Below are 55,746 nucleotides of genomic sequence, written 5' to 3' on the forward strand. Positions count from 1 at the left end.
AGCATCCGGCGCAGCACCTCGGTCACGCCGGCGCCGGTGACGCCGGACAGGGGCAGGACGGGGGTCGCGCCGGCCGCCGCCTGCAGGGCGGCGCGGCGGGCCTCGACCTCGTCCGCGGTCAGGGCGTCGGTCTTGTTCAGGCCGATCACCTCGGGCTTCTCCGCCACGCCATGGCCATAGGCTTCCAGCTCGCGGCGGATCAGGCGCCAGTTCGCCACCGGGTCCTCCGCCGTGGCGTCGACCAGGTGCAGCACCGTGGCGCAGCGCTCGACATGGCCCAGGAAGCGGTCGCCCAGGCCGGTGCCCTCATGCGCGCCCTCGATCAGGCCGGGCAGGTCGGCCAGCACGAATTCCCGGTTGTCGACGCCGACGACGCCGAGCTGCGGGTGCAGGGTGGTGAAGGGATAGTCGGCGATCTTCGGCTTTGCCCGGCTGACCGCCGCCAGGAAGGTCGACTTGCCGGCATTGGGCAGGCCCACGAGGCCGGCATCGGCGATCAGCTTCAGGTGCAGCCAGAGCCACATCTCCTGCCCCGGCCAGCCGGGTTCGGCCCGGCGCGGCGCCTGGTTGGTGGAGCTCTTGAACTGCGCATTGCCGCGGCCGCCATCGCCGCCGCGCGCCAGCAGCACCTTCTGCCCGACCTGGGTCAGGTCGGCGATCACCGTCTCCTTGTCCTCGGCCAGGATCTGGGTGCCGGCGGGGACCCGCATGACGATGTCGTCGGCGGCGGGGCCGGTGCGGTTCGCGCCCATGCCGTGATGGCCGCGGCGCGCCTTGAAATGCTGCTGGTAGCGATAGTCGATCAGGGTGTTCAGGCCGTCGACGGCCTCCGCCCAGACATGGCCGCCGCGGCCGCCATCGCCGCCGTCGGGGCCGCCGAACTCGACATACTTCTCCCGCCGGAAGGAGACGCAGCCCGCGCCGCCATCGCCGGATTTGACGAAGACTTTCGCCTGGTCGAGGAATTTCATGGCCTGCCACTCCCGCTCCGGCCGGGTCTCGCAGTGCCGGCCGGATGCGTCATGGCGCGGCCGTTCACTCTGCCGGGGCCGGCTCCGGGCTCGGACCTTCGGCGCCAGCGGCCGGCAGGACGGAGACGAACATGCGGTTCAGGCGGCCGGTGTGGAACTTCACGGCGCCGTCCTGGGTGGCAAAGATCGTGTGGTCCTTGCCCAGGCCGACATTCTGGCCGGGATAGTACTTGGTGCCGCGCTGCCGGACGATGATGTTGCCGGCCTTCACGACCTCGCCGCCATACTTCTTGACGCCGAGGCGGCGTCCTGCGGAATCGCGCCCGTTGCGGGAGCTGCCGCCGGCTTTCTTATGTGCCATATCGCTGGCTCCTTGCTCGATCTGGTCCGCAGCGCCTCAGGCGCCGGCGGAGATGCCCGTGATCCGGACCTTGGTCAGGTCCTGGCGGTGGCCGTTCTTGCGGCGGCTGTTCTGCCGGCGCCGCTTCTTGAAGACGATCAGCTTCGGGCCGCGGGTCTGGTCGACCAGTTCCGCGCGGACGGAGGCGCCGTCGACCAGCGGCTTGCCCAGGGTCAGGCTGCCCTCGTCGCTGCCCACGGCCAGCACGTCGGTGAAGGTGATCTCGTTGCCGGACTCGCCCGCCAGCCGCTCCACCTCGATCACGTCGTCGGGGGCGACCCGGTACTGCTTTCCGCCGGTCTTGATGACAGCGAACATCGTTCCAATCCGTCCATAATCCATCTGGTGCGCCGCACCTGCCGGCCGGCCCGGGGCCGGTGCGGCATGCGGGGGCAGACCCGTCCGATGCCGGGCGACAGGGCCTTGGGCAGGGACAGTCCGGGCGCACACGCAAAAAAGGCGCTGCCTCCGGGCAAGTCCCGGCCGCAGGCGCTGTCTCTTCGGGCGGCGGAGTATAGCGGCGGGACCCGGCAGGTCAAATGCTTTGTACCGCCGCCCCATAACAGCGCGCTTGCACGCGCCCGCGCCTTTATGTACCTATCGCGCTCTTCCGACGCCCCAAGGTCGGACGCCCGCATGCCGGGCCGCGCGGAGAGGTGCCAGAGTGGTCGATTGGGGCGGTCTCGAAAACCGTTGTTCCTTCGCGGGAACCGTGGGTTCGAATCCCACCCTCTCCGCCATTTCTCCATTTCTGGGCCGAGAAGCGCCTCAACATATCGATAATTAAGGATATTATCGGGGTTTGAAACCTGCTTTTGTGACAACCGACAGGGTGCGCGCTGGGCGCCTTCCGCAGGGCGGTAAGCTGCCACTGCTGCGGTCTGGTTTTATAACAAAATCAATAGTTTAATGTTCTGCGCGGATTGAGTTCGAACTTTGCCCTGAAGGGCCTGCTCGACGGAAATTTCCTAAACCCACGGCAGCCTAAGTCATGTTCGGCGATTTGCGTCGATGGCGTGCTCCGTCGAAGCACCAGCACCGTCACACGGCTACGCAGAATGTGCTACGCGCAAGATGTGCGGGGTAAGCCTCCGGTGAATGCCGCCTTCCGCTGAGACCGCCTTTAGGGTCAGCCTTTTCGGCATGATCGAGCATGATGCACAGGTGTCCACTTCGAGTGAGGTGGACACCATGGAAGCGGGAGCGGCGCCTGTGCGGCGGCGCTGGCCGGAGGATGTGAAGCGCCGCATCGTCGAGGAGACGCTGCTGCCTGGGGCTTCAGTGTCGATCGTCGCCCGGCGGCATGACGTGAACGCCAACCAGCTGTTCAAGTGGCGCCGGCACTATGGCGTGTCCGGAAGTGTCGGGGCCCGCCGTGCCGATCTTCTCCCGGTCCAGGTGACCGGATCCCCACGGCCGGAGCCGTCGGCAGGTATGATCGAGGTCGAGCTGGCGAACGGCCACCGCCTGCGGCTGTGCGGGCAGGTGGATGCGGCGGTGCTGCGCCAGGTCCTGGATGCGCTGGCGGTTCGATGATCGGGTTTCCCACCGGGGTGCGGGTCTGGCTGGCGACCGGCGCGACGGACATGCGGCGCGGCATGTTCGGCCTGTCGCTGCAGGTGCAGGAATCCCTGGGCCGGAACCCGCATTGCGGCGACATCTTCGTGTTCCGCGGCCGGCGCGGCGATCTGGTGAAGATCCTCTGGCATGACGGCATCGGCCTGTCGCTCTATGCCAAGCGGCTGGAGAAGGGCCGCTTCATCTGGCCCTCGCCCGCGGACGGGGTCGTGCCGATCTCTGCGGCTCAGCTGGGCTACATGCTGGAAGGCATCGACTGGCGCCACCCGTTGCGGACCTGGCGCCCGGAACTGGCCGGCTGACCGGCGCCGCGGGCTCTGCGGCAGGATGACTCAGCTGCGATAAAGCGCTCGGCGTGCGGCGGCAGCCATGCTCTGCTGTCGGGGATGAGCGCTGCATCGCCGGATATCGAGGCCCTCCAGGCGGCCCTGGCCGCCTCGGAGCGGTGCGCGGCGGCGGCGGAACAGCGGGCCGACGCCGCCGAGGCTGCGGCGGCACAGGTGACGGCCGAAGCCTCCGCCGCGCAGGCCCTGATCGCGCATCTCAAGCTGCAGATCGAGAAGCTGAAGCGCGCGCTCTACGGACAAAAGAGCGAGAGCAAGGCCCGCCTCCTGGACCAGCTGGAACTGCAGCTGGAAGAGCTGGAGGCCGGCGCCAGCGAGGACGATCTCGCCGCCGAGCGGCTGGCCGCACGCAGCGGGCAGGCCCGTCCGTCGGGCCGCCGGAAGCCGGCGCGCAAGCCGTTCCCGGCGGAGCTGCCGCGCGAGCGGGTGGTGATCCCGGCGCCGGAGGCCTGCCCGTGCTGCGGTTCCGACAGGCTGTCGAAGCTGGGCGAGGACGTCACCGAGACGCTGGAGGTTGTGCCGCGGCAGTGGAAGGTGGTGCAGACGGTGCGGGAGAAGTTCTCCTGCCGGGCCTGCGAGGCGATCGCGCAGCCGCCGGCGCCGTTCCACACCACGCCTCGCGGCTGGGCCGGGCCGAACCTGCTGGCGATGATCCTGTTCGAGAGCGAGCCAGGTCCGCCACCGGTTCGAGGACCGTAGGCGAGCGGGCAGCACCAGCCGCTGAACCGGCAGAGCGAGCGCTATGCCCGGGAGGGCGTCGACCTCAGCCTGTCGACCCTGGCGGACCAGGTGGGCACCTGCACCGCGGTCCTGCGACCGCTGTACGAGCTGACCGCGGCGCATGCGATGGCGGCCGCGCGACTGCACGGCGACGACACGCCAGTGCCGGTGCTGGCCAAGGGCCGTACCGCCACCGCGCGGGCCTGGGTCTATGTGCGCGACGATGCACCGTTCGGCGGGACCGACTCGCCGGCGGCGCTGTTCCGCTACTCCCGCGACCGCAAGGGCCTGCATCCGCAGGCGCATCTGGCGGGCTATGCCGGGATCCTGCAGGCCGATGCCTATGCCGGATTCAACGAGCTGTACCGGCCGGAGCGGGAACCGGGACCGATCCTGGAGGCGGCCTGCTGGGCGCATGCACGGCGGAAGTTCTTCGAGCTGGCCGATCTCGGCCGCAAGGCGAAGGGCGGCAAACCGGTCTCGCCGCTGGCGCTGGAGGCGGTGCAGCGCATCGACGCCCTGTTCGACATCGAGCGCGGCATCAACGGGCGGCCCGCCGAGGAACGGCGCAAACGGCGCCAGGAGCAGGCGGCCCCTCTGGTCGCCGGGCTACATGCCTGGCTGCTTGAGCATCGCGCCCGGATGTCCCGCCACAGCGACACCGCCAGGGCGATGGACTACATGCTGACCCGCTGGGAGGTCTTCACCCGCTTCCTCGATGACGGCCGGATCTGCCTGACCAACAACGCCGCCGAGCGGGCGCTGCGCGGCATCGCGCTGGGGCGGAAGGCCTGGCTCTTCGCGGGCTCCGATCGCGGCGGCGAGCGCGATGCCTTCATGTACACCCTGATCGGCACCGCAAAGATGAACGGCATCGACCCGCAGGCCTGGCTTGCCGACGTCCTGGCCCGTATCGCCGAGCACCCCGCTCAGCGCCTGCACGAGCTGCTGCCCTGGAACTGGAAGGGCCAGGCCGCCCACGCAGTCGCCGCCTGGCCTTCTACAGAGCTGCGGTCCTCACCGGAGGGTTACTGTGCGGGGTAATACCCGCCATCTTCTCGGGCCGCTGACGCGTCCCTCGGCAAAGGGGCGTGCCGCCGCTTGTGCAATCCCCTGCCGGTGGCCTCTGACGGGCCCATCGAAACGTGCCCGGCGTTTCATCCCGGCAAACGGTCCGCGCCGTTTGATCGCGCTTGCCAGAAGGAGGGCTGTGGAAGAATCTCTTTATAGCGTTTGGCGCACTGTGTATCCAACGGCTACGCTGGTTTGATGAAAGATTCGGGACTGCGTATCAGGGTCGAGCGCCGAACCGCCAACGCCAAAATCGACGCTACCTTATCTCTTGGCTGATGTAGAGATCGTTGCAGCGTACGAGCTTTACAACATCAATCGGACGACGCTCGAAAACCTGATCCATAGCATCTTTGACTCGGTAGGGCTCGGCATTGAGATCAAGGCCGGGAGCATAAAGGGCTATGTCAATGACCCGAAGCAAGCAAACCTTGTGGAGAAGAAGACAGAATTTGGTTGAATTAGATGCTTTGATAACATCGCCAACCATAATGAACGAGAACAATAATGATTGATGTTAACCAAGATCATTTCCGAAGAGCCGCATTGGAAATTGGAAAAAGCGGAGAAAACGATACGCTACCCTATGATATAGATGCGGGTTTTATTCGCGATAAAGCTGAAAACTTATCTGAAATCTGCTTCCAACTATTTCAAGACATCGATTCCAGAACACCTGAGAATGCCGCGCGTTTTGTCAACGGTCTCACTATCGGCTCGGAAAGGCTTTTGGTTCCCGCCGGTTCACACGGGTTTCGTATCACTACAAAGATAAACCCTTTCTGGAATTTGTATCTAAATGGCCTTGGTTTTGCTATCGCAGAAGCAAACGAAGGTAATCGTAGCGACCGCGTGCACTCCTACCGCTTGAGCGCCAATGGTGACGATCTATTCGACAGAACTAGGTCTTGGAGGACCTACAAGGAAGCAACACTGGAAGAGCCTGTCCTGAATAACGAGAACTCTGTCGTCGTCCAGACAGATATCTCAAGTTTCTATGAACACGTCTATCATCACAGACTGGAAAATGTCGTTAACGACCTCGCTCCCGCTAATTCTACCATTGCGACCCAAATCGACCGAATACTGAGCAAGCTGTCTTCGGGAAGGTCTTTCGGGTTGCCAGTTGGTGGTCAATGCGCGCGCGTGCTCGCGGAAGTTCTGATGACGCCAATTGACGCATCACTCTCTGATGCAGGTATCGTTTGGCATCGTTTTGTCGATGACTTCACCCTTGTCTGCAATTCCCAGCAAGACGCCTATGCCGCCCTGTCGATACTCTCCAATACCTTGGCAGACTATGGATTGTCTCTTAACCGGACCAAGACAACCACATTAAGCGCCAAGCACTATAGGGAGTACATTGCGGTACAGCTTGGGCAGGGCGATGAAACAACCGTTGCACTGCGTGAACTTGATCTACACTTTGATCCATATTCCGATGCTGCTCAAGCTCAGTATGAGAAGCTTAAAGAGTCATTCGATGCTATCGATATTCAGTTTCTCCTGGACCTAGAGAAGGAGAAATCTCAGCCTGATGCATTTGTAATGGCTCAGATTGGCCGAGCACTGAAATTCCAAGAACCCCAGATAGCAGCCCAACTATGTGCGACCTTGCTAGACCCGAGCAACTTGGATTCCTTCCGCGCATCTTGGTCCAAAATTCTCCGGGGCGTCTATGCAGTTCGTGCCAACGAGGATTTTGAAGCTGTCTTTGACCAAATTGATGATTTGCTGGACCGAATTCCGGCCACTGCCCCTCATCTTCTCATGCCCGAGGCGAACACGTTACATTTCCTTCGAGCCATACGCTTTAGAAGAACTGAAGCAAGGGGTAGATTTGTAAGACAGACATACGATCAGAGCTCTTCAAGCTGCGTAAAACGGGCCTGTGTCGACTGTTGGAGGCGCTGGCGAGATCGTGCGAGCTTCATGCGGCTCCGAAACCAATGGCAGAACTTGAGCTCCGATGAGCAGAGAATGTTCTGGTTGGCGGCTGGAGAATTTGGTGATGATGGAGCCCATGCCAGGAACCAACTTAGGGCAACATTGGCAGGGTCTTGGCGGCTCGGCTTTGAGGCAAACGACGCTCCCCATTTTGCAAGAGCTTATCAAGATTGGGTCCAAGAAAATGGCTAAGAGATTGCCGTTTCGCGACCCGAGAACTGTTGCGCGAGATATTCCGGGCGTTCTCGATATCCTCTTCCCGAGGCTTACTGGCGGTCTTGTTGCCGCGCTCAATCGAACAATGTTCACGTTTGATGGCATACAACCACTTTCGGAAGAAGATGTTGCTGAGTGTAGCCTTCACAAAGCGATGCTGTTCGAGCTTTCAATGGCGCGGGCAGAGCGAACCTTGCAAGGCGAGGATCAACCTAGTTGGGACGAGGTTCTTGCTATCGCTGTGGATAGACAACGAAAGCATTTCGATTCCAAGGTTCCGGATCGGCTTGAGCAGATAGATATCAAATTGTCAGAACACGCGGCAAACAACTTGAACGAAATGCTTTGCCGTGTTCGGGACCAGCATGAGGGTTCTGAATTATTGATTGCTCCGACCATTCCAGGGTTGGGCTGGATATCCTCCGGTCACGGCGATTTCTCATTAGGACGAATTCTGATCGAAGTAAAACATACAGATAGAAATTTTATGTCTAGAGATTTTCGGCAGGTATTAATGTACTGGCTTTTGAAATATTCTTCATCAATAGAGGGCGGTGAAGACGTTTGGACTGAGTGTCTGATGCTCAATCCAAGGAGAAACGCCGGATTGCTCTTCAATTTTGACGAAATTTTGCACTCCGCATCTGCGAGTTCAAACCGCGTTGAACTTCTTGAACTACTGCGGTCTGTTGTCGGAGATCACTCGGCGCGTCGTTAGCGCGCCCTTGCGGGCCGGGCTCTACTCGCGCAGCTATCCGGCGCTCACCAAGCTGCTCTATAGGTGTCTTGGCCCTTCGGGTAACGATCCCTCGCGCATTGGCTAAGGGGCTTCGCCCCTCGCGCGGGTAAGGCATCCAAACGTCTCCACCCCCTGCGGGGGCGGACCCTCGTTCGGAGCCTCCTTGCCCTTGCTACCCCCACTCTTCGCCAGAGCGGCAGGGTTGCAGGACTGCAACTCTTTCCCACTAGGAATGGGGTTCGAACTCCGCCCCACTCTCTCTGCCATCCGCCTTCGCTCCGCCATGGCGCGATTGGTATGCCCATGGCGGCGGAGTGTTAGCGACGCGGATACAGTGCCGTAGCCCGGCAGGGCGAAGGCGAGCCAGTATGCACTCTATCCCTCTATACTCTCCCTACGTTTCCGCCATTTCCGTGCTTTCGAAACAGCGCTCCAGCATCGATGGCACCTTCGCGAGAGCCGCATCACATGTGGCTGCGTGTGCAATATTGATTATATTGAATACGGTGACGTTCACGGAGGAGAGCGATGGCCCGCACCACGACGCTGACGGTCCGGCTGAGCGGCGCATTGAGTGACTTTGTCGCTGCCAATGTCAGCGAGACAGGGGCCTATGAGAATGTCAGCGAATATGTCCGCGACCTGATCCGTCGTGACAAGGAGCGGGTGGGGCAGGAGGCCTTCGGCCGCTTGAAGGCGGAACTGACCCATGCTTTCGCCGCGCCCGAGTCCAGCTACCATCCGCTCACCGCGGCCGAGGTCATCGCGCGCAACAAGGCCTGACCTGGGATGGCAGCGGTACGCATCTAGGGGGCTGCGTCCCACCGCTTGGACGAGATCTACCGATACACCGGCGACCGGTGAGGAACCGAGCAGGCGGATCGTTACGTCACCGGCCTGTTCGCAACCTTCGCCCGGATCGAGACCCATGAGGTGGTGTCGCGGCCGGTGCCGGCGGCGTTCGGGGTCGATGGCTATGTCTGCCGCTACGAGAGCCACTTCATCCATTGGCGGCGGCCCGGCAATGGCGATATCGGCATCGTGACGATCCTGCATGAGCGGATGCATCAGACGGACCGCTTCCGGGACGATTTCGGCCAGTAAGGGCCGGTCCTGCTGCCGAATGTGCAGCCGTCAGCCGAGACCGCGCGGGGGCGCGACCATCCGCACCCCCGCTCCGGCCCTCGGATGTCAGCCTTCCCGATACAGCCCGCAGAGCTTGTTGCCGTCGGGGTCGCGCACGTAGGAGAGGTGCATGGTGCCCATCGCACCTTTGCGCGGGCCGGGCGGGTCCTCGATCGTGGTGCCGCCATTGGCCACCGCGACGTCGTGGAATTGCTTCACCTGCTCCGGCGAATTGCACTTGAAGCCGATGGTGCCACCATTGGCGAAGGTCGCGGCCTTGCCGTCGATCGGTTCGCTGATGCAGAAGGTGCTGCCGTCGTGGCGGTAGAACAGCCGGGTCTGGCCGGTGGCGTTCTCGTTGCGCATCGGCTCGCCGGCGCCGAACACGCCGAGCACGGCGTCGTAGAAGCGCTTCGAGCGCTCGATGTCGTTCGATCCGATCATGATGTGACTGAACACGTCTCTCTCCCTCCTTGTGCTGCCGGCGGCGCCGGCGGGTGATGTGCCGGGCGCAGCCGCCGCCATCTTCTACCGCATTTTCGGCCGCCGCTACGATCGCCTGTCGGGCCTGTCGGGCCTGTCGGGCGGCGGCGGGTGCAGGCATTGCCCCGGAAATGCCCCGGCCGCACCGCAATCGGGCCCAGCTTGCCGTGCAGGTCTGCTGGCGGGCGGGGCCGGCGCCGATGCGGGTCCCGATGCGAACCAAGATCTCATGTCCGGGAGGAACGACGATGACCGGAGCGAAGAGGGGATTGGCCACGGCTGCCGCGGCCGGACTTGCCGCCCTGCTGTTGTCCGGGCCAGTGGCGGCAGACAGCGGCAGCCGCAGCCTGACCTGCGCCGGCGACGGGCTGGAGCAGTTCGTCGCCAATACCCCGATGCAGCTGCACCCCACCGGGGCACCGCGCAGCTGGCGCGGGCAGGTGATGCTGCGGCGGATGACCGGCGGCACGGTGGAGGCGGAGATGGCCTGCCGTGCCGGCGCGAGCGGCGAATGCAGCCTGGAGGTGCCGGGCGGTACGGCACTGCCGATCCGGCAGCGGGTCGGGCCGTTGGAGGAGGCGAATGTCTGCGCCCTGGCGACCGCGGTGGCGGGCATGGGCTATCTGCGGCTGCGGTAGGGCGGCGCGCGGTCAGGTGCCCCCGGTGCGCCCGCTTCGGGGCGAGGCGGCCAGGCCGAGAAAGACGAGCATCGCCCGGTTGAGCCGGACCAGGTCGGCCGGATCGAGCTGCCCGATGCGGGCGCCAAGCTTCGCCTTCGGAATGGTTGTGACCTTGTCCACCATCAGCCGGCACGGCGCGCGCAGGCCGTTGCGCTCGCCGGGGTCCACCGGCAGCCGGAACAGCGGCGCGTCGGTCGGGTCGGTGGTGAAGGCGCAGACGGTCACCGAGGCAGTCGCATCGAAACTGTCGTCCTGCACGATCACGACCGGGCGCGGCTTGCCCGCATAGCCGGCGCCACCCGATACGGTCCAGATCTCGCCGCGTCTCATCCCTTGTCCCGGTCGGGGCTGTCTTCCGGGTCGGCGAGGGTATCCGGGTCGGACACCGCGTCGATGAACGCCTGGTCGTCCTGCGCCTGGCTGCTGGCCGCGACGGCGGCGGCCTGGCGATGCGCCTCCGTCCGGAACGACGGGGCGCGCACGTCCGGCACCCAGATCTGGATCGGCCGCAGCCCCTGCGCGCGCAGCCGGGCGCGATGGGCGCCGACCTTGGTGCGCGACGGGCGGGAGGCGGATGCGCCTGCCATGACGGGGCTTCCTTGCGATGGTTACATGTAACCATGCCATATGGCCCTTGCCTTGGGCCAGCGCAACCGCGCGGGCGGCGGGGCGATCAACCGCCGAACGCCAGGCCCGGCCGCATCGCCGGCGCCTCCCGCACCGCGAGGTGGGTGGCGGCCGACGCGATGCCGAGCGCGATGGCGAGGTACCAGACCAGGGCGTAGCTGGCGGTGCGGTCGAAGATCCAGCCGCCCAGCCAGACCCCGGCGAAGCCGCCGAGCTGGTGGGAGAGGAAGACGAAGCCGAACAGGGTGCCCATCGCCCGCGGGCCGAACATCACCAGCACCAGGGCGCTGGTCAGTGGCACGGTGGAGAGCCAGAGCAAACCCATCGCCAGGGCGAACAGCATCACCGACAGCGGGGTCAGCGGCAGCGAGATGAACAGCAGGATCACCACCGCGCGCAGGGCGTAGATCGCGGCCAGGACATGCGGCTTGGCGAAGCGGCTGCCCAGCCGCGCCGCCAGCAGGGTGCCGGCGATGTTGGCCAGGCCCGCCAGCGCCAGGGCCTGCAGCCCCAGCGTGCGCAGGTCGGCGGCGGAGCCGGTGGAGAGGCAGAAATTCTGCACATAGGTCGGCAGATGCGCGGTGATGAAGGCGAGGTGGAAGCCGCAGACGAAGAAGCCGGCGGCCAGCATCAGGTAGCTGCCATGGCCGAAGGCAGCGGCGATAGTCCGGCCCAGAGGATCGATCGCTGGGGGGTCAATCGTGGGGGGATCGGCGGAGGGGGAGCTGAGTGGTGTCGCGCCGCCTGCCGGCTCGGCCGGCGCCTTCGCCTTCAGCAGCGGGATGCACAGCGCCATCGGCGCCAGCGCGGCGGCGATCACCAGCAGGGTCAGCCGCCAGTCCAGCCATTCGATCAGCCAGGCGGTGAGCAGCGGCAGCACCACCTGGCCGGCGGAACCCATGGCGGAGGCGATGCCCAGATACTGCGCCCGCTTCGCCTCCGGCGCCGCGCGGCCGACCACCGCCAGCACGGTGCCGAAGGCGGTGCCGGAAATCCCCATGCCGACCAGCACGCCGGCGCCCAGATGCTGGGCCCACGCCGTCGTGCCCAGGATCGTCACCGCCATGCCGGCGACATAGAAGGCGAAGCCCAGCCAGATCGCGCGGCGGTCGCCATAGCGGTCGGCGAGCAGGCCGAAGGCCGGCTGCGCCAGGCCCCAGACCAGGTTCTGCAGCGCGATCGACAGCGAAAAGACCTCGATCCGGCCGCCGAACAGCTCCGCCGACAAAGGCTCCACCACCCCGCCGAAGACCGAGCGCACGCCGAAGGACAAAGCCAGGACGATGCCGCCGGCGACGACGATCGCCAGGCCGTCGCGACCGGCGGTGCCGCTGTCCCGTCCCTGAACCCTTACCGCCTGCGCCATGTCCCGCCGCCCTTTCAGCCGGCCCGCCAGCCGGGCCGATTGACCGCGACGCTAGCAGCCCGATAGGCTTTCGAATAACGAATTGATCGCAATCGTCGATGCAGGAAAACTGAAGTGACGCCGACCTTCGACATCGATGCCCTGCGCGCCGTGGTCGCCGGCCTCGACCAGGGCAGCTTCGCCCGCGCGGCGGCACAGCTGGGCCGGTCGCAATCGGCGATCAGCATGCAGCTGAAGAAGCTGGAGCAGCAGGCCGGCACGACCCTGTTCGTCCGTCGCGGCCGCGGCCTGGTGCCGACCGAGGCGGGGGAGGCGCTGGCCGCCTATGCCCGCCGCATCGTCGCGCTGAACGACGAGGCGGCGCTGGCGCTGGGTGCCGCGACGACCGCAGCGGTGGTGCGGCTGGGCCTGCCGCAGGACTTCTTCGACAGCATCATGCCGGCGGTCCTGTCCGGCTTCGCCGCCGCGCATCCCCGGGTGCATGTCGAGGTCCGCGCCGGCCCGAACCACATCCTGGCGGAGGAGGTGCGGGCCGGCCGCCTGGACGGCGCGGTGGTGCTGGTGCCGGACGGCGCAGGTGGGGCGGAGGAGCCGCTCTGCCGGCTGCCGATGCGCTGGCTGGCCCATGAGGCGCTGGCCAGGCCGCGGGGCGACGGGCCGCTGCCGCTGGTGCTGTTCGACCATCCCTGCCTGTTCCGGCAGGCCGCGCTGGCCGCGCTGGAGGGTGCCGGGCGGCACTGGCATCCGGCGGTGACGACCCCCAGCCTGCCGGGCATCTGGGCGGCCCTGCGCGCCGGCCTCGGGGTGGCGGTGCGCACCGGCCACGGCCTGCCCGACGGGATCGCCTGTGCCGGCGACCGGCTCGGCCTGCCCGCCCTGCCGGCGATCGACCTGCGGCTGTTGCGCGGCGACAACCCTTCCGCCGCGGCGGCGGACCTGTGCGACGCCCTGCGGCGGGAAACCCTCGACCGGGTGACGGACCGTTAGAGGACGCCACCTGCGACCGCCGGGCGCTGGCACTTCCCCGCTGGCACTTCCCCGCTGGCACTTGTGCGGCGGACATGCTTCCTTCTCCGGCATGAGCGAACCCTCGACAGATCAGGTCGCGCAGCTGACCCGCGCCTTCGAACGCTTCACCCGCCGCTTCAAGGTGGCGGAGGCGGCGGCGGCGGCGGAGAACGCGCTGAACGCGCTCGACGCGCAGAGCCTGGTCTGCGTGGCCGAGGCGCCCGGCTGCGGGGTCGGCGATGTCGCCCGCCGGCTGGGGGTGGCGACGACCACCATGTCGTCGGCCATCGACCGGCTGGTGCGCCGCGGCCTGGTGGAGCGCCGCCGGCCGGAGAGCAACCGCCGCGCCGTCGCCCTGACCGCGACCGCGAAGGGGCAGCAGGTCGTCGACGAGCAGCGCGAGGCCTATCGCGCGGCCTGCCGCATGATGCTGGCGGCGCTGCAGGGGCAGGAGCGGGTGGAGCTGATCCGCCTGACGGAAAAGATCGCCGATGCGGGAGATGCCGGCCAGGTCTGACATCCGGCAGCCTCCGAATACGGCGAAACTTGAATAGTACGAAATTCGTACTATCTTGTGGGGCGCGACCGACCTGTCGTTCCGTCCCCCGCCAGCCGAACGGAGGCGCCCATGGCGATCACAGTCAACGGAACCGGCCACCCGCCCCCCGACGATCCCCGCGTCTCCCTGCTCGACTTCCTGCGCGAACGGCTGGCCCTGACCGGCACCAAGCGCGGCTGCGACCAGGGCGCCTGCGGCGCCTGCACCGTGCTGCTGGACGGCGAGCGGGTGCTGTCCTGCCTGACCCTGGCGGTGCAGGCCGACGGCGCCGCGGTGCAGACGGTGGAAGGCCTGGCGGCCGGCGATGGCGCCCTGCACCCGCTGCAGGCGGCCTTCGTCGCGCATGACGGCTTCCAGTGCGGCTATTGCACGCCGGGGCAGCTCTGCTCCGCGCTCGCCATGCTGCAGGAGGCCGGGCGCGGCGACCCCAGCCATGTCACCGGCGACCTGGCGGCCGGGCCGGCCGGCCTGAGCCGGGAGGAGATCCGCGAGCGGATGAGCGGCAATCTCTGCCGCTGCGGCGCCCATAACGGCATCCTCGAGGCGATCGAGGCCTATGCGGCGGGAGGGGCGCGATGACCCCCTTCGCCTATAGCCGCGCGACCGGTGTGGACGATGCCCTGGCGAAGTCGGCAGGCGGCGGCGCCCGCTTCCTCGGCGGCGGCACCAACCTGGTCGACCTGCTGCGGCAGAATATCGAGGCCTGCGATGCGCTGGTCGACGTCTCCCGCCTGCCGGCGGCGATCGAGGCGCGTGCCGATGGCGGCCTGCTGATCGGCGGTGCGGCGCGCAACAGCGCGGTGGCCGCCCATCCGGCGGTGCGGACGCATTATCCGATGCTGTCGCGGGCGCTGCTCTCCGGCGCCTCGGCGCAGATCCGCAACATGGCGACGGTGGCGGGGAACATCCTGCAGCGGCCGCGCTGCGTCTATTTCTATGACCCGGAAGGATCGCGCTGCAACCGGCGGGCGCCCGGCAGTGGCTGCGACGCGATCGGCGGGCTGGACCGCCACCACGCGATCCTCGGCGCCTCGCCGCATTGCGTGGCGGTGCATCCGTCCGACATGTGCGTCGCACTGGCCGCGCTGGACGCGGTCGTGCATCTGGCCGGCGCAGGCGGTGCGCGGCAGATGCCGCTGACCGACTTCCTGCGCCTGCCCGGCGACCGGCCGGAGCAGGAGAGCGAGCTGCAGCCGGGCGAGCTGATCACCGCGGTGGAGATCCCGGCAAGTGCGGCGGCGGCGCAGTCCGTCTATCGCAAGGTGCGGGACCGGTCGAGCTACGCCTTCGCCCTGGTCTCCGTCGCCGCCGGGCTGCACCTGGCCGACGGCCGCATCGCGGAGGTCCGCATCGCGCTCGGCGGGGTGGCGCCGGTGCCCTGGCGGGCGCGACGGGCGGAGGCGGTCCTGCAGGGACAGGCACCGTCGCGGGAGGCGTTCGCCGCCGCGGCGGAAGCGGAACTGGCGGCGGCGCAGCCGCTGGCGGGCAACGGGTACAAGACCGGCCTGGCGCAGCGGGTCATGGCGGCGGTGCTGGGCCGGCTGGCCGGGCTGCCGGAACCGGCGGGAGATGCGGCATGAGCAAGCTACAGAATGCCCTGGTGGGCGGCGCCCGCGCGGTGATCGGGCAGATGCCGTCGGGCTGGCTGCCGGGCGGCACGCCGGACCCGCTGATCGAGAAGCGGGTCGCGCTGGGCACCCAGCAGCCCCGCATCGACGGCCCCGACAAGGTGCGCGGCGCGGCGCGCTTCGCGGCCGAGGTGCCGATGGCGGGGCTGCTCTATGCCGCTTTCGTCCATTCCACCATCGCCCGCGGCGGCATCGCCGACCTCGACACCGCGGCGGCCGAGGCGGCGCCCGGGGTCGCGCTGGTGATGACCCACCGCAACGCGCCGAAGCTGGCGGTGCCGCCGGGGCTGGGCATCACCAACATGAAGGCCGCCGGCAACAACCTGCTGCCGGTGATGCAGGATGCGCAGGTGCGCTGGAACGGCCAGGTCCTCGCCGTCGTGCTGGCGGAGACGCAGGAGCAGGCCGACCATGCCGCAACCCTGGTCGGGGTCCGGTACAGCCCGGCAAAGGCGCGCACCCGCTTCGCCGAGGGGAAGGCGGATGCCCGGACGCCGGACTCGATCCTGATCGAGCGCAACCACCTGGTGATCGGCCGGCCGCAGGCGGCGCTGGACGCGGCGGCGGCGAAGGTCGATGCCGTCTACACCACCCCCTGGCACAGCCATGCCCCGATCGAACCGCATGCCGCGACGATCCTGTGGGAAGGGGACCGGCTGACCGTCCACGACGCCACCCAGATGCTGAACGCGACCGCCGCTTCGCTGGCGAAGGTGTTCGGGCTGAAGGAGGGGCAGGTGCGGGTGATCTCGCCCTTCGTCGGCGGCGGCTTCGGCGGCAAGGGGCTGTGGGACCACCAGATCCTGGGTGCCGCGGCGGCCAGGCTGGCCGGCCGGCCGGTGCGGCTGGCCCTGACCCGCAAGGCGATGGCCCGCTTGGTCGGCGGCCGCACCCAGACCGAGCAGCGGGTGGCGCTGGGCGCGGACGGGCAGGGCCGGCTGAAGGCGCTGATCCATACCGGCCATTCGGTGAAGCCGGGGCACAGCGCCTGCGACGAGCAGTACAGCCTGACGGCGCGCGGGCTCTATGCCGCGGAGAGCATGGAGACCGTGCAGCACCATGTCGACCTGGACTGCCTGGCCAACACCTTCATGCGCGCACCGGGCGAATCCATCGGCACCTTCGCGATCGAGAGCGCGATGGACGAGCTGGCGCACGACCTGGGCATCGACCCGGTGGAGCTGCGCCTGCGCAACATGCCGGAGCGCGATCCCGTGACCGGCGCGGCGCATTCGCAATCCGCGACCGCGCTGGCCTACCGGATGGGCGCGGAGCGGTTCGGCTGGGACCGCCGCAGCGCGGTGCCCGGGTCGATGCGCGACGGAGAATGGCAGATCGGCATGGGCTGCGCGACCGGCACCTTCCCCTATGTGCGGATGCCGGGCATGTCGGCGCGCATCGCGATCGACGCCGGCGGCCGGGCCACGATCTCCAGCGCCGCGCAGGAGATGGGCATGGGCACCGCCACGGTGCAGCGCCAGCATGCCGCCGACCGGCTGGGCCTGCCGGTCGAGATGGTGGATGTGCAGATCGGCGATTCCAGCCTGCCCTTCGGCAGTTTCGCCGGCGGGTCGTCGCAGACCGCTTCGCTGGGTGCGGCGATCAATGCGGCGGCGGGGAAGCTGCGGGCCGAGATGCTGCGGCTGGCCGGCAACGACACGCCGCTGGCGGGCCTGCGGGCGCGCGAGGTGGAGTTCGCCGATGGCGGCCTGCGCTGCATCGCCGAGCCCGGACGGGGCGAGAGCTTCGCCTCCATCCTGCAGCGGGCCGGGCGCGACAGCCTGGCGGCGGTGGGGGAGAGCGGGCCGCCGCTGGAGATGCTGAAATTCTCCATGCACAGCACCTCCGCCAATTTCTGCGAAGTGCGGGTCAGCGCGGTGACCGGCGAGATCCGGGTCGCCCGCCTGCTGGGCGCCTTCGACTGCGGCCGGATCCTGAACCCGCAGACCGCGACCAGCCAGTTCAAGGGCGGCATGATCATGGGCCTGGGCATGGCGCTGGGGGAGGAGGCGCTGGTCGACGAACGCTCCGGCCGGCTGATGACCACCTCGCTGGCCGATTATCACGTGCCGGTCCACCTGGACGTGCCGGCGATCGAGGTGCTGTGGACCGACATCCCCGACCCCCGCGCCCCGATGGGCGCGCGCGGCATCGGCGAGATCGGCATCACCGGGGTCGCCGCGGCGGTGGCGAACGCGGTCTTTAGCGCCACCGGCCGGCGCATCCGCGACCTGCCGCTGACCCCGGACAAGCTGTTCCGGTAGCGCTTTGCCGGTGCGCGGTCATTCCATGGCTTGACCATGGAATCCATTCCGCAGGCCGCGCAGTGCCGCACCGCTTGCGGAATGGATCCCGGATCAAGTCCGGGATGACGGTCTTGTGGCGCGGAGCCGTTTCCACTCCTTGCGGGGGCACCCCTGCCGCACGGCCGATCCCGGCCGCCACGCTTCCCCGACGGCACCGGGTGGATATCCGGCCGCTGCCTCACCACCTCCCTGTCGGAGCCGTGCAGGGCACGGCTGCGGACCCACATGGGTCGTCCAGACAGGAGGGAGAGCGAGATGAGCCTGAGGATCAACGCGACCGCACCGGATTTCGAGGCGGAGACCACGCAGGGGAAGATCAAGTTCCACGACTGGATCGGCGACGGCTGGGCGATCCTGTTCTCCCACCCGAAGGACTTCACCCCGGTCTGCACCACCGAGCTGGGCTATATGGCCGGGCTGAAGCCGGAATTCGACAGGCGCAACACCAAGATCATCGGCCTCAGCGTCGACCCGGTGGACAACCACGCCAAATGGGCGAAGGACATCGAGGAGACGCAGGGCCATGCCGTCACCTATCCGATGATCGGCGATCCGGAGCTGAAGGTGGCGAAGGCCTACGACATGCTGCCGGAGACGGAGGGCGACAGTTCGGAGGGCCGCACGGCCGCCGACAATGCCACCGTGCGCTCGGTCTTCGTGATCGGCCCGGACAAGAAGATCAAGGCGATGCTCACCTACCCGATGAGCACCGGCCGCAACTTCGACGAGGTGCTGCGCCTGCTGGAATCCTGCCAGCTGACCGCGAAGCACCAGGTCGCCACGCCGGTGAACTGGAAGCAGGGCGAGGACGTGATCATCGTTCCCGCGGTCAGCGACGAGGTCGCGAAGGAGCGCTTCCCCGGCGGCTGGAAGGCGCCGAAGCCCTACCTGCGGATCGTGCCGCAGCCGAAGTGACGGTTCCGAAGCGATACCGGTGAGGTGACGGGGGCGCCGGCCGGCCAGCGCGGTCGGCCGGCGCCTATGCCGGGCCTGCGAGTTCGATCCGTGCGTGATTCCCCGCAGCTGCGCCGATGCGGCGGTCGCTTGTCAGGAGCGGCGCATCGAGCGTCTCCGCAAGGGCAACATAAACCGCATCGTAGGCAGAGAGATTGTGCCGCAGTTCCCAGACACGCGGCAGCAGGACGTCGTGCGGATAGCGATGCACGGGGAGTGCCAGAAAATCCGCCAACGCCTCGTCAGCCCGATCAGGGCGGAGGTCGCGGCGGACGGCCTATCGTCGCAGCACCTGAGCGACTTCCAGGTCCAGCAGATGCGGCGCGTGGAGTGACTGGCACGGCTCAGCGAGCTTCCGGCCCACGGCCTCTCCGGCGCTTGTTCCGAGAAGCGCCTCGAGGATCGCGGAGGCGTCGATGACGATCACCGGCTGTCGCGTTCGGCCCGGAGCGCGTCGATCGGCGATTCGGAGAGCTGCGGAGGCGTCCGGCTCTGCAGTCGCTGTCGCAGCTCTTCCAGGGTCGGCCGTTCCGCCACCTGCCGGATCTCGCGCAACAGGTAGTCCGACAGCGACATGCCGGCCAGGGCCGCCCGCGCCTTCAGCTGGCGGTGCAGGTCGTCGGGCACGTTCCTGATCTGTATCATGGACATGTTGCGAACATGCTTGCATGTCCAACGCAGGTCAATCGGCGGCTGGATCTCGCCCAGTCAGGTCAGCGCTCCGCCCCTAATCGCTGCGTCTGGCCCGCCGCAGGCGCTCGATGGCGACGGCGACCAGGATGAAGGTGCCGACGAAGCTGCCCTGCCAGAAGGTGCTGATGCCCAGCAGGATCAGGCTGTTGCGGATCACCTCGATCAGCGCCGCGCCGATCACGGCGCCGAAGGCGGTGCCGCTGCCGCCGGCCAGGTTGGCGCCGCCGATCACCGCGGCGGCGATCACCGTCAGCTCCATGCCCTGGCCCAGGTTCGTGGTGACCCCGCCCAGCCAGCCGACCTCCAGCACGCCGGTCAGCCCGGCCGCGAAGGCGGAGACCAGGTAGACGCTGACCTTCACCCGGCGCACCGGCACGCCGGTCATGCGGGCGGCATCCTCGTTGCCGCCGACGGCGAAGACATGCCGCCCCCAGCGGGTCCAGCGGAACAGGAAGCCGGCGACCAGCGCCAGCACCGCCAGGATCACCACCGGGTTCGCCACCCCCAGCAGGGCGCCGCCGCCCAGCGCCAGCAGCAGGTCCTGGTCGGGGCCGAACTGGTAGATCATCTTGTTGTTGGACAGCACCATCGCCAGGCTGCGGCCGATCGCCAGGGTGCCCAGGGTGACGACGAAGGGCGGCATGCCGACGATGGCGATCAGGACGCCGTTCACCAGCCCGATGCAGAGCGCGGCGCCGATCGCCACCGGCGCGGCGACGATCAGCGGCTGCCCCGCCTCCATCAGGCCGCCGACCACGATGCCCGCCAGCACCAGGGAGGAACCGACCGAGAGGTCGATGCCGCCGGAGGCGATCACCGCGGTCATGCCCAGCGCGACGATGCCGACGAAGGCGAAGTTGCGGGTGACGTTGAACAGGTTCTGCTCGGTGGCGAAGGTGTCGGTGCTGAGGCTCAGCACGGCGCAGCCGAGGATCGCGGCGAGGAAGATCCAGAAGGTCTGCCGGCTGGCCAGCCAGGCGCCCCAGCTGCCGTGCTGGCGCTGGCCGATCGCCTGATGCAGTCCGGTGGCATCCTGTGGTTGCCGGTCGTTCATGGGGATGGCTCCGGCGGGTGCGCCGTGGGTGCGGTCGGTCATCTCAGGCCGCCTGTTCGATGGCGCCGGTGATCAGGCCCGTCACCTCCTCCGGCGAGGAGGCGGCGGCCGGCTTGTCGGCCACCAGGCAGCCGCGGCGCAGCACCGCGATGCGGTCGCAGACGGCGAAGACGTCGGGCATCCGGTGGCTGATCAGCACGACGGCGATGCCGCGGTCGCGCAGGCGGCGGATCAGGTCCAGCACCTCAGCCACCTGGCGGACGCTGATCGCCGCCGTCGGCTCGTCCATCAGCACGATCTTCGGGTCCGACAGGCGGGTGCGTGCGATCGCCACCGCCTGGCGCTGGCCGCCCGACATGCGGCGCACCAGATCGTGGGGCCGGGTCTCCGACTTCAGCTCGGCGAACAGCTCGGCGGCGCGGGCATACATGGCGCCATAGTCCAGCACCCGCAGCGGCCCCAGCCGGCGCATCAGCTCCCGCCCCAGGAAGACATTGGCGGCGGCGCTCAGATTGTCGCAGAGCGCCAGGTCCTGGTAGACGACCTCCACCCCCTGCTCGCGCGCCTGGCGGGGATTGTCGAATTCCACCGGCCGGCCATCGATCAGCAGGTCCCCGGCGCTGGGGCGGAAATTGCCGGAGATGATCTTCACCAGGGTCGACTTGCCGGCGCCGTTGTCGCCCATCAGGCCCAGGATCTCGCCGGGCGCCAGGTGCAGCGAGATTCCCGACAGGGCCTGGATCGCGCCGAACCGTTTGGTGACGGCGCGCAGTTCGAGGACTGCCATCCCGGTTTCCCTCCCTCCCGGTCTCATTTGCGAGTCCGGCGAAAACTTATTTTCTTCAAAATAACAATTTATTAGCCGCGAGACAACGTCATTTGCCCGCACGGGTCGCATGAAGGGTGCTTGACAGCACGCATGAGTCAAAAAATAATTCGTTTCGTGAATTAAATAGCGTGCCGGGCAAGGCACCGACCATGCGCCGGACCGCCGAGCGAAATGGGGAGGAAACAGGAATGGCATTCAACTGGCCGCGCGGCGTGCTTGCGCTCGCGCTTGCCATGGCGGCGGGAACCGCCATGGCCGACGACAAGAAGACCCTGGCCATCGTCGTGAAGGGCCTGGACAACCCGTTCTTCGAACAGATCAACCTGGGCTGCCAGAAATGGCAGAAGGAGAATCCGGATTCCGGCTATACCTGCCTCTATACCGGCCCGGCCTCCAGCGCCGACGAGGCCGGCCAGGTGCAGGTCGTCGACGACCTGCTGACCCGCGGCGTGGGCGCGATCGCGATCTCGCCGTCGAACGCGCCGGCGATGGGCAACCTGATCAAGCGACGCAACCCCGACATCCCGGTGATGACCATCGACGCCGATTTCGTCGAGGCCGATCGCGGCATGCGCACCACCTATCTGGGCACAGACAACTACCTGATGGGCGTGAAGATGGCGGAACATGCCGCCCGGCTGAAGCCCGAGGGCGGCACCGTCTGCCTGCAGCTGGGCAATGTCGCCGCCGACAATATCAACGCCCGCGCCGCCGGCTTCCGCGACACGATCGCGGGCGCCAAGGGCACCGACCGGCTGACCGGCCAGGGCGGCTGGACCGAGATCGACGGCTGCCCGGTCTTCACCAACGACCAGGTCGACCTGGCCAACCAGCAGATGGCCGATACCTTCACCGCCAATCCCGACCTGGACGCCTTCATCCTGATCGGCGGCTGGGCGCAGTTCGCGCCGCAGGCCTATGCCCAGGTCACCGACCAGGTGATGGACAAGCTGAAGAGCGGCGAACTGCTGATCATCGCCGGCGACACCCTGCCGCCGCAGCTCGAAGCGCTGAAGGCCGGACGCAGCCATGTCCAGGTCGGCCAGCGGCCGTTCGAGATGGGCTATCGCGCGCCCACGGTCATGATCCAGCTGATCGAGGGCAAGGCGGTCGACGACCCCCTGTTCACCGGGCTCGACGAATGCACCCAGCAGAACGCCGACAGCTGCCTGGCGCAATAACGGGAGCTGCGCCGGACCGGGCCGGCCGGGCAGCGCCGCAAGGCGTTGCTGCCCGGCCGGAACCGCCGGCCCGCCGGACGGACCGCACACATCATGCACGCCGCCACGCCATATGCCCGCCGCCGTTCGGGGGCGCTTGTCTCGAAGCGCGCAGAGGTCGGTATTCTCGGGGTCGGTATGCTCGCGGCCGGGCCGGCGCAGGCTGCCGGCAGGCGTGAACAGGCGGGAAGCGGGACCTTGAAGAGAGACACCAATCGGGCGCGGATCCTGCGCCTGCTGCGCCGGCACGGCGCGATGGCACGGGTGGAGCTGGGGCGGCGGACGGAGCTGAGTGCGGCCGCGATCTCCACCATCACCTCCGACCTGATCGCCGGCGGCGTGCTGGGCGAGTCGACGGGGGAGGCGCCGCCGGGCAATGTCCGCGGCCGGCCGCCGGTGAACCTGGAATTCAATCCCGGCCATGCCCGGGTGGCCGCGGCGTCGATGCGGATGGACGTGATCGACGCGGTCATCGCCGACTTCCAGGGCAATATCCTGGTCCGCGAGCTGATCCCCTGCACCACCCGCGACCTGTCGGGGGCGGAGATCTGCGAGGCCTTTGCCGGCGCGATCGCAACGGTCGCGGCGAAGCAGCCGGGCCCGCCGCCCAGTGCGCTGGGCCTGGCGGTGCAGGGCATCGTCGATCCCGGCCGCGGGGAACAGGTGTGGAGCCCGATCCTGGGGGTCCGCAACACCGACATCGTCACCCCGCTGCAACAGGAACTGGGCATTCCGGTGGTGATGGAGAACGACGCCGCCGCCACCGCGCTGGCCGTCGCCGCCGGCGACGAGCGCCTGCAGCAGGGCCTGGCGGCGGTGCTGATGATCGGCCATGGCGTCGGCATGGGCTTGTTGAGCAATGGCGGGCCGTTTCCAGGCACCCAGGGCTTCTCCTCCGAGGTCGGCCATGTGCGCCGCCAGCCGGCCGGCGCGCAATGCCGCTGCGGCCAGCGCGGCTGCATCGAGGCCTATCTGGCCGACTATGCCCTGTACCGCGACGCGCGCTCGGTCGCGAACCTGCCGATCACCAGCCACCAGCAGCCCAGCGAAGAGCAGATGGCCGGCCTTGTCGCCCGCGCCGAGGCCGGCGAGGCGGGCCTGCAGCGGCTGTTCGACGAGGCCGGCGCCAGCCTGGCCGATGCCGTGCGGGTCACCGCCTCGATCCTGGCGCCGCACCGGATCGCCATCGCCGGATCGGGCATGCGCGGCTTTCACCTGATGCAGCCGCGCTTCGAGGCGGAGCTGCGCGAGGCGCTGAACCCGTCCTACGACCCGCTGTCGCGCATCGTCATCCACCACGGCGGCACCGAACTGATCGTCGCCGGCATGGTGCAGCTGGCACTGAAACGCCTGGACGCGGAGATCCTGGCCGCCCTGTCGGCCCAGAGCAATGCATAGAAGGGCCGGTGCGCAGCCACAGGCAACGCAAAGGGGAATATCCAGATGTACGAGGATGTCGCGACCTATCCCAGCCTCGCTGCACGCAGCGTCCTGGTCACCGGCGGGGGGTCCGGCATCGGCGCAGAGATCGTCCGCAATTTCGCCCACCAGAAGGCGCGGGTCGCCTTCATCGACATCGACGAAGGTGCCTCCGTCGCCCTGGCGGACGAGGTGGCCGGCCGCGGCGGAACCGCCCGCTTCTACAATTGCGACCTGACCGACATCGCCGCCCTGCGCGCCACCATCGACCGGGTCGCCGCGGACCAGGGCCCGGTCACCGTGCTGATCAACAACGCCGCCAACGACCAGCGCCATCCGATGGACGAGGTCACGCCTGAATACTGGGACGAACGCTTTGCGGTGAACCTGAAGCACCAGTTCTTCGCCGCCCAGGCGGTGGCGCCGGGGATGAAAGCCGCCGGCGGCGGCGCCATCGTCAACATGGGCTCCACCTCGTGGATGGTCGGGCAGGGCGGCATGCCCTGCTACACCAGCTCCAAATCGGCGGTGCTGGGGCTGACCCGTGCGCTGGCGCGCGACCTGGGGCCGGACGATATCCGCGTCGTCTCCGTCGTTCCCGGCTGGACGATGACGCAGCGGCAGATCGACAACTGGCTGACGCCGGAGGCGGAGGCCGACCTGATGAAGGCGCAATGCCTGAAGCGGAAGCTCTATCCCCAGGACATTGCGCGGGTGGTGACCTTCTTTGCCTCCGAGGAAGCCCGCGGCTGCACCTCGCAGGCCTATGTCGTGGACGCCGGCTGGCTGTAGCCGGCCGGCCGCGACCGACCAAGCCGCACAAGAACGGCCCGGCGGCCAACGCCCGGGCAAAAGGGAGAAACGACCATGTCAGCGTATCGCAGCCTGTTCCGGGCCACGCTTCTCAGTCTGGTCCCCACCGTTCTCGCATCCGGCCTTGCCCTCGCTCCCGGTCTCGCCCGGGCCCAGTCCGGCGGCATCGACAAGGCGGTCGGCGGCTACAGCTTCCAGGAGGCGGCCAAGGAGGCACCGGGCACGAAGGACTTCCATTCGCCCGACGGCCAGCTGACCTTCGCCATCGTCACCCATACCGCCGGCAACGGCTTCTTCGACCCGGTTTATGTCGGCGCGCTCGCCGCCGGCAACATGATCGGCGCGAAGATCCTGCTGCTGGGCTCGGAATCGCCGACCGACGATCCGGCGCGCGAGATCGAGATCCTGAACCAGATCATCCAGGACCCGACCCTTGACGGCCTGATCATGACCACGCCGCAGGTCGGCGCCTATGACGACATCGTCCGCATGGCGCAGGGCAAGGGCATCCCGGTGGCCACCACCAATTCCTATGACGGCAGCATCGTGAACCGGAACGGCATCAGCCATACCGGACAGGACGCCTCCGCGGCCGCGATCGCCGGCGAGGCGCTGGTGGCCTGCCTGAAGGAACGCGGCGTCAGCTCGGGCACGATCCTGCTGCCCAACGACACCGCGATGGGCAATATCGAGGTGAACAACCGGGTCACCGCCGCCTACGAGGCAATCGTCACCGCCCTGAACCGCGACGGCATGCTCGACAGGTTCAAGGTCGATGCCGGGCCGGAGAGCGTCGGCATCTCCGCCGACATGAACGATCCGGTGAACAGCATCATCTCGCTGATCGAATCCCGCGGCGACGTGGTCGGCGCCTTCGCCGGCAACAATGTCTTCACCCCGGCATTGGCGAAGGCGGTGGCGCAGACCGGCAATACCGGCAAGATGTGCGCCTACGGTTTCGACCTGGGGCCGGCGCAGCAGGAGGCGCTGCGGGCGGGCGACCTGACCGGCGCGCTGGGGCAGCAGCCCTTCCTGCAGGGCTTCTGGCCGGTGATGCAGCTCTACCTGCAGATCGACCGCGGCATTGCCGCCGCCAACCTGGATACCCGCGCGCAGCTGGTGACGAAGGACAGCGTGGGCAACGTCGGCAAGCGCTTCGAGAACTGAGGACGCGCCGCACAAGACGGACCGCCGCGACGGTGGCGCAAACCGATGATTCGTGACGGTGCCGCGGAAGGACGCCTCCCTTCCGCGGCTGCCGCCCCGACCGGCGCTCGGCCGAAGCCGGTATCACAAAAGCTTCCGGGGCAGCTGGTCGGCAGCTGGGAGGTCGGCCTGCTGGCGCTGATGGCGCTCTTGTTCCTGGCCGGCGCGATCCTCAATCCCGGCTTCTTCGGCAGCACCGACGCCCTGCACGCGCTGTTGCGCGATTCCGCCCGCTTCGCGGTGATGGCGGTCGGCATGACCTTCGTCATCGCCAACCGCGACATCGACCTCTCCGTCGGGTCGACGCTCGGCGTCACGGCGGTGATCTTCTCCACCCTGTTCGACCCGAACCATTTCGACCTGGGGGTCGGGCCGGCGATCGCGGCCGCGGTGCTGGCCGGCGCTGCGATCGGGCTGGTCAACGGGATGCTGGTCACGGTGCTGCGGGTGCCGGCCTTCATCGCCACCCTGACCATGCTGTTCGTCGGCCGCGGCCTGGTGCTGGGGCTGACCGGCGGCCGCTCGATCCTTTATCCGCTGAAGGCGGACGCCTATGACGGTTTCTTCCACCTGGGAGAGACCAATGCGCTGGGCTTCAGCAACCAGATCGCCATCGCGCTGCTGGCGGTCGGCCTGGGCGCATTGGTGCTGGCGAAGACCCGCTGGGGCTACGAGACCCTGGCCACCGGCGGCAACGAACAGGCGGCCGCCTATGCCGGCATTCCCACCAACTGGGTGCGGATCCGCGCCTACCTGCTGTCCTCGCTTTGCGCGACCCTGGCCGGGCTGATGACGGTGGCGCAGGACAAGGGGGTCACCTCGCAGGCCGGCCTGCTGACGGAACTGATGGTGATCGCCGCGGTGATCGTCGGCGGCGCCTCGATCCTGGGCGGCCGCGGCCGGGTGATCGGCAGCTTCCTGGGCGCGCTGCTGATCGTGCTCGTGAACAAGGTGCTGCGCGAAGGCGTGCCGATCACCCGCATCGTCGAGGTCGGCGGCCAGAAGGTCGAGGTGAAGGCCGTCTCCACCCTGCCGGCCGGCGCGGTGCCGGCCTTCATCGGCGCGCTGCTGATCCTGGCGGTGCTGATCGAACCCTATGTGATCCGCCGGCGGCTGGCCGCCCGTGCCTGGGCCTGGCTGCGCGGCCGACCGACCCCGCCGCTGCCGGATGCGGGCGGGGTGGCGCTGGCCGGCGTGCAGACCCGCGGCGGCGGCGGTGCCGGCGATACCGGCATGGCGCGGGGTGCGGTCGCCCGCTTCCTGGCGCGGCGCGACGCGCTGGCGATCATGCTGGCGCTTGGGCTCTGGCTCGCCGGCCTGGCCCTGCGGCCGGACTATTGGTGGCACCTGTCGAACAGCTTCGCGATCCTCTTGAACTATACCGAGCTGGCGATCCTGTCGGTCGGCCTGACCTACGTGATCGCCTGCGGCGATATCGACCTGTCCGTCGGCGCGGTCCTGGCGCTGGCCGGCGCGGCAGCCGCCTATTGCCTGAAGGTGCTGGGGCTCGACCCGGCGGCGGCGATGGCGGTCGGCCTGCTGGCCGGCATGGCCGCCGCCTCCATCAACGCGCTGGTGACGGTGGGCTTCGGCCTGCCGGCCTTCATCGCCACCCTGGGCATGTTCTACATGGCCCGCGGCGCGGCGGCCTGGATCGTCTCCGGCCAGCAGCTCACCGGCTGGCCGGAGGGCTTCAACCTGGTCGGCCGCAAGGTCGGCGACATCCTCGGCCATCTGGCCCTGCCGCTGCCTGGCGGCTGGCTCGGCACTGTGGCGCAGCTGGTCAGCGTGCAGACCCTGTGGCTCGCCCTGGTCGCGCTGGCGGCCGGCATCGTGCTGGCGCGCACCGCCTTCGGCCAGAAGGTCTATGCCACCGGCGGCAACCGGCGCGCCGCCGATTATGCCGGCATCGACACCAACCGGGTGCGGGTGCAGGCGCTGCTGCTGTCGGGCTTCTGCGCGGCGATGGCCGGCGTGATCAACGTCGCCTATTTCCGCAGCTTCAACCCGGTCGCCGGGCAGTTCCGGGAGCTGGACGCCATCGCCGCGGTGATCATCGGCGGCGGCTCGATCTTCGGCGGCTATGGCACGGTGATCGGTTCGCTCGCCGGTGCGGCGGTAATCACCCTGGTGCGGGCGATCCTGCAGCTGAACATCATCACCGCCTCCGGCGAGTCCATTGTGCTGCCGCAGCACTGGGTCAACGCGATCATCGGCGTGATCCTGATCGTCTCGGTGCTGGCGGATATCTGGCTGCGGCGCAGCCGTATCCTGGCACGGCTGGTCATGCGCCTGGCACGGAAGTTGGCCCGCCGGCCGCCGCCGGCAGGCGCAAGGGAGGAGCCCGATGTCTGACACACCGTTCGTCCGGATGCGCGGGATCGGCAAGAGCTTCGGTGCGGTGCGCGCCCTGGCCGATGTCGACCTGGCGATCGCGCCGGGCGAGATCCTCGGCCTGGTCGGCGACAATTCCGCCGGCAAGTCGACCCTGATGAAGATCCTGACCGGCGCCTATCACCGCGATGCGGGCGAGGTGCTGGTGGATGGCCGGCCGACCCATTTCCGCAGCGCCCAGGACAGCCGCGCGGCCGGAATCGAGATGATCTACCAGGACTTCGCGCTGTGCGGGAATCTGGATGTCGGGCAGAACATCTTCCTCGGCCGCTGGCCGCGCCGCGGCCCGTTCGTCGACCGCCGCCGGATGTATGCCGACGCGCAGGCCGTGCTGCAGCGGCTGAAGGTCGACGTGAACTCCGTCTTCCAGCGGGTGGAGGGGCTGTCCGGTGGCCGCCAGCAGTCGGTGGCGATCGCCCGCGCGATCTCCTTCCAGCCGCGCCTGGTGATCCTGGACGAACCGACGGCCAACCTTTCCGTCATGGCCACCGACCGGCTGCTGCAGACCATGCAGGAACTGAAGCGCCAGGGGGTGGCGCAGATCATCATCTCCCACCGGCTGACCGACATCTTCGAGGTCGGCGACCGGGTGATGGTGCTGAAGCGCGGCCGCAATGTCGGCGAGCGCCGGATCGCGGAGACCAGCGAGCAGGAGGTGCTGGAGATCATCGTCTCCGGCACACCGGAAGATGTGGCCGGGGCCGGTGCGGCGGCCGGCTGAGGGACGGCCTACAGCAGGTCGCCGAGCTGCGTGGAGGCGCGCGCCGCAGCAGCCTGCAGCGGCGCCAGGAACCGGTCTGCGAATTCCTTCACCGGCAGATGGGCGCGCGGCCAGGCCAGGGTCATGATGCCCCAGACCCGCTCCCGCTGGCGCACCGGCACCGCGATCGCGAACAGTTCGTCGGAGCGCGGCGATTCCCCGACATAGCCGGGCAGGCGACGGCCATAGCCGCGGGCCCGGGTGGTCGCGAGTTCCGCCTCCAGGTTGGCCGGGGTCATCCGGAAGCGCGCCAGCCCCCAGCGCAGGTCGCCGCGGGTGCGCGCCTCCAGCGCTGCGACCGCCGCCGGCGGCAGGCTGGCGAGATAGCAGAGCCCGGCGGCGGAGCCGAAGATCGAGACCCGGCGGTTGGCCTCCACCGTGAACATGTGGAACGGGCTGAGCGGCCGGGTGGAATCGACGATCCGCATCGCCACCCCTTCCGGCACGTGGATGTCGGACGGCCAGCCCACGTCGCGGGTCAGGTCGGTGGCGGCGGCCACCACCAGGTCGATGGCGGCGGCGGCCAGCGGCGGCAGCGGGTCGCCGAGCACCGCCGGCATCGCGATGTTGATCCGGTAGCGGCCGTCGGAGACCGTCTGCCGGACGATGCGGCGCGCCTGCAAGGTCGCCAGCAGCCGGCGGATGGTCGATTTCGGCAGGCCGGTCGCGGCATGCAGCTGCGCCAGGGTCTGCGCGCCCTCGCGCGCCAGCACCTCCATCAGGTCCAGGCCGCGGTCCAGCGAACGGACCTGTTTCATCGGGCCGTCCGGTCAGTTACCGGCGAAGGCGCGGCGCAGCTCGAGGTCGGACATCTTCGCGGCATCGCGGATCAGCGGCTGGCTCAGTTCCAGGCGCGGCGTCGTCGGCGCGCCGAAGCGGCGGTCCAGAGGCACGCCCGGATGGTCGACCACGGCCTCTACGGCATCCAGGTCGATGAAGCGCTTGAACTTGTCCTCGAACTTGCCTGCGAACGCCTGCATGCCGAGCATCTGATTGCCCTGGTAGCGGCGCAGGTCGACCGGGTCGGGGCTGCTCAGGAACAGCTGCATGCTGCGCGCCTGCCGCGCACGGTCTGCCAGGGTTGTCCCGCGGGCCGGAAGGATGCCGCCCGGGTCGAAGATCACCACCCGCCAGCGATCCGAGCCGGGCAGCGGCAGGAAAGCGAAATTGCCGGGATGGCCGTCCGACCAGACCAGCCCGGCCTTGTTCAGCGCCCGCTTGGCGACCTCGATGGCCACGGCCTGGCCGCGGGTGAACTTGCCGCCCTGCTTTCGGAGCATGGCTCCGGCCGGTTCGCCCTTGAAGCGGTCGACGATCTCGATGATCCCGCCATCCTCGAGCCGCCGGTAGAAGCCGCGCTGCTTCGGCACACCGACAAGGTTGGGGTCGAGCTTGGCATCCTCCAGGGCCTTGCGGCCGAAGACGTCGAAGGCGAGCTCGTTGCCCAGGCCGGGGGCGTCGCGCTGCTTCGAGGCGCGCGCCACCAGTTCGGGAAAGTCGGGCAGGTCCATCACCGCGTTGGTCCTGCCATCGTTGATGAAATCGCCCAGCCGCAGCGACAGGTCCTCTCCGTCCAGGGTCTTGAACTGGAACACCCGGTTCGGGCCCAGGCTGGTTGAGGGCTGCAGCTCCGATGCGGTCGCGGCGGTGAAGGTCGCGGCCTTGCGGGCGAAGCCGAAGGGGCGCGGCCGCAGGCCCAGGTCCGGGTCGCTGGCGCGCACGACCCGGATCATCGGCTCCTGCCCCTCGCGCACCAGGCGGCGGACGAAGGCGCCGGCATCCATGTCCACCAGGGCGCCATACTTGGGGTCGAAGAAGCGCACCTTTTCCGGCACGCCGGCGGCGCTTGTCAGGACATCCTCCAGCACCACGGGTCGGCGGCGGCCGGGCATGTCCAGCACCACCTCCGGCACCCAGCCACCGTCGAGCAGCGCCTTGAAATCCTCCAGCCGCATCTTGCGCGCGGTTTCCAGCGGTGCGGTCGCCACCTTCAGGCCGGAGGCGCGCAGCCGCTGCTTGCGGACCGCCCAGGGCAGCGGCGTGTCCACGCCCCAGGTGGCGGCGCGGGCGCGGAAGCTCTCCGGCCGCTGCGCCAGCATGTCGGCCAGCATGCGCTGCTGGTCGGTGAAGCCCTCCAGCTCGGTGAGCTCCCGCCCGATGGCCCGCCAGAGGGCGTAGTTGCCGGCCACGGTGCCGTCGTTCACCGCCTTGCTGGCGGGCGTGAAGATGCTGCCCCGGCCCAGTTCGGAGACCCCGACATCGGCGCCGAACTCCGATGTCAGCTCGTTCTGCAGCTTGATGAAGTTCCCCGCCGGTGGGGTGTTGGTGCCGGGTGCTTTCAGCTTCACGGGCACGTCGCGGGTGCCGGGCAGCATCGCCTTGTCGAGCAGGCCCGATTGCGGCTGCAGCGAGCGCGCGATGGCGTCCCGCTCTGCCTTGCTCAGGGAGCGCGGCAGCCGGTCGATCTTCTCCATGACCTCGACCAGCCGCGGCCCGCCCTTGCGGGGCATGTCCAGCACCCGGCGGAATCGGCTGGCGTCGAAAGCGGCGCCGGCGGTGCCGGTCAGGTAGCGCGCGGTCTTCCGCGGCATCACCAGCCCCGGGATGCTGCCGCCCTTGAAGCGCGCGCCGTGAAAGCGCATCGGCTGCATCATGTCGCTCAGCGAGGCGGCGCCGACCAGCACTTCCAGCCCCAGACCGGCGGCGGCGGCCCAGTAGTCGAAGCTGGTGGCCGGCTGGCCATAGATCGTGCGGCCGGTGAACAGCACCACCAGGTCGCCGACCGGGGTGAAGTTCGCCACCCCTTCGTACATGCCGAAGGTGACCCCGGTGTAGAAGGTCTTCGCCAGCGCGTTCATCTTCTCGCGGCCGGCATGCAGGACGGCGCTGTAGACCGCGCGCTGTTCCAGGCAGCGCATGTCCCGCAGCAGGGTCAGCTGGGTCTCCCGGTCCTGCTCCGGCCGCGGCCGGTCCTCCGGCGCCCCGGTGCAGAACTGCCAGATGACACCCGGCGCCAGCAGGGTCGCCTCCGCGGCGCGGCGGCCGATCGTATCCGCCCCGTCGCTGCCCAGCGGGGTATCCATGGTGTCGCCCAGCAGGGCATCCAGCCACATCGTGGAACTGCCGCCGCCGATATCGGCCTGGTAGCCGTTCTGCACCTTGGCGACATCCTGCGGCGTGTAGAGCACCAGCCCCTTGCCCGGCTCCACAGGCTCGAGGCTGATGTTGCGCGGCCGCATATAGGCGGTCGGGCCGTTGCCGCCGCCGGTATAGACATCGCCGATCGCCGCCCGGTGCAGGTCGGTCAGCCCGTCCAGGCGCATCAGCTTCTCGTAGTTGTAGACCAGGCGCAGCGACTGGTGCGCCGCCTCCTTGGCGCTGGCCGGCTGGTCGCTCCTGAGAATCGCCTCGAACAGGGTGCGCCAGTCCGCCATGCGGGAGGCCTGCAGCGCGATCGTCGCCTGCACCCAACTCGGGTAGTACTGGAAGCGATAGGCGGCGTTCCCGGCGGACTCTCCCGCCGCCAGTTCCACCATGCCGCCAGCGGGCAGTTCCAGCTCCAGGCAGGTGCCGCGCTGGCCGGAGAAGTACTGCCCCATCCAGTCAAAGGACATCACCGGCGGCCGGTAGCGCGGCCGTTGCGCGCAGCTGTTGGCGATGGAGACCGGGTCCTTCAGCCGGTAGCGCACGATGCCGTCGTCGGGCACATCCGCCTCCAGGCTGACCGAATTGCCGCCGCCGCCGTCCATCGGCCGGATGGCGACCTCCATCGCGGGGCCGATCTCTTTCGCGCGCTGCTCGTTGGTCACGGCGGCGATGGTGAAGGGCTGGTGCTGGAGGACGGACAGAAGCGGCTTCGGGTCCTCGACGCCGACAGGATAGGCTTCCAGGCGGACCCCGTCCTGCATGTCGATCGCGATGATCGGGACATAGGCCAGGTCGAATTCCAGCGGCGCGCCGGCATCGATGACCTCGGCGCTGCGTTCGCCGGCGTCGCTCTCCTCCCAGCGGATCTGCTGGCGATACCAGAGCATCTTCAGCCGCGGGCTGAAGGACGGCCCGACCGGCACCAGGTCGATCCGCCACTCCACCTCCCCGGCTTTGGCGCGGCGCGCCCAGCCCGGGATCAGCTTGTTCATCTCGTCCGCTTCCGGACGATGGTGCAGCCGGACCGCCACTGCCTCGCCCGGCGCGGCGATATAGCTGCCGTCCCAGACCCGGCGATCGGTATGCAGCTTCACGTTCGTGCCGAACGGGGCCGCCCCGTCGTTGCCGTCGCCGCCCGGCAGGCCCGCCGTGGTGAGCACGGCGACGAGTTCGCCCGTGTCGGATTCCCAGCGCCCGAGCAGGGTTTCCAGCGGCACCGCCTCTTCCGGCTGAGGCGCGGCCGCTTCCTCGCCGGAAGGCCCGGGTTCGTCCGTCGCCGCACCGGCTTCGCCGCCACCGCCGTCCGGCGTCCCGCCGGCGACATCTCCCGGTGCCTCGTCATCCTGCGACGGGTTGGGTGCGGCCGGCGGTGCATCACCGCGATCGGCGGCGGGGCCCTCGGGATCCTCGTCGAAGCCGGGGCCGGCCACCGGCATGTCCATACCGTCACGGGCGCGATCCGCCGCACCCGTGCGGCCATCCGGCCCGACCGACGGGTCGCCGCCGGGAAGGTCCATGCCGCCGGTCTCGGGGTCTTCCGGATCGAAGCCGCTGCCGGCGCCTGGCAGGGACATCCCGCCGGTCTCCGGATCCTCGATATCGGCCGCCTCGTCCAGGCCCGGCAGCTGCAGCTCGACCGCGGGCAGGGTCGGCAACTCCGCCACCGGTTCCTCCACCGGCTTCGGCTCGGACTGGGCCATCGCGACGACCGGCGGGAGTGCAAACAGGGCGGCCGTCAGCGCCACAGTATGGGCGAGGGCTCGGATCCTCATGGAAGGGCCGAGTCCAGCGCAGTATAGCGCTGCCGGCGTTCGCCATAGCGCTCCGCGGTGCCGGAAAGATGCTCCGCAACGTCGTGAACCCGGCTGACCTTCATCGCGTCCGGGTCGTAGGTGACCAGCATGCCGAAGCTGGCGACCCGCAGCTCCAGGTAGCGGTCGGCCTCGCCGGAGGTGACCTCGGCCAACAGCCAGTAGGGCGAATCCCAGCCGCCGCCGGCAAGCTGGCTGCGGATCGGGCCCGGCAGCGCCTCGTTCATCTGGCAGGCAGCCGTCAGGGTCGTGCGGCCGGCCAGACGCCTGCCGTCGAACCAGGCCTCGTCGAAGGGAATCGGGCAGAGGGCGTCCGGCGCGAAGACCAGGGTCACGGGTCGTGCCCGCGGATCGGCCTTCACCTCGTTCACCCCGGACGGGTCGAAGCGCATGGCGGCCGGCGGCGGGCCGTCGGCCGCGCCGCTCAGCTCGGCGATCCGCGCATCCAGCTCGGCAAGGCGTTCGTCCAGGTCGCCGACCATCGGCTGTTCGCCGTCATATTCCCAGGGATCGGAGAGGCGGCGGAACCGCTCCTGCCGCTGCACGGCGCCGGTCTCGGTATTGCGCCAGACATAGGCGACCCGGTCGCGCAGGCGCTGCTGCTCCGCCCGCAGGGCGCTGACTTCTTCCGCCACAGCCTTTGGGTCGGCAGCGACCTCGCCCGCGCCGGGTTCGCCGGCCGCGATCGAGAGAACATGGCCGCCGGTCATCAGCCAATCGCCGAGGATCGATTTCCGCAGCCGCCGGCCCTCTTCCGCCAGGGCGTCGGCGTCCTTGACCTCCGCCGGCTGGTCGGTGGCGCGGGTCTCGTAGCGGGCCGCACCGGTCTCGGGGTCCACCTGCAGCGCCACCTCCCCGGGCAGGGTGGTGCGGAAGGCCGGGGTTTTGCCGCTGCCGTCGGACTCAACGGTGAGCGCGGCCCGCCCGGTTTCCGGCGACCAGTCCAGGGTCACCGTGCGCCCGTCGTCCAGGCTGCTGGTGTGGCGCCGCGCCAGGCCACCGCTTCGCAGCGTCTCCAGCGCCGCCAATGCCGCGGCCTCGGTGCCTTCTGCGGCGGTGTCGGGGAGCAGCTCGCGGATGCGGGCGGCCGATGCCGCCGCATCGAGCGGCAGCAATCCGCGCACCAGCTCGGCAGTTGCAGGTGCTTCCGGCGGGCGGCCCAGCAGGCGGGCGAGGTCGCGATAGCTGTCGCCGACCGCCACCGGGCTGCGGGCGTAGATGCCCGCCCGCATCTCCTTCAGGGCGTCGAGGCTGGCCTGCGCCGCGGCGGCGGCGGCCGGCCCTGCCTGCTTCTGCGGGTCCAGGCGGTCCGGTGCCGTATCGTAAAGCGCTGCGGCAACACCGGCCAGATGGCCGGGAATCGCCTCGGCCACAGCATCCCGTACCGAAGGCACAAGACACAGCAGAAAGCTTGCAAGTGCTAAGTGAATCGCCGGCCGTGAGATCATCTCTCGAATATTACCGTCCGGTGTCAGGTTGCGGCTGCGCTTCGTCAACTTTATACACAAAGGGTGATCGACGGGCCAATCGTCGCACCGCCATTTGCTATCCTGGCAATCGCAATCCTGGGGGCACGCCATGACGGGACTCACCGCTTCGATCCGCACTGCCGCCCTGGCCGCCACCGTGGCGGGCGCGGCGCTGGCCGCCGCACTGGCGCCGGATGCCGCTGCGGCCGGGGAAGAGGTGTTCCGCGACGATTTCGACAGCGGCGAACTGGGTGGCCAGTGGACTGTCTCGAACCCCGATCCCAGCGGTTTCATCGTCGAGGATGGCCAGCTGATCGTGATCGCCGGCGCGAAGGGCGATCTGGCCGAACCGGAGAAGGCGAACATCTTCCTGCTCGACGTGCCGCTGCCGGATGGCGACTGGGAGATCGAGGTCGTCTACGACGCGGAGTTCAACACCCGGCACGAGAACCTGCAGTTCGGGCTCTACGACGACGCGGAGAACTTTCTGGTTGTGTCCAGTGGCCTGGGCGGCCGCTTCAAGTACAACTGCGCCCTGGAAGTCGGCATGGACGACATGAGCCGCGGCCAGCTGAAGACCAACAGCACCACCCTCACCGACTGGGAGGCGTGCCAGGGCAAGGTGGTCGACTTCATGCAGCGCCAGGGGGCCAATCCCCGCCCCTACAAGCTGACCCTGCGGAAGAAGGGACGGAGCTATTCGGCCACCCACCAGTTCGGCGACGAACTGCCGGAGGAGGAAAAGCCGCGCATCGTCGAGACCGGCGCCGTCGCCACCCTGCGGCCGCCGAAGCGCATCGTCCTCGCCGCCGGCCAGAAGGCGGAGCCGCAGGGCGAAACCCTGTTCATGATCGACCGCATCGTCGTCCGCAAGGCGGACTGAGCCCGGTCCGCATCGTGCACCGGCCGGCAATGCTGCCGACCCATCCCAGCCGCATCGGAGACGCCATGACCCGCCCCACCGCACCGATCCGCGCCATGACGATTGCCGCCTGCGCCCTGGTCATGGGCTCCGGCCTTGCGGCCTTGCCGGCTGCAGCCGACACCCAGGTCATGTACGTCCTGGACGGCTCGAACTCTATGTGGGGCCAGATCGACGGGGTGGCGAAGATCCAGACCGCGAAGGAGGTGCTGGGCGAACTGCTGCAGGCGGAGGGGGCGCAGAAGGTCGGCCTGCTCGCCTATGGCCATCGCAGCAAGACAGACTGCGGCGATATCGAGGTGTTGGCCCCGGTCGGCGCCAGGGCCGGCGAACTGAAGGCGGGCATCGGCAAGGTCACGCCGACCGGCAAGACGCCGATCTCCGCGGCGCTGAAGGCGGCTGCGGAAGCACTGCCCGCCGGCGACCACCAGAACAACATCGTGCTGATCTCCGACGGGCTGGAGACCTGCAATGCCGACCCCTGCGCCACCGCGCAGGCGCTGGCGGCGCAGGGTGTGAACACCCGCATCCATGTGGTCGGCTTCGACATCGGCGAACAGGACCGCGAGAAGCTGGAGTGCATCGCGGTCAATGGCGGGGTCTATGTCGACGCACGCTCCGCCGACGACCTGAAGGGGGCGCTGACCCAGGTCGCCGAGGTGGTCGCCGAGCCCGAGCCCGAGCCCGAACCGGAACCGGAGCCCGCGCCGCAGGCGGTGGAGGTGTTCCGCGACGATTTCGACCAGGGCGAACTGGCCGGCCACTGGAATGTGGCGCAGCCGAACCCGGACGGCTTCATCGTCGAGGATGGCAACCTGGTCCTGATCGCCGGCCAGAAGGGCACGATGGCCGATCCGGAAAAGGAGAACCTGTTCCTGCTGGACGTGCCGCTGCCCGACGGCGACTGGGAGATGGAGGTCGTCTACGACGCGGAGTTCAATACCCGGCACGAGATCCTGCAGTTCGGCCTCTACGACGATGCGGAGAACTTCCTGGTCGTCTCCTCCGGCCTGGGCGGGCGGTTCCCCTACAATTGCGCCCTCGAAGTCGGCATGGACGACATGAGCCGCGGCCAGCTGAAGGAGAACCGGACGAACCTGGGCGACTGGGAGGCCTGCCAGGGCGACGTCGTCAACTTCATGAAGCGCAAGGGGATCGGCCCCCGCCCCTACAGAATCACCCTGGTGAAGGAGGGGCGGAGCTATTCCGCCACCCACCAGTTCGGCGACGAGGTGCCGGAGGGCGAGGAACCCCGGATCGAGAAGACGGGCGCCGTCAGCAGCCTGCGGCCGCCCAAGGGGGTCGCCCTGACCGCCGGCCAGGTCGCCGATACCGAGGGCGAGACCCTGTTCCTGATCGACCGGGTGGTGGTCCGCCAGCGCAATTGAGCGGTGGGTCGGGGCCTCACTTCATGGCTGACGGCAGCCACAGCGCCAACTCCGGCAGGGCCAGCAGCAGCAGCAGCAGGACCAGCGCGCAGCCGATATAGGGCAGGGCGGCGGTGGCGATGGTGGTCAGGCTGGTACCCTTCGGCGCCGCGCCCATCATCACGAACAGCAGCAGGCCGAAGGGCGGCGTGACCAGGCTGATCTCCATCGCCAGCAGGACGATGACGCCGAACCAGACCGGGTCGTAGCCGGCCGCCGCCGCCATCGGCATGAACACCGGCAGGGTCAGCATCATCTGCGAGATCTGGTCCAGGAACATGCCCAGGAACAGCAGCACCGCGAACATCATCAGCAGCATCCAGAGCGGCGCCCATTGCGCCTCTCCCGCCCAGGCGAGCAGGCCCCGGCTGGCACCGGAAAAGGCGACGATCTGGGAGAAGGTCGAGGAGCCGATGACGATGATCAGCAGCATGCCGGAGACCTTCACCGTGCCGCGCAGCGCCGCCCGTAGCGCCGGCCAGTCCAGCCCGCCCTTCGCCAGGGCCAGCAGCAGCACGCCCAGCACGCCGAAGGCAGCGGATTCCGTTGGCGTGGCGATGCCGCCCACGATCAGGCCGATCACCAGCAGGATGACCAGCAGCATCGGCGCGATCTCGACCGCCAGCACCCGCAGCTTCGCGGCCAGGGCGGCACCTTCGCCGCCATAGGCGGGCGCCGCTTCCGGATCCAGCCGCGCCTGCAGGAAGATCAGCGCGGCATAGAGGCAGGCCAGCACAAGGCCCGGCACCACGCCGGCCAGCAGCAGGCTGCCGATGTCGATGCGCGCGATGGAGCCCAGCAGCACCGCCAGCGCCGAGGGCGGGATCAGGATCGCCAGGCCGCCGGCGCCCATGATCGGGCCGATCGACATGTGGCTCTTGTAGCCGCGGCGGTCCATCTCCGGCACCAGCATGGAGCCCATCATTGCCGCCGAGCCGACGGAGGTGCCGGTCAGCGCGGCGAAGGCGGTGCCGCTGCCCACCGCGATGTAGGACAGCCGGGCCGGCACCCGGCCGATCAGCACGTCGAAGGCGTCGAACACCCGCACCGCCAGGCCGGTGCGGAAGAACAGCTCCCCCATCAGCACGAACAGCGGCACCGGCACCAGGATGAAGGAGGTGACGGAGGCGGCGGCGTTGGAGACGAGCTGTTCCAGCGCGGCCTCGCGGAAGCCGAAGAAGATGCCGACCCCGGCGGCGTTGATGATCAGGAAGGCCATGAAGACCGGCGTGCCGATCGCCATCAGGGCCAGCAGGCCGCCCAGCATGATCAGGCCGGCGAAATACCATTCCATCTGCGCGCCCGGCCCCTCAGATGCCTTCGCTGCCGCCGCCATAGAGGCTGCCGCGGCCGGCAAGGACGCGGCCGAACTCCACTGCCATCAGCAGGAAGCCGACCGGCAGCGGCAGGTAGAGCAGCCAGCGCGGGATCGCCAGCACCCGGAAGTCGATCGCCCCGCGGTCGATGCTGTCCACGATCAGCGCGATCCCGCCCCAGGACAGGGCGAGGCAGGCCAGCAGCGACAGGAGGCAGACCAGGACTTCCAGTGCCCGTTGCGGGCCTGGCGGCAGCATGCGGCGGAAGCTCTCCAGGGTGACATGGCCCTTCTCCCGCACCAGCCAGGGCGCGGCGAACATGGTGGCGTAGAGCAGGCCATAGGCCGCGACATCGGCGGTCCAGCCGATCGAGCCGGCGCCGGCCGCATAGGCGGCGACGTCGACGATCACCAGCAGGCAGGTGATCGCGACGATCGCGCCGGAGACCCAGGCCAGCGCGCCGATCAGCCAGGCCTGCGCGCGGCCCAATGAGGTCATGTCGATATGCTCCTGCGCGTCCCGCCTCTCGTCACCGCCGCACCTGTTGCGGCGGTCCATGGTGCCGCCCGACTCAATCGACGCCGGTCATGCCTGGTCTTGTTGAGCCGCGGCGCCATGGATTCGCGCAACACGTGCGCGAATGACGAAATTCTGCATCGACTCCCGCGGTCTTCTCAGGGCCGGTAGAACAAGTCGCGCAGGGCGCCGCCGTCATCCTCGCCCATGCGCTGCAGGATCTCGTCCCAGCGGGACGCATAGGCCGTGTCGAGGAAGGCGGCGGCGCCGTCGCCCGGCAGCTCGATGGTCTGCGTGCCGGCCGCGGCGAAGGCCGCCGCTTCCTTCGCGGCGAGGTCCTGGAAGAAGGCATGGGCCTTTGCCTCCGCCTTGGCCGCCTCCTCGTTCAGGATGGTGCGGGCCTCCTGCGGCAGGGCGTTCCAGCTGTCCAGGTTGATCGCCATGCCCAGGTCGCCCTGCCAGAAGGTGGGCAGGATGCGCGCCTTGATGAAATCGTCGAAGCCCAGGTCGGTCGCCGCCAGGGTGACCCAGCCGAGCCCGTCGATGGCGCCGCGCTCCAGCGCGGTATGCACTTCCGCCACCTGGATGTCGCGCAGGGTGACCCCAAGCGCGTCGTAGAGCGGCGCATAGGTGCCGGTGCCGCGCAGCCGCAGGCCGGAGAAGTCGCGGCCGAATGCGCCGCCTTCCGGCGGCGGCTCGCGCAGCAGCAGGATGAATTCGTAGCCGGAGCCGAAATAGCCCAGATAGTGGATATTGCCCTGCGGCTCGTAATAGCCGTTGATCACGTCCCAGGCGCCGTCCGCCCGCAGGTCCATGGCGGAGCGGTTGGAGGCGTTGAAGGCCTGGCTGGCGGGGATGTCGCCCTGGAAGTACTGGTTGGGGCCGAAATGCATGTCGACCAGGCCGCTGGACAAAGCGCGGAACTGCTCCGGCACCGGCACCGCCTCCGGCCCGCCGACCAGCTCCACCTGGACGACACCTTTGCCGCGCTCGTTCACCGCGGCGATGAAGTCCTTCAGCGGCTGGTTCCAGACCAGGCTCACCGGCGTGCCGGTGACCACCTTCAGCACCTTCTCCTCCGCCCGGGCAGGGCCGGCGAAGCCGGATAGGATGAGCGCGGTCGCCGCCAGGGCGGCGCCGGCGAGGCTGAGGAAGCGCATGCGCATGCCTGTCTCCGTCCGTTGCCGGCGGCGGACGGCTGGTCCGCCACGCCGGTGTTGAATACGTTACCATCGTATACTTTGGACCGACCATTCACCAGTGGCGCCGTGGCTGTTCGGCTGCGGGCCGGTACGGAGCGAGCCCCGGATGGAGTACACGCCTGCGAGGGACGATCACGGCCTGCCGTTCAGCCCCTTCTCTGCCTGCCTGGTGCCGCGGCCGATCGGCTGGATCAGCACCGTGTCCGCCGACGGCGTGCCGAACCTGGCGCCCTTCTCCTTCTTCAACGGGGTCGGCTATGCCCCGCCGACGGTGGTGGTCTGTCCCAATGGCCCGCACGCGGACGGCGGCGAGAAGGACACGCCGGTCAACATCGCCGCCACCGGGGAGTTCGTGGTGAACGTCGCCACCCTGGACCTGGCGGAGAAGCTGAACGTCACCGGCATGGCACATCCGCGGCAGGTCGACGAGTTCGCCGCCGCCGGCCTGACCGCCGCGCCCTCCGCCGTCGTCCGACCGCCGCGGGTGGCGGAAAGCCCGATCCACCTGGAATGCCGCCACCTGACCACGGTCCTGCTGCCCAGCTGGACCGCGCATCCGCTGCGGGCGGTGTTCGGCGAGGTGGTGCGGGTGCATATCGACGACCGCCTGGTCGTCGACGGGCGGGTGTCGATGGAGAGGCTGCGCCCCCTCGCGCGGCTCGGCTACCAGGATTATTGCGGCCTGGGGCAGGTGTTCGAGATGCCGCTGCCGGAGTTCGACCGCCTGCTGCGGCCCGACATTCCCGACGAGAACGGCGCCGGATGAGCCCGGCCGTGCCACCTGGTGGCACAGCTGGCGTTTGCGCGTAGGGTACCGCTTCCGTTGGGCGCAAGCTTTCGGCGGGAGGAAACGGAACGATGCGTCTGGTCGGCATCCTGTCGGACCTGCTGGCGGTCGGCCTGGCCGCGCTGGCGGTCTACACGGCGGGTTTCGGCGTCTTCGACAATGCCTGGTTCTCGGGCCTGATCGTCGCCCTGGCGGTGGCGATCGCGCTGCTGCGCGGTGCCGGCGACCGCCTGTGGCTGCTCGCCCTGCATGGCGGACTGGCGCTGCTCTTCGCCTGGCTGAGCTGGGTCTGGCTCGGCATCATGCTGGAGCAGGAAGCCTTCTTCATCGAGATCAGCCGCGCCCAGCTGCTGCAGGCCTGGCTGGCGATCGCGGTGGTCGCCTACGTCACCTGGCGGGAATTCGGCCTGCCGATGCTGGTGGTCGGCCTGGCGGCAGCGGCCTGGCTGCTGCTGGGGGCGGGCGAGGACTGGGCGCGCGCGGCCGAGAATCTCTGGTACTCCACCGACGGCGTCTATGGCCGGCCGGTCGAGGTGGTGGGCCGCATCGTCCTGGTCTTCATCGTCTTCGGCGCGGTGCTGCAGACCAGCGGTGCCGGGGCGGTGCTGCTGAAGATGGCCTTCGCCGCCACCGCGCGCTTCACCGGCGGCGCCGCCCACGCCTCCATCGTCGCCTCGGCCCTGTTCGGCACCCTGTCGGGGGCGGCGGTGGCCAATGTCGTCTCCACCGGCGTCTTCACCATCCCGATCATCAAGCGGGCGGGCTTTCGCCCCCGTTTCGCCGGCGCGGTGGAGGCGGCGGCCTCGACCGGCGGCCAGATCATGCCGCCGGTGATGGGGGTGGTGGCCTTTCTGATGGCCGACGTCACCAACATCCCCTACCTGCAGATCGTCGTCGCCGCGGCGATCCCGGCCGTGATGTACTACGCCTCCCTGTTCGTGGTGGTGGCGGTGGAGGCGCGGCGCCTGGGCATTGCCGGCACCCCGCCCGACCGGGTGGAGCCTGTGACGGCCGGCGACTGGCTGAAGTCGCTCGCCTTCTTCCTGCCGCTGGTGGCGATCGTCGTGGTGCTGGTGGACGGGCGGACGCCGCAGTTCGCCGGTGCCGCGGCGCTGGTGCTGGCGGTGGTCCTGAGCCTGGCCCTGTTCCCGGCGTTCCGGCATCCGCGGATGTGGTGGCAGGCGCTGGTGGAGGCGGGGCGCACCTCCGCCAAGCTGATGGTGATCGTCGCCGCGATCGGCTTCGTCATCGGCGTCATCAACATGACCGGCATCGGCCTGATGTTTGCGCAGGCGATCCTGCGCCTGTCCGACGACAGCCTGTTCCTGTCGCTGCTGCTGGTGATGCTGGGCTGCCTGGTGATGGGGATGGGGGTGCCCTCGGCGCCGGCCTACCTGATCGTCGCCATCGTGATGGGGCCGGCGCTGGAACGGCTCGGCGTGCCGACCATCGGCGCGCATCTGTTCATGCTCTATTTCGCGGTGCTGTCGGTGGTCACCCCGCCGGTGGCGCTGGCCGCCTTCGCCGCCGCGCCGATCGCCGGCGCCGGGCCGATGGAAACCGGGATGACCGCCTTGCGGCTGGCGCTGCCGGGCTTCGTGATCCCGTTCCTGTTCGTCTACTGGCCGTCGATCCTGCTGATCGACGGGGTGGATGCCTTCCGCCTGGCCTGGTCGATCCTGGTCTTCGCCGCCGCGACCTGGATGATCGTCACCGGGCTGGGCCGCTTCCAGGCGCGGCGCCTGCCCGGCTGGGAGGCGGGCCTGCGGATCGCCGCGGCGATCCTGGCGCTCTATCCGTCATACTGGTCGTCCGCGATCGGCATTGCCGGCGCGATCGCCCTTACCGTCCTTCACGCCCGGGCCGCCCCGCGAAAGCCGGCATCGGCCCCAAAGCCCGAAGCAACCGGGCAAACTCAGGGGGCCGGACCTGCGGCCCCGCAACATGCAGGAGAGGAAAGCCCATGAAGCCGTTCCGCATCGCGGCCCTGGCCGCCATCGCCGGCCTGTCGCTGGCCGCCGCATCACCGCTCACCCCGGCATCGGCCGACGACCTGAAGATGGCGACGATCGCGCCGGGATCCTCGGCCTACCTGACCATGTCGACCATGGCGACGATCGTGAATGCCGGGCAGGACAAGCACCAGATCACCGTCGACGCCACCGGCGCGGCGACCAAGCATCAGGTGGAACTGGCGGAGGGCAAGCTCGATCTCTGCATGACCTCGCCCACGATCTTCAACTTCATGCAGAACCAGAAGGCGATGTACCAGAAGCTCGACAAGGCGCCGGAGCTGTCGAAGAACCTGGCGCTGGTGTTCTGGTTCCCCTATGGCGCCTACCATGTGGTGACCTATGCCGACAGCGGCATCGAGAGCCTGGACGACCTGCGCGGCAAGAAGGTCTTCCTGGGCCCGCCCGGCGGCGGCGCCTGGAACGCCTCCAAGCAGTGGATCGAGGCGCAGACCGGGATGACGCCGGGGGAGGATTACGAGAACTTCAAGGCCTCCTGGTCGTCGGCCTTCCAGGCCTTCCAGGACCGCCAGGTCGACGCCTATATCGTCGGCGGCATCCCGCCCTTTCCGCAGATCGAGCAGCTGGCCGCCACCAGCAAGCTGCGCCTGATCGGCCCGACCAAGGCGGAGTTCGACGCCCAGGACGCAGCGAAGAAGAAGCCGACCATGATCCGCGGCCGGCTGGCCGACGTGATCCCTGGCGGCATCTACGGGGCGAACGTGGCGCCGGCGGAGGATATCGTCACCCTGGGCTCGATCGTCGGGGTCGCCACCCGCGCCGACATGGACGAACAGACCGTCTACGACATTACCAAGGCGTTCTGGGAAGGGGCCGCGAAGCTGCGCAGCTCCACCCCCTGGCTGGACAATGTCACCCTGGACTATGCGGTGCGGGACGGCGGCATGCCCCTGCATCCGGGCGCGGCGCGCTACTACAAGGAGGCCGGGGTGGCGATCCCGGAAGGCTCGATGCCCGCCATGAACTGACCGCGCCCATTGTGGTGCCGGCGGGCGCGGTTGCGCAGCCCGCCCGCCGGCGCGTACTCAAGGAACTGTTTCCGTTGCAGCCCGTCCGGAGGCCCTGCCGCCCATGAACATCCTGTTCATCATGTACGACCAGATGCGCTTCGATTACATGTCCTGCGCGGGGCATCCGCATCTGCACACGCCGAACTTCGACCGGGTCGCGGCGCGCGGCGTGCGCTTCACCAACGCCTATTGCCAGTCGCCGGTCTGCGGCCCCAGCCGGATGAGCTTCTATACCGGGCGCTATGCCTCCAGCCACGGCGCCGCCTGGAACGGCTATCCCCTGCGGGCGGGGGAGGTCACCCTGGGCGACCATCTGCGGGCCGCCGGCATGGACTGCTGGCTTCTGGGCAAGACCCATATGCGCGCCGACGCCGCCGGCCTGGCGCGGCTCGGCCTGTCGGCGGAGACGGTGATCGGCGCCCGCCAGGCGGAATGCGGCTTCGATGCCTGGATCCGCGACGACGGGCTGTGGGGGCAGGGGCCGGACGGCGATTTCGACCTCAAGCGCAGCCCCTATAACGCCTATCTGAAGGCGAAGGGCTATGACGGCGAGAATCCCTGGGCCGATTATGCCAATGCCGGGGTGGACGACGGCGACGACATTGCCTCCGGCTGGTTCATGGCCAATTGCGATCGGCCGGCCAATATCGCGGAGGAGGATTCCGAGACCCCCTGGCTGACGCGGGAGGCGATCCGCTTCATGACCGAGGCGAAGGGCCCGTGGTGCGCCCATGTCAGCTATATCAAGCCGCACTGGCCCTATATCGTGCCGGCGCCCTATCACGACATGTACGGGCCGAACCAAGTGCCGGCGGCGGTCCGCCACGAGCGCGAGCGCGACGACCCGCACCCGGTCTATGCGCAGTTCATGGGCAACCGGATCGGCCGCGCGTTCAGCCGCGACGAGGTGCGGGCCAAGGTGATCCCCGCCTATATGGGCCTGATCAAGCAATGCGACGACCAGCTGGGCCGGATCCTCGACTTCCTGGAGGAGACGGGCCGTGCGCAGGACACCGCGATCGTGCTGACCGCCGACCATGGCGACTATCTGGGCGACCACTGGCTGGGGGAGAAGGACCTGTTCCACGAGCCCTCGGTGAAGATCCCGCTGATCGTGATGGACCCGCGGAAGGGCGCCGATGCCACCCGCGGCACCACCTGCGACGCCCTGGTGGAGGCGATCGACGTGCCCGCCACCTTCATCGAATGGGCCGGGGCGGAGGTGCCGACCCATATCGTGGAGGGCCGTTCCCTGGCCCCCTTCCTGCACGGCGAGGGGCAGCCGGAGGGCTGGCGCGAATTCGTCATCAGCGAATACGACTATGCGGTCTCGCCGATGTGCGTGAACCTGGGCCTGGAGTCGAAGGATGCGCGCCTGTTCATGGTGTTCGACGGCCGCTGGAAGATGATGCATGCCGAGGGCGGCTTCCGGCCGATGCTGTTCGACCTGGAGAGCGACCCGCAGGAGCTGACCGACCTGGGCGCCGACCCGGCCTATGAGCCGCAGCGGCAGAAGCTCTATGCCATGCTGCACCGCTGGGCGCTGCGCATGTCGCAGCGGGTGACCATGTCGGAGGACGATATCGCGCGCCTGCGCGGCCGCTCCTTCCGCCGCGGCATCCTGATCGGCGTCTATGACGAGAGCGAGATCGACCCGGAACTGGCGTCGAAATATCGCGGCCGCATGCGGCAGAACCACCTGCCGGCGGGCAGCCGGGCAGAGAGCGAGGAACAGGCATGAAGGCGCTTCTTCTGGCGGTCGCATTGCTGGCGGTCGCCGCATTCATCCCAGGGGCAGCTCCCGCCGCGGCACAGAGCTTCGACTGCGCCAAGGCCGCGAAGCCGGACGAGAAGGCGGTCTGCGCCGATGCGGCCCTCGGCAACCTCGACACGAAGATGGCGACCCTTTGGTGGGTGGTGGAGCAGGCGCCGATGATGATGGGCGCCCGCGGCGCCGCCCGCGACGAGCAGTCCGCCTTCCTGAAGGCCCGCGCCGCCTGCGGCGCCGACACCGCCTGCCTGGCGAAGGCCTATGACGCGCGCATCGCGGCCCTGCAGGCGCAGGTGAAGGACCAGATGCAGCAATACTGCAAGGCGATCCAGCTCTGCTGATGGGGCGGGCGGTGGCCGCGGTGAGGCGATCCGGCCGCCGGGCCGGCGAAGCCGGCGGCGGGGCCGCGCGAGGCACCGCAACCGGCCCGGGCAAACCCGGCCCCGGTTTGCCGGTGCCCGGTTCACGACAGAGGCGGGACTGGTTGAACCACCGACCACCCTCACGGGCGTCACGCGCGGACCCAGTGTTCCTGTCCTCTGGCCGCGCGTCCATGGTGCAGCCACTCAATGAGAGCCTGCCTTCATTGAGCCTGGCGGCACGATGGACCACTGCAAGGCGTGCGGTGGTGACGCGCTGGGAAAACGTGACGGCATGCCTGTCCACGATCGGCGACCGCCCCGCAAGCCCGACCGGACCCTGGCTTACCGCCGTTCTGGCCCTCGTCGCGATCCTGTTCCTTGCGGCGCCGGGCGCTGCGGCGCAGTCAGCCTGCGCCCCCACCCCCGACCCCTCCTGCGCCATCTACGAGACCTGCTTCGCGCAGCGCTGCCCCTGCGAAGGCCACCCGGACGAGTATTTCCGCAGCTATGGCAGCAGGTATTGCAGCCGCTTTCTGGAGAATGCGGGCTTTACCGCCGCCGGCCGGGCCTGGCGCGACGGCACCCTGCGCTGCCTGCAGGAGCGCATTGCGCTGGAACTGGAAGAGGACCTGTCGGACGGCAACTGCGACTGCGCCGGCATGAGGCGCTTTGCCTTCCAGACCCATGTGGCCTGCTACACCCAGCCCGGGGGGTCGATCTGCGCCCTGCCACCGGGCGACCTGAGCCGCATCGGCCAGGTCATCGAGGCGCCGGAGATGCTCGACCCGCTGGGACAGGCCCAGATGCTGGAGGTGGCGCGGATCTGCACCCTGACGGCGCCCGACGACGGCCGCCGCGCGGTCTGGCGCGGCTTCCGGTCGATGCTCTCGCTGCCATAGGCCGCGCGCCGGGCTTCCGGCGCGGCGGCCGCTTGCCTATCCTGTCGCCTGCGGGCCCGGTTCGCTCGGCAGGGAGGGGCAACCATGGCAGAGACAAAGGGTCGGGCGCCGCTGGCGGGGCGCACGGTCGTCGCCGGTGCCATCGGCAATGCGCTGGAATGGTACGATTTCGCCATCTACGGCTATTTCGCGCCGGTGATCGCGGCGCATTTCTTTCCCACCGGCGACCCGGCCACCGCCCTGGTGGCGACCTTCGGCGTCTTTGCCGGCGGCTTCCTGATGCGGCCGGTGGGCGGGCTTGTGATCGGCCATCTGGGCGACAGCCTGGGGCGGCGGGTGGCGCTGATGGTCTCCGTCGGGCTGATGGCGATCCCGACCGCGCTGATCGCCATCCTGCCGGGCTATGCCAGCTTCGGCCTGGCGGCACCGGTCCTGCTGACCCTCCTGCGGCTGCTGCAGGGCCTGTCGGTCGGCGGCGAATATACCGGCTCCATCGCTTTCCTGTACGAGAATGCCGCGCCGCGCCGCCGCGGCCTGGTGACCAGCATCGCCCTGACCTCCGCCGTGGCCGGCATCCTGCTGGGCTCCGCCACCGGCGCGATCGTCGACGGCCTGCTCACCACGGCGCAGGTCGATGCCTGGGGCTGGCGGCTGCCCTTCGCCTTCGGCCTGGCGCTGGCTTTGTTCGCCATCGTCCTGCGCCGCGGCATGGCGGGCAGTGTCGACACCCTGGTGCACGAGGCGGAGGAGCCGCCGCCCCTGCCGATCGTGGAGGCGGTGCGGGAGCATTGGCGCGGCATGCTGCAGGTGACCGGCATCAACCTGGGTCTGGGCGCAGCCTTCTACATCATGTTCGTCTACCTCACGACTTTCCTGTGGAAGGTGGTGGGGGATAGCCAGGACATGGCGCTGGAGATCAACACCGCCAGCCTGGCGGTGCTGGCGCTGTCGGTGCCGCTGTTCGCCTGGATCGCCGACCGGGTGGGACGGCGGCCGCTGCTGATCGCCGGCGCGGTCGTGATGCTGGTCGGCATCTTGCCGCTGTTCTGGGTGATCCACCATCCCGATCCGCTGCTCAGCCTGATCGGCCAGCTGGCCTTCGCCTTCCTGTTCGCGATCTTCGTCGGGCCGATCCCGGCGACGATGTGCGCGCTGTTCCCGCACCGGGTGCGCTGTTCCGCGGTCTCGGTCTCCTACAACCTGCCGCTGGCCCTGTTCGGCGGCACCGCGCCGATGATCGCCGCCTGGCTGATCGCCCGCACCGGCGCCGACCTCAGCCCGGCCTGGTACCTGACCGCCTGCGCCGCGATCTCGCTGCTGGCCGTGCTGACCCTGAAGAAAGGCGCGGTGGAGGAGCAGGGCAGGGCGTGACCGCACGCGCTGCCACCCAGATCGCGATCCGCGGCATCGACTTCACTTCCGCGCCCTCCCGCCGCAAGCCGCTGACCTGCGTGACGGCGACCGCATCCGGCACCGGCGACGGCCTGACGGCCCTGGACGTCAAGTCCCTCGACCGCTGGTCCGCCTTCGCCGACCCCGAGGCGGCGCTGGCGCAGCCCGGCCCCTGGGTCGCGGGCTTCGACTTCCCCTTCGGCCAGGCCCGCCGCTTCGTGGAGAATATCGGTTGGCCGGCCAGCTGGGCCGGCTATGTCCGCCATGTCGCCGGCATGGACCGCGCCGCCTTCCGCCGGGCGCTGGACGAGTACCGCCGCCACCGCGACCCCGGCGACCGGGAGCATCGCCGGGCGATGGATGTGGCCACCGGCGCGATCAGCCCGCAGAAGCTCCATGGCGTGCCGGTCGCGCTGATGTTCTTCGAAGGCGCGCCGCGCCTGCGCGCCGCCGGCGTGACGATCCCCGGCCTGCTAGACGGCGATCCTGACCGGATCTGCGTGGAGGCCTATCCCGGCACCCTCGCCCGCCGCCTGATCGGCCGCCGCAGCTACAAGACCGAGGACCGCAGGAAGCAGACGGACACACTGACGGCCGCCCGCGCCGACATCCTCGCCGGCCTGGCCGGCGACCCCTTCACATCCGCCTACGGCCTGACGGTCGCCCTGCCGCCGGACCTCGCCGCGACGATGCGCGACGACCCGTCCGGCGACAGCCTCGACGCCCTGCTCTGCGCCGTCCAGGCCGCCTGGGCATGGCGCCATCGCGACCGGGACTGGGGCGCCCCGCCTGGCTTCGACCCGCTGGAAGGCTGGATCGCGGATCCGGTCTGTGGGGGCGGGTAAGGCGGCGCGCTACCGCGGGGCGCCGCTGTCGTTCGCTTCCTGCTGCGCTGGCGGTGGCGGCTCGTCGAACTTGATCTCCACCGGCTCGCGGGTCCCCTGGCAGTCCTTGTCCTGCGCCACGCTCGCCAGGTAGACGTTGCGGTCGCTGAGCTGCTGCGCCTCGACCCGTTCGGCATCCGAGGTGTCCAGCGCGAACAGCACGGGCCAGAACAGCAGCGCACCGGCGACCCCGATCGCGACATTGCTTTCGCTCGCCCGCTTATGCTCCGCGAACAGGCTCTCGATCCGGTAGTTGTTGTTGGCGATCAGGGCGCTCAGCGCCTGGCAGCTCAGTGCCGTGTCGTTGGGCTCCACCACCGGGATGTGGCGCGGGTCGCGACCGCCGCAGGCGGCGGTGCCGGCGGCCAGGGCGATGGCCGTCAGGGTGGCGGCCATCCGAATTGCGGGCCGGGTGGTGGCGGGCCGGCTGCGGGTGCTGCGGCGCGTGCCTGTCGTGGTCATGAGTCTGTCCCCCTCTGGTTGCTCCTCCGCAGGCACAGGGGAGCATGGCGGGGTGACAGAAGCGGTCGGCCGGCGCCGGGTTCAGTCGAACAGGTCGGCCTGGCGGTCGTCCAGGTCGGGGACCGGCGGCGCGCCGCCCTCAGCCAGGGCGGTCGCGTAGAGGGCGCGGAGCTCCGCCGGGGCGACCACCTCGACATGGCGGCCCCAGGTGAACAGGTGCCAGGCCATCTCCCGCAGGCCGCCGGCGGTGAAGCGCACTTCCAGCCGGCCGTCGGGCAGTGCCTCCACCTCCTGCCGCGGGTGGAACAGGAACTGGCTGGCATCCCGCACCGCCGGCCCGGAGAAGCGCCAGACCACCTGGCGCGGCTCCTCCTGGAAGATGCCGAAGGCGCGCTGCGCGAAGTCCTGCAGGCTGATGTCGGCGCGGCGCGCGAAGGGGCGGTCGGCCAGCACCGTCACCCGCTCCACCTCCGGCAGGGCGTACATCCGCAGATAGGGCCCGTCGGCGGCCGCGCCCGCGCCGGACCCGCCGGCGCCATCGTCGCCCGCCGCCGGCGGCTTGTGCGCGATCAGGTAGTGGCGGCTGCCCAGCAGGATGCCGTAGGGCTGCAGCACGACGTCGGTGACCCGCGCCTCGTTATGGCCGCGGCGGCCGCGATAGCGGTAGCGGATCGCCACGCAGCAGCCGGCCATGATCGCCTGCCGCAGGCCGGCCATCACCTCCGGCCGGCGGTGCGGACGCGGGCCGGGTCGGATCGCGAAGCTCTCCGCCTCCAGCAGCGCCTCGACATCCGGCTCCAGGCGGCGGCCCTGTGCCGGCGGAAGGATCGCCCGGATCTTCTCCGCCAGCAGGCCCAGCCGGCCGGCGGCATCGTCATGGCCGGCAGCGGCCAGGACCTGGCGGCTGCTCTCCAGCCCCGCCAGCTCCTCGGCGCTGAAATTGACCAGCCGCTCCGCATGGCCGGGCGGCAGGCGCCAATACTTCCGCTGGTCGTCGCCGACATGCATCTCCAGCGCCGGGAACAGCTCCGCCACCGCGTTGCGCAGGCGGTGCGCGGTGCGCTCCGTCACCCCCAGCAGCTGCTGCATGTCCGCCAGGGTCAGCCCCATCGTCGTGCCCCGCAGCGCCAGCGCCAGGCGCAGCACCTGCAGGGCCTGGTCCTGCCGCATCCTTCCCGGCCTCCCCCTTCGCTCCCGATAGGGAGGGAGTGTCGCCCACCGCGACTGCCACGACAAACCGGCTGCCGGCGGGCCTGACCGCATCTGTCGGGCCGGGATGGCACAGACCGGGAGATGCCTTGCCTGGGAAAACCGATCCGGAGCCGGGACATGTTCCTGCTTAAGGCGCTGCTGCGGGGCCTGTGGTGGCTGCTGCAGGCGGCCGTGCTGCTGCTGGCGCTGCTTCTGCTCTGGGCCTATCTGGGCTGAAGCCGGCGCACCGCCGCCAGCACCGCCTCCGGCTCGATCCGGGTGCGGTAGTCGGGTTCGGCGCCGCCGAAGGCGATGGTGCGGTCGGGCGCGATGACGTAGGTGGCGGGCACCGGGATCTCGCCGCTGTCCTGGCCGTTCTGGCGGGCCAGGTCGACCTCGACCATCACCAGGATCTCGTGCACCCGGTCGCTGACCGGGAAGGCGAGGCCGAACTGCTTCGCCACCACGTTGCCGGCATCGCTGAGGACGTGGAACGCCAGCCCCTCGCGCTCCTTTGCGGTCAGGGCATTGTCCGGCGTCTCGGGCGAGACCGCGACCATGGTCGTGCCGGCCGCCTGCAGGTCCGGCAGGATCTGCTGCAGCGCCCGCAGCTGGATGCTGCAATAGGGGCACCAGCCGCCGCGGTAGAAGCACAGCACCACCGGCCCCTCGGCCAGCAGGGCAGCGAGGGTCACCGGCCGGCCGGTCGCGTCGGGCAGGGTGAAGTCGGGTGCGGTGTCGCCGGGCTTCAGGCTGGCCTCCGGCACACCGTGGTCGCGGGCCCGGTCGATCTGGCCGGCGAACAGGTCCGGGGCATGCGGCCCCAGCCGCTCCTTCACCACCGCGGTGAACGCATCGAGCTCTTCCTTCAGGGACATTGCCGCCTCCGCTGGCTGTGCATGCATCGCAGGCGATTGCAGGCGCCATCGCCCCCGTCGCTCTATGACGAGGGTGCACTTCGCGGGCGGGACGCCGCGTCTATGGCCAGTCGGAGAAGGCGGTCGCGGAAAGGGCGGCCTCGTCGCCCCCGCGATGCCGCGCGCGGGCCCGCCAGGCGCGCGGGCTCTGGCCGGTCTGCGCCTTGAAGAAGCGGCTGAAATGCGGCGGGTCGACGAAGCCCAGCTCGTCGGCGATCTGCGCGATGGTCATGGCGGAACGCTCCAGCCGCAGCTGCGCCTCGCGCAGGCTGCGCTGGTTGATCAGCCGCCCGGGCCCGCGGCCCAGATGACGGCTGCAGATCCGGTTCAGCCGCCGCACCGGCAGGCCCAGCGCCGCGGCATAGGCGCCGGGGCCCCAGCGTTCCCGGAAATGCAGCTCCAGCAGGCGCCGGAAGCGCTCCAGCACGGCATGGCTGCCGCCGGCGCCGGGCCGGGTCAGCCCCTCCGCGTTCAGCCGCCGCCAGAGCGCCAGCGCCAGCAGCACCAGATGCGCCGAGAGCGCGGTGTGGAAGCCGTCGCCGCGTTCCCGCAGCTCCGCGTCGATCGCCGCCATCCGCTGCGCCAGCGCATCGTGCTGCGCTGCGCTCAGCGCCAGGGCCAGGGGCGCGCCGGTGCGCAGCAATGCGCGCAGATGGTCGGTGTCGTGAGTCAGCCCCACCGCCTCGGTCAGCAGCCCTTCCGCGACGGTGACGGCCAGGGCCCGGCTGCCCGGGGCGGCGGCCAGCACCGCCGCCGGCGGCCAGTCGCACCACAGCACCGCCGGTGCGGCCGCCTCCAGCACCGGTGCCGCCGGGTCGTGGCGCAGCGCCACCGCGCCGGCGCCGACCAGGATCGCCACCCGCGGCCGGCGTCCTTCCCCGGCCTGCCTGCCGGTCGTCTCCGCCTCCTCCGCCAGCGGCGGGGCGGGCAGGTGGGGGCGCCAGCGGGCACCGTACAGGCCGCCGTGGATGCGTTCCGCCGCCGCCTGTCGCAGCGCTGCGGCCGGCGGGAAGGGGCGTGCGCGCGGGTCCGGTGTCGGCATGGTCGATTCGTACATGAATCGGGGGATAACGTACATTTCCTTCCCCGCCCCCCCGGCTACCATCGACCGGAGACGCGCGGAAAGCGTGCCGGACCCGGCCCCGCCACAGGCGGCCGGGCCAGAACAGGGAGGCGCGGACCGCCCCGCATGACGGGACATCCTGACATGGCCGCCGGCGTCAGGGCGCCGGCGAACGGTGCCGGCGCCGCCATCGTCGCCGAGCCGGCGATGGCGGAGGTCTTTGCCGACCGTGCGGCGCGTGCCTTTCCCGGCTGGTCCGGCCGGCCGTTCCGCGACCGGCGCGACTGCCTCAACCGCGCCGCGGCGCTGGTCGCCGCGCGGCGCGCGGCGCTGGTGCAGGCGATGCGGGCTGAGGTCGGCATTGCCGCCCGCTTCGCGGAGATGAATGTCGACCTGGCTGTCGAGATGCTGGAGGAGGCCGCCGCCCTGGCCAGCCGGGTGGAAGGCCAGACCCTGCCGCCGGCGGCGGACGGCACGCTGTCGCTCTGCATCCGCCAGCCGGCCGGCGTGGTGCTGGCGATCGCCCCCTGGAACGCGCCTGTGGCGCTGGGCGTGCGGGCGGTCGCGCTGCCGCTCGCCTGCGGCAATACCGTGATCCTGAAGGCCAGCGACCTCTGCCCCGGGGTGCATCTGATGCTGGGCGGGATCCTCGCCGAGGCCGGCTGCGGCGACGCGCTGCAGGTGCTGGCCAGCGCGCCGGAAGCCTCGGCGGACGTGGTCGAGCGGCTGATCGCGCGGCCGGAGGTGCGGCGGGTGAACTTCACCGGCTCCACCCGGGTCGGCCGCGCGGTGGCGGAAGCCTGCGGCCGCCGGCTGAAGCGCTGCCTGCTGGAGCTCAGCTCGAAATCCGCCGCACTGATGCTGGCCGATTGCGACCAGGCGGCCGCCGTCGAGTCGGTGCTCTACGGCGCCTTCCTCAACGGCGGGCAGATCTGCATGTCGACCGAGCGGCTGATCGTCGAGGCAGCGATCGCGGAGGAGGTGGTCGCGCGCCTGGCGGCCCGCGCGCCGGAGCTGGCGGCGCGGCCCGGCTGGTGCGATGCCGCGATCGGTGGCGAAGCGGCGCGCCGCCTGCGCGGCCTGGTGGAGGATGCGCTGGCGCGCGGTGCCGTGCTGGTCGCAGGCGGCGAACATGGCGGCGACCCGGCCGCCGGCCCGGTGATCCTGGACCAGGTCGATGCCTCGATGCGGCTGCATGGCGAGGAGGTGTTCGGCCCGCTGCTCTATGTCCAGCGCGCCGCCGATGCGGAAGAGGCGGTCGCGCTCGCCAACGGCACCGACTATGGGCTGGTCGCCGCCATCTTCGCCGGCGACACCGCCCGGGCCCTGGCGGTCGCGCGGCGGCTGGAAACGGGGATCTGCCATATCAACGGCGCGACTGTGCAGGACCGTGCGATCGTGCCGTTCGGCGGTTGCAAGCTGTCCGGCTACGGCCGCTTCGGCGGCATGGCGGGGATAGAGGAGTTCACCGAGCTGCGCTGGCTCACCCTGCCGCTGCCGGCGGCCGGGGCGGCTGCAGCCTGGAACGACATCTGAGGCGGGCGCAGGCCCGCCTCGCAACGGGGCATGCCGGCCAAGGGCGGCGCAGACCCCGCACAACCGGGAGGACGAGAGCATGGGACGACAGATCGACAGGCGGGGCCTGATGGCGGCGGCCGCCATCGCGGCCGGCGCCCTGGCCATGGCCGGCCTCGGCAGCGCACCGGTCCTGGCCGCCGACAGCATCAAGATCGGCGCCACAGCGGCCAAGACCGGGCCGCTGGCCGGCGGCACGGCGGTCACCCACTGGCCGAACATCCAGCTCTGGGTGCATGACGTGAACGCCAAGGGCGGCATCCAGGTCGGCGACACCAAGATGCCGGTGGAGCTGGTGGAATATGACGACCGCACCTCCAACGAGGAGGCGGTGAAGAACGTCCAGCGCCTGGCGACCGTGGACGAGGTGGACTTCATCATTCCGCCCTACGGCACCGGCATCAACCTGGCGGTGGCGCCGCTGCTGGCCCGCCACGGCTATCCGCAGATCGCGGTCACCGCGGTGACCGACAAGGGCGA

Annotated in this window: 51 protein-coding genes, 1 tRNA gene and 2 pseudogenes (1 of these 54 cut by a window edge); 33 read left to right on the forward strand and 21 right to left on the reverse strand. The window is 69.4% G+C overall.

Translation table 11 applies throughout. From position 1 onward, the window contains the following. The 3 genes from obgE to rplU form a co-directional block, all read right to left on the reverse strand. Positions 1-971 (reverse strand): GTPase ObgE (gene obgE, locus ACFOGJ_RS13790; protein WP_379901310.1); only part of this gene is annotated, 971 nt, incomplete at its 3' end. A gap of 64 nt (positions 972-1,035) precedes the next feature. Further along, the gene (rpmA, locus tag ACFOGJ_RS13795) at positions 1,036-1,332 is read right to left on the reverse strand and encodes a 50S ribosomal protein L27 (RefSeq protein ID WP_379901312.1); all 297 of its coding nucleotides are present in this window, start codon (positions 1,330-1,332) and stop codon (positions 1,036-1,038) included. Positions 1,333-1,368: 36 nt separating this feature from the next. Next, complete coding sequence (gene rplU / locus ACFOGJ_RS13800) at positions 1,369-1,689, reverse strand: 50S ribosomal protein L21 (RefSeq protein ID WP_379901314.1); 321 nt, start codon at positions 1,687-1,689, stop codon at positions 1,369-1,371. 332 nt (positions 1,690-2,021) lie between these two features. On the opposite strand from rplU, the gene ACFOGJ_RS13805 reads away from it, so the two are divergent. The 8 genes and pseudogenes from ACFOGJ_RS13805 to ACFOGJ_RS13840 form a co-directional block, all read left to right on the forward strand. Next, positions 2,022-2,111: transfer RNA gene (locus ACFOGJ_RS13805), tRNA-Ser, on the forward strand. A gap of 424 nt (positions 2,112-2,535) precedes the next feature. Continuing rightward, complete coding sequence (gene tnpA / locus ACFOGJ_RS13810; protein ID WP_379901315.1) at positions 2,536-2,907, forward strand: IS66-like element accessory protein TnpA; 372 nt, start codon at positions 2,536-2,538, stop codon at positions 2,905-2,907. Continuing rightward, the gene (gene tnpB, locus ACFOGJ_RS13815; protein WP_379901317.1) at positions 2,904-3,251 is read left to right on the forward strand and encodes an IS66 family insertion sequence element accessory protein TnpB; all 348 of its coding nucleotides are present in this window, start codon (positions 2,904-2,906) and stop codon (positions 3,249-3,251) included. The genes tnpA and tnpB overlap by 4 nt, the downstream gene beginning before the upstream one ends. A gap of 84 nt (positions 3,252-3,335) precedes the next feature. Beyond that, a pseudogene (tnpC, locus tag ACFOGJ_RS13820) lies at positions 3,336-5,057 on the forward strand (IS66 family transposase). Positions 5,058-5,591: 534 nt separating this feature from the next. Continuing rightward, positions 5,592-7,223 (forward strand): RNA-directed DNA polymerase, encoded by a 1,632-nt coding sequence (locus tag ACFOGJ_RS13825; RefSeq protein ID WP_379901319.1) that lies wholly within the window; start codon positions 5,592-5,594, stop codon positions 7,221-7,223. Further along, complete coding sequence (locus ACFOGJ_RS13830; RefSeq protein ID WP_379901321.1) at positions 7,216-7,965, forward strand: hypothetical protein; 750 nt, start codon at positions 7,216-7,218, stop codon at positions 7,963-7,965. The genes ACFOGJ_RS13825 and ACFOGJ_RS13830 overlap by 8 nt, the downstream gene beginning before the upstream one ends. A gap of 549 nt (positions 7,966-8,514) precedes the next feature. Beyond that, positions 8,515-8,769 carry a ribbon-helix-helix domain-containing protein gene (locus tag ACFOGJ_RS13835; RefSeq protein ID WP_379901323.1) on the forward strand — a complete coding sequence of 85 codons (255 nt, stop codon included), beginning with the start codon at positions 8,515-8,517 and terminating at the stop codon, positions 8,767-8,769. Between the two features lie 96 nt (positions 8,770-8,865). Next, positions 8,866-9,090: pseudogene (locus ACFOGJ_RS13840) on the forward strand (type II toxin-antitoxin system RelE/ParE family toxin); the annotation flags it as partial. Between the two features lie 87 nt (positions 9,091-9,177). On the opposite strand, the gene ACFOGJ_RS13845 reads toward ACFOGJ_RS13840, so the two are convergent. Beyond that, positions 9,178-9,570: a VOC family protein gene (locus ACFOGJ_RS13845; RefSeq protein ID WP_379901325.1), complete on the reverse strand. Its 393-nt coding sequence runs from the start codon at positions 9,568-9,570 to the stop codon at positions 9,178-9,180. A gap of 272 nt (positions 9,571-9,842) precedes the next feature. Between ACFOGJ_RS13845 and ACFOGJ_RS13850 the strand changes: the two genes are divergently transcribed. Next, positions 9,843-10,232, forward strand: coding sequence for a hypothetical protein (locus ACFOGJ_RS13850; RefSeq protein ID WP_379901326.1), 390 nt, complete (start codon positions 9,843-9,845; stop codon positions 10,230-10,232). 12 nt (positions 10,233-10,244) lie between these two features. Here the strand turns inward: ACFOGJ_RS13850 and ACFOGJ_RS13855 are convergent, their stop codons facing one another. The 3 genes from ACFOGJ_RS13855 to ACFOGJ_RS13865 form a co-directional block, all read right to left on the reverse strand. Then, on the reverse strand, positions 10,245-10,604 hold the full coding sequence (locus ACFOGJ_RS13855; RefSeq protein WP_379901328.1) for a type II toxin-antitoxin system PemK/MazF family toxin: 360 nt from the start codon (positions 10,602-10,604) through the stop codon (positions 10,245-10,247). Then, entirely contained in the window at positions 10,601-10,861 is a 261-nt protein-coding gene (locus ACFOGJ_RS13860; RefSeq protein ID WP_379901332.1) for an antitoxin MazE family protein, read from the reverse strand. The genes ACFOGJ_RS13855 and ACFOGJ_RS13860 overlap by 4 nt, the downstream gene beginning before the upstream one ends. 86 nt (positions 10,862-10,947) lie before the next feature. Continuing rightward, a complete protein-coding gene (locus ACFOGJ_RS13865) occupies positions 10,948-12,267 on the reverse strand; it encodes an MFS transporter (protein WP_379901334.1) in 1,320 nt (439 codons plus the stop codon). A 114-nt stretch (positions 12,268-12,381) separates the two neighbouring features. Here ACFOGJ_RS13865 and ACFOGJ_RS13870 point away from each other — a divergent pair, with 114 nt between their 5' ends. The 6 genes from ACFOGJ_RS13870 to ACFOGJ_RS13895 all read left to right on the forward strand — a co-directional run bounded on the left by ACFOGJ_RS13870 (position 12,382) and on the right by ACFOGJ_RS13895 (position 18,683). Then, the gene (locus tag ACFOGJ_RS13870) at positions 12,382-13,254 is read left to right on the forward strand and encodes a LysR substrate-binding domain-containing protein (protein ID WP_379901336.1); all 873 of its coding nucleotides are present in this window, start codon (positions 12,382-12,384) and stop codon (positions 13,252-13,254) included. 91 nt (positions 13,255-13,345) lie between these two features. Continuing rightward, the gene (locus tag ACFOGJ_RS13875; protein WP_379901338.1) at positions 13,346-13,792 is read left to right on the forward strand and encodes a MarR family winged helix-turn-helix transcriptional regulator; all 447 of its coding nucleotides are present in this window, start codon (positions 13,346-13,348) and stop codon (positions 13,790-13,792) included. Between the two features lie 111 nt (positions 13,793-13,903). Beyond that, positions 13,904-14,413, forward strand: a complete 510-nt coding sequence (locus ACFOGJ_RS13880; protein WP_379901340.1) for a (2Fe-2S)-binding protein — start codon at positions 13,904-13,906, stop codon at positions 14,411-14,413. Further along, positions 14,410-15,414, forward strand: coding sequence for an FAD binding domain-containing protein (locus tag ACFOGJ_RS13885; protein WP_379901342.1), 1,005 nt, complete (start codon positions 14,410-14,412; stop codon positions 15,412-15,414). Before ACFOGJ_RS13880 ends, ACFOGJ_RS13885 begins: the two co-directional genes overlap by 4 nt. After that, entirely contained in the window at positions 15,411-17,726 is a 2,316-nt protein-coding gene (locus tag ACFOGJ_RS13890; RefSeq protein WP_379901344.1) for a xanthine dehydrogenase family protein molybdopterin-binding subunit, read from the forward strand. Before ACFOGJ_RS13885 ends, ACFOGJ_RS13890 begins: the two co-directional genes overlap by 4 nt. A 297-nt stretch (positions 17,727-18,023) precedes the next feature. Next, positions 18,024-18,683 carry a peroxiredoxin gene (locus ACFOGJ_RS13895; RefSeq protein ID WP_379901345.1) on the forward strand — a complete coding sequence of 220 codons (660 nt, stop codon included), beginning with the start codon at positions 18,024-18,026 and terminating at the stop codon, positions 18,681-18,683. 64 nt (positions 18,684-18,747) lie between these two features. Here the strand turns inward: ACFOGJ_RS13895 and ACFOGJ_RS13900 are convergent, their stop codons facing one another. The 4 genes from ACFOGJ_RS13900 to ACFOGJ_RS13915 form a co-directional block, all read right to left on the reverse strand. Then, positions 18,748-18,933: a type II toxin-antitoxin system VapC family toxin gene (locus tag ACFOGJ_RS13900; protein WP_379902539.1), complete on the reverse strand. Its 186-nt coding sequence runs from the start codon at positions 18,931-18,933 to the stop codon at positions 18,748-18,750. Positions 18,934-19,145: 212 nt separating this feature from the next. After that, positions 19,146-19,373, reverse strand: coding sequence for a FitA-like ribbon-helix-helix domain-containing protein (locus ACFOGJ_RS13905; protein ID WP_379901347.1), 228 nt, complete (start codon positions 19,371-19,373; stop codon positions 19,146-19,148). A 76-nt stretch (positions 19,374-19,449) separates the two neighbouring features. Further along, complete coding sequence (locus ACFOGJ_RS13910) at positions 19,450-20,469, reverse strand: ABC transporter permease (protein WP_379901349.1); 1,020 nt, start codon at positions 20,467-20,469, stop codon at positions 19,450-19,452. A gap of 43 nt (positions 20,470-20,512) precedes the next feature. Continuing rightward, positions 20,513-21,256, reverse strand: a complete 744-nt coding sequence (locus tag ACFOGJ_RS13915; protein ID WP_379901351.1) for an ATP-binding cassette domain-containing protein — start codon at positions 21,254-21,256, stop codon at positions 20,513-20,515. 230 nt (positions 21,257-21,486) lie between these two features. Here ACFOGJ_RS13915 and ACFOGJ_RS13920 point away from each other — a divergent pair, with 230 nt between their 5' ends. From ACFOGJ_RS13920 to ACFOGJ_RS13945, 6 genes are all read left to right on the forward strand, one after another. Beyond that, positions 21,487-22,479 carry a sugar-binding protein gene (locus ACFOGJ_RS13920; RefSeq protein WP_379901352.1) on the forward strand — a complete coding sequence of 331 codons (993 nt, stop codon included), beginning with the start codon at positions 21,487-21,489 and terminating at the stop codon, positions 22,477-22,479. A gap of 237 nt (positions 22,480-22,716) precedes the next feature. Then, positions 22,717-23,916: an ROK family protein gene (locus ACFOGJ_RS13925; protein ID WP_379901353.1), complete on the forward strand. Its 1,200-nt coding sequence runs from the start codon at positions 22,717-22,719 to the stop codon at positions 23,914-23,916. Positions 23,917-23,961: 45 nt separating this feature from the next. Beyond that, entirely contained in the window at positions 23,962-24,729 is a 768-nt protein-coding gene (locus ACFOGJ_RS13930) for an SDR family NAD(P)-dependent oxidoreductase (protein ID WP_379901355.1), read from the forward strand. 75 nt (positions 24,730-24,804) lie between these two features. Next, positions 24,805-25,917, forward strand: coding sequence for a substrate-binding domain-containing protein (locus ACFOGJ_RS13935; protein WP_379901357.1), 1,113 nt, complete (start codon positions 24,805-24,807; stop codon positions 25,915-25,917). Between the two features lie 180 nt (positions 25,918-26,097). After that, the gene (locus tag ACFOGJ_RS13940) at positions 26,098-28,311 is read left to right on the forward strand and encodes an ABC transporter permease (RefSeq protein WP_379901358.1); all 2,214 of its coding nucleotides are present in this window, start codon (positions 26,098-26,100) and stop codon (positions 28,309-28,311) included. After that, positions 28,304-29,071 carry an ATP-binding cassette domain-containing protein gene (locus tag ACFOGJ_RS13945; RefSeq protein WP_379901360.1) on the forward strand — a complete coding sequence of 256 codons (768 nt, stop codon included), beginning with the start codon at positions 28,304-28,306 and terminating at the stop codon, positions 29,069-29,071. The genes ACFOGJ_RS13940 and ACFOGJ_RS13945 overlap by 8 nt, the downstream gene beginning before the upstream one ends. 8 nt (positions 29,072-29,079) lie before the next feature. Here the strand turns inward: ACFOGJ_RS13945 and ACFOGJ_RS13950 are convergent, their stop codons facing one another. From ACFOGJ_RS13950 to ACFOGJ_RS13960, 3 genes are read right to left on the reverse strand one after another with little or no spacing between them, the layout of a single operon-like run. After that, positions 29,080-29,868: a helix-turn-helix domain-containing protein gene (locus ACFOGJ_RS13950; protein WP_379901362.1), complete on the reverse strand. Its 789-nt coding sequence runs from the start codon at positions 29,866-29,868 to the stop codon at positions 29,080-29,082. 12 nt (positions 29,869-29,880) lie between these two features. After that, a complete protein-coding gene (locus ACFOGJ_RS13955) occupies positions 29,881-34,029 on the reverse strand; it encodes a hypothetical protein (RefSeq protein WP_379901363.1) in 4,149 nt (1,382 codons plus the stop codon). Then, positions 34,026-35,441, reverse strand: a complete 1,416-nt coding sequence (locus ACFOGJ_RS13960; RefSeq protein ID WP_379901365.1) for a hypothetical protein — start codon at positions 35,439-35,441, stop codon at positions 34,026-34,028. Before ACFOGJ_RS13960 ends, ACFOGJ_RS13955 begins: the two co-directional genes overlap by 4 nt. Positions 35,442-35,646: 205 nt before the next feature. Here ACFOGJ_RS13960 and ACFOGJ_RS13965 point away from each other — a divergent pair, with 205 nt between their 5' ends. Together ACFOGJ_RS13965 and ACFOGJ_RS13970 are read left to right on the forward strand one after the other, a co-directional pair. Then, entirely contained in the window at positions 35,647-36,420 is a 774-nt protein-coding gene (locus tag ACFOGJ_RS13965; RefSeq protein WP_379901367.1) for a hypothetical protein, read from the forward strand. 65 nt (positions 36,421-36,485) lie between these two features. Next, positions 36,486-37,847: a vWA domain-containing protein gene (locus ACFOGJ_RS13970; protein ID WP_379901368.1), complete on the forward strand. Its 1,362-nt coding sequence runs from the start codon at positions 36,486-36,488 to the stop codon at positions 37,845-37,847. A 16-nt stretch (positions 37,848-37,863) separates the two neighbouring features. On the opposite strand, the gene ACFOGJ_RS13975 is transcribed toward ACFOGJ_RS13970, so the two are convergent. From ACFOGJ_RS13975 to ACFOGJ_RS13985, 3 genes are all read right to left on the reverse strand, one after another. Continuing rightward, complete coding sequence (locus ACFOGJ_RS13975; protein WP_379901370.1) at positions 37,864-39,222, reverse strand: TRAP transporter large permease; 1,359 nt, start codon at positions 39,220-39,222, stop codon at positions 37,864-37,866. Then, complete coding sequence (locus ACFOGJ_RS13980) at positions 39,197-39,700, reverse strand: TRAP transporter small permease (RefSeq protein ID WP_379901372.1); 504 nt, start codon at positions 39,698-39,700, stop codon at positions 39,197-39,199. Before ACFOGJ_RS13980 ends, ACFOGJ_RS13975 begins: the two co-directional genes overlap by 26 nt. A gap of 176 nt (positions 39,701-39,876) precedes the next feature. Further along, positions 39,877-40,884 carry a hypothetical protein gene (locus ACFOGJ_RS13985; RefSeq protein WP_379901374.1) on the reverse strand — a complete coding sequence of 336 codons (1,008 nt, stop codon included), beginning with the start codon at positions 40,882-40,884 and terminating at the stop codon, positions 39,877-39,879. Positions 40,885-41,026: 142 nt separating this feature from the next. On the opposite strand from ACFOGJ_RS13985, the gene ACFOGJ_RS13990 reads away from it, so the two are divergent. The 8 genes from ACFOGJ_RS13990 to ACFOGJ_RS14025 all read left to right on the forward strand — a co-directional run bounded on the left by ACFOGJ_RS13990 (position 41,027) and on the right by ACFOGJ_RS14025 (position 50,019). Then, positions 41,027-41,686 carry a flavin reductase family protein gene (locus ACFOGJ_RS13990; RefSeq protein ID WP_379901376.1) on the forward strand — a complete coding sequence of 220 codons (660 nt, stop codon included), beginning with the start codon at positions 41,027-41,029 and terminating at the stop codon, positions 41,684-41,686. Between the two features lie 92 nt (positions 41,687-41,778). Beyond that, on the forward strand, positions 41,779-43,674 hold the full coding sequence (locus ACFOGJ_RS13995) for a TRAP transporter permease (protein WP_379901378.1): 1,896 nt from the start codon (positions 41,779-41,781) through the stop codon (positions 43,672-43,674). Next, complete coding sequence (locus ACFOGJ_RS14000) at positions 43,671-44,708, forward strand: TAXI family TRAP transporter solute-binding subunit (protein ID WP_379901380.1); 1,038 nt, start codon at positions 43,671-43,673, stop codon at positions 44,706-44,708. The genes ACFOGJ_RS13995 and ACFOGJ_RS14000 overlap by 4 nt, the downstream gene beginning before the upstream one ends. Positions 44,709-44,811: 103 nt before the next feature. Further along, positions 44,812-46,491: a sulfatase-like hydrolase/transferase gene (locus ACFOGJ_RS14005; RefSeq protein ID WP_379901382.1), complete on the forward strand. Its 1,680-nt coding sequence runs from the start codon at positions 44,812-44,814 to the stop codon at positions 46,489-46,491. Further along, positions 46,488-46,862 carry a lysozyme inhibitor LprI family protein gene (locus tag ACFOGJ_RS14010; RefSeq protein WP_379901384.1) on the forward strand — a complete coding sequence of 125 codons (375 nt, stop codon included), beginning with the start codon at positions 46,488-46,490 and terminating at the stop codon, positions 46,860-46,862. Before ACFOGJ_RS14005 ends, ACFOGJ_RS14010 begins: the two co-directional genes overlap by 4 nt. Positions 46,863-47,149: 287 nt before the next feature. Beyond that, on the forward strand, positions 47,150-47,782 hold the full coding sequence (locus tag ACFOGJ_RS14015; RefSeq protein ID WP_379901386.1) for a hypothetical protein: 633 nt from the start codon (positions 47,150-47,152) through the stop codon (positions 47,780-47,782). A gap of 84 nt (positions 47,783-47,866) precedes the next feature. Continuing rightward, positions 47,867-49,153: an MFS transporter gene (locus ACFOGJ_RS14020; RefSeq protein WP_379901388.1), complete on the forward strand. Its 1,287-nt coding sequence runs from the start codon at positions 47,867-47,869 to the stop codon at positions 49,151-49,153. Then, a complete protein-coding gene (locus ACFOGJ_RS14025; RefSeq protein ID WP_379901390.1) occupies positions 49,150-50,019 on the forward strand; it encodes a DUF429 domain-containing protein in 870 nt (289 codons plus the stop codon). Before ACFOGJ_RS14020 ends, ACFOGJ_RS14025 begins: the two co-directional genes overlap by 4 nt. Positions 50,020-50,028: 9 nt before the next feature. Here the strand turns inward: ACFOGJ_RS14025 and ACFOGJ_RS14030 are convergent, their stop codons facing one another. The 4 genes from ACFOGJ_RS14030 to ACFOGJ_RS14045 all read right to left on the reverse strand — a co-directional run bounded on the left by ACFOGJ_RS14030 (position 50,029) and on the right by ACFOGJ_RS14045 (position 53,670). Next, positions 50,029-50,520 (reverse strand): hypothetical protein, encoded by a 492-nt coding sequence (locus ACFOGJ_RS14030; RefSeq protein WP_379901392.1) that lies wholly within the window; start codon positions 50,518-50,520, stop codon positions 50,029-50,031. 81 nt (positions 50,521-50,601) lie between these two features. Beyond that, complete coding sequence (locus ACFOGJ_RS14035; RefSeq protein WP_379901394.1) at positions 50,602-51,690, reverse strand: helix-turn-helix transcriptional regulator; 1,089 nt, start codon at positions 51,688-51,690, stop codon at positions 50,602-50,604. A 245-nt stretch (positions 51,691-51,935) separates the two neighbouring features. Continuing rightward, on the reverse strand, positions 51,936-52,589 hold the full coding sequence (locus ACFOGJ_RS14040; RefSeq protein WP_379901396.1) for a peroxiredoxin-like family protein: 654 nt from the start codon (positions 52,587-52,589) through the stop codon (positions 51,936-51,938). 100 nt (positions 52,590-52,689) lie between these two features. Next, entirely contained in the window at positions 52,690-53,670 is a 981-nt protein-coding gene (locus tag ACFOGJ_RS14045) for a helix-turn-helix transcriptional regulator (RefSeq protein ID WP_379901398.1), read from the reverse strand. 147 nt (positions 53,671-53,817) lie between these two features. On the opposite strand from ACFOGJ_RS14045, the gene ACFOGJ_RS14050 reads away from it, so the two are divergent. Both ACFOGJ_RS14050 and ACFOGJ_RS14055 read left to right on the forward strand, forming a co-directional pair. Then, a complete protein-coding gene (locus tag ACFOGJ_RS14050) occupies positions 53,818-55,227 on the forward strand; it encodes an aldehyde dehydrogenase family protein (RefSeq protein ID WP_379901399.1) in 1,410 nt (469 codons plus the stop codon). Positions 55,228-55,306: 79 nt separating this feature from the next. After that, positions 55,307-55,746, forward strand: partial view of an amino acid ABC transporter substrate-binding protein gene (locus ACFOGJ_RS14055; protein ID WP_379901401.1) — the start only. 784 nt of this gene lie beyond the right edge of the window; only the first 440 of its 1,224 coding nucleotides appear in the window; it begins with the start codon at positions 55,307-55,309; its stop codon lies off the right edge, out of view.

Origin of the sequence: Marinibaculum pumilum, from assembly GCF_042646425.1 — a bacterium.
Lineage (GTDB): Bacteria > Pseudomonadota > Alphaproteobacteria > Ferrovibrionales > Ferrovibrionaceae > Marinibaculum > Marinibaculum pumilum.

Excerpts from the sequence above, each read along its gene's own strand:
- rpmA (WP_379901312.1), bottom strand. The coding sequence starts at position 1,332 with ATGGCACATAAGAAAGCCGGCGGCAGCTCCCGCAACGGGCGCGATTCC.
- rplU (WP_379901314.1), bottom strand. The coding sequence starts at position 1,689 with ATGTTCGCTGTCATCAAGACCGGCGGAAAGCAGTACCGGGTCGCCCCC.
- tnpB (WP_379901317.1), top strand. The coding sequence starts at position 2,904 with ATGATCGGGTTTCCCACCGGGGTGCGGGTCTGGCTGGCGACCGGCGCG.
- ACFOGJ_RS13825 (WP_379901319.1), top strand. The coding sequence starts at position 5,592 with ATGATTGATGTTAACCAAGATCATTTCCGAAGAGCCGCATTGGAAATT.
- ACFOGJ_RS13830 (WP_379901321.1), top strand. The coding sequence starts at position 7,216 with ATGGCTAAGAGATTGCCGTTTCGCGACCCGAGAACTGTTGCGCGAGAT.
- ACFOGJ_RS13835 (WP_379901323.1), top strand. The coding sequence starts at position 8,515 with ATGGCCCGCACCACGACGCTGACGGTCCGGCTGAGCGGCGCATTGAGT.
- ACFOGJ_RS13850 (WP_379901326.1), top strand. The coding sequence starts at position 9,843 with ATGACCGGAGCGAAGAGGGGATTGGCCACGGCTGCCGCGGCCGGACTT.
- ACFOGJ_RS13855 (WP_379901328.1), bottom strand. The coding sequence starts at position 10,604 with ATGAGACGCGGCGAGATCTGGACCGTATCGGGTGGCGCCGGCTATGCG.
- ACFOGJ_RS13860 (WP_379901332.1), bottom strand. The coding sequence starts at position 10,861 with ATGGCAGGCGCATCCGCCTCCCGCCCGTCGCGCACCAAGGTCGGCGCC.
- ACFOGJ_RS13865 (WP_379901334.1), bottom strand. The coding sequence starts at position 12,267 with ATGGCGCAGGCGGTAAGGGTTCAGGGACGGGACAGCGGCACCGCCGGT.
- ACFOGJ_RS13875 (WP_379901338.1), top strand. The coding sequence starts at position 13,346 with ATGAGCGAACCCTCGACAGATCAGGTCGCGCAGCTGACCCGCGCCTTC.
- ACFOGJ_RS13880 (WP_379901340.1), top strand. The coding sequence starts at position 13,904 with ATGGCGATCACAGTCAACGGAACCGGCCACCCGCCCCCCGACGATCCC.
- ACFOGJ_RS13885 (WP_379901342.1), top strand. The coding sequence starts at position 14,410 with ATGACCCCCTTCGCCTATAGCCGCGCGACCGGTGTGGACGATGCCCTG.
- ACFOGJ_RS13890 (WP_379901344.1), top strand. The coding sequence starts at position 15,411 with ATGAGCAAGCTACAGAATGCCCTGGTGGGCGGCGCCCGCGCGGTGATC.
- ACFOGJ_RS13895 (WP_379901345.1), top strand. The coding sequence starts at position 18,024 with ATGAGCCTGAGGATCAACGCGACCGCACCGGATTTCGAGGCGGAGACC.
- ACFOGJ_RS13905 (WP_379901347.1), bottom strand. The coding sequence starts at position 19,373 with ATGTCCATGATACAGATCAGGAACGTGCCCGACGACCTGCACCGCCAG.
- ACFOGJ_RS13910 (WP_379901349.1), bottom strand. The coding sequence starts at position 20,469 with ATGAACGACCGGCAACCACAGGATGCCACCGGACTGCATCAGGCGATC.
- ACFOGJ_RS13915 (WP_379901351.1), bottom strand. The coding sequence starts at position 21,256 with ATGGCAGTCCTCGAACTGCGCGCCGTCACCAAACGGTTCGGCGCGATC.
- ACFOGJ_RS13920 (WP_379901352.1), top strand. The coding sequence starts at position 21,487 with ATGGCATTCAACTGGCCGCGCGGCGTGCTTGCGCTCGCGCTTGCCATG.
- ACFOGJ_RS13930 (WP_379901355.1), top strand. The coding sequence starts at position 23,962 with ATGTACGAGGATGTCGCGACCTATCCCAGCCTCGCTGCACGCAGCGTC.
- ACFOGJ_RS13935 (WP_379901357.1), top strand. The coding sequence starts at position 24,805 with ATGTCAGCGTATCGCAGCCTGTTCCGGGCCACGCTTCTCAGTCTGGTC.
- ACFOGJ_RS13940 (WP_379901358.1), top strand. The coding sequence starts at position 26,098 with ATGGCGCTCTTGTTCCTGGCCGGCGCGATCCTCAATCCCGGCTTCTTC.
- ACFOGJ_RS13945 (WP_379901360.1), top strand. The coding sequence starts at position 28,304 with ATGTCTGACACACCGTTCGTCCGGATGCGCGGGATCGGCAAGAGCTTC.
- ACFOGJ_RS13950 (WP_379901362.1), bottom strand. The coding sequence starts at position 29,868 with ATGAAACAGGTCCGTTCGCTGGACCGCGGCCTGGACCTGATGGAGGTG.
- ACFOGJ_RS13955 (WP_379901363.1), bottom strand. The coding sequence starts at position 34,029 with ATGAGGATCCGAGCCCTCGCCCATACTGTGGCGCTGACGGCCGCCCTG.
- ACFOGJ_RS13965 (WP_379901367.1), top strand. The coding sequence starts at position 35,647 with ATGACGGGACTCACCGCTTCGATCCGCACTGCCGCCCTGGCCGCCACC.
- ACFOGJ_RS13970 (WP_379901368.1), top strand. The coding sequence starts at position 36,486 with ATGACCCGCCCCACCGCACCGATCCGCGCCATGACGATTGCCGCCTGC.
- ACFOGJ_RS13975 (WP_379901370.1), bottom strand. The coding sequence starts at position 39,222 with ATGGCGGCGGCAGCGAAGGCATCTGAGGGGCCGGGCGCGCAGATGGAA.
- ACFOGJ_RS13980 (WP_379901372.1), bottom strand. The coding sequence starts at position 39,700 with ATGACCTCATTGGGCCGCGCGCAGGCCTGGCTGATCGGCGCGCTGGCC.
- ACFOGJ_RS13985 (WP_379901374.1), bottom strand. The coding sequence starts at position 40,884 with ATGCGCATGCGCTTCCTCAGCCTCGCCGGCGCCGCCCTGGCGGCGACC.
- ACFOGJ_RS13990 (WP_379901376.1), top strand. The coding sequence starts at position 41,027 with ATGGAGTACACGCCTGCGAGGGACGATCACGGCCTGCCGTTCAGCCCC.
- ACFOGJ_RS13995 (WP_379901378.1), top strand. The coding sequence starts at position 41,779 with ATGCGTCTGGTCGGCATCCTGTCGGACCTGCTGGCGGTCGGCCTGGCC.
- ACFOGJ_RS14000 (WP_379901380.1), top strand. The coding sequence starts at position 43,671 with ATGAAGCCGTTCCGCATCGCGGCCCTGGCCGCCATCGCCGGCCTGTCG.
- ACFOGJ_RS14005 (WP_379901382.1), top strand. The coding sequence starts at position 44,812 with ATGAACATCCTGTTCATCATGTACGACCAGATGCGCTTCGATTACATG.
- ACFOGJ_RS14010 (WP_379901384.1), top strand. The coding sequence starts at position 46,488 with ATGAAGGCGCTTCTTCTGGCGGTCGCATTGCTGGCGGTCGCCGCATTC.
- ACFOGJ_RS14020 (WP_379901388.1), top strand. The coding sequence starts at position 47,867 with ATGGCAGAGACAAAGGGTCGGGCGCCGCTGGCGGGGCGCACGGTCGTC.
- ACFOGJ_RS14030 (WP_379901392.1), bottom strand. The coding sequence starts at position 50,520 with ATGACCACGACAGGCACGCGCCGCAGCACCCGCAGCCGGCCCGCCACC.
- ACFOGJ_RS14035 (WP_379901394.1), bottom strand. The coding sequence starts at position 51,690 with ATGCGGCAGGACCAGGCCCTGCAGGTGCTGCGCCTGGCGCTGGCGCTG.
- ACFOGJ_RS14040 (WP_379901396.1), bottom strand. The coding sequence starts at position 52,589 with ATGTCCCTGAAGGAAGAGCTCGATGCGTTCACCGCGGTGGTGAAGGAG.
- ACFOGJ_RS14045 (WP_379901398.1), bottom strand. The coding sequence starts at position 53,670 with ATGCCGACACCGGACCCGCGCGCACGCCCCTTCCCGCCGGCCGCAGCG.
- ACFOGJ_RS14050 (WP_379901399.1), top strand. The coding sequence starts at position 53,818 with ATGACGGGACATCCTGACATGGCCGCCGGCGTCAGGGCGCCGGCGAAC.